Origin of the sequence: Alloalcanivorax balearicus MACL04 (assembly GCF_025532145.1) — a bacterium.
In the GTDB taxonomy this organism is placed as follows: Bacteria; Pseudomonadota; Gammaproteobacteria; order Pseudomonadales; family Alcanivoracaceae; genus Alloalcanivorax; species Alloalcanivorax balearicus.
Map to the genome: position 1 here is coordinate 345476 of NZ_ARXS01000001.1, position 57089 is coordinate 402564.

The 57089-nt window shown below is 62.0% G+C and carries 52 protein-coding genes (2 of these 52 running past the window's edge); 28 read left to right on the forward strand and 24 right to left on the reverse strand.

What is annotated here, in order from left to right:
• Positions 1 to 1915: the 3' portion of an ATP-binding cassette domain-containing protein gene (locus tag MA04_RS21825; RefSeq protein ID WP_262459223.1), read on the forward strand. 584 nt of this gene lie to the left of the window's left edge; 1915 of the gene's 2499 nt are visible here — the last part of the coding sequence; its start codon lies off the left edge, out of view; its stop codon occupies positions 1913 to 1915.
• Here MA04_RS21825 and glyS read toward each other — a convergent pair.
• Both glyS and glyQ read right to left on the reverse strand, forming a co-directional pair.
• Positions 1896 to 3968: a glycine--tRNA ligase subunit beta gene (gene glyS, locus MA04_RS01570; RefSeq protein WP_163124829.1), complete on the reverse strand. Its 2073-nt coding sequence runs from the start codon at positions 3966 to 3968 to the stop codon at positions 1896 to 1898. The two genes, MA04_RS21825 and glyS, sit on opposite strands and share 20 nt — an antisense overlap.
• Positions 3968 to 4975: a glycine--tRNA ligase subunit alpha gene (gene glyQ, locus MA04_RS01575; protein WP_163124827.1), complete on the reverse strand. Its 1008-nt coding sequence runs from the start codon at positions 4973 to 4975 to the stop codon at positions 3968 to 3970. Before glyQ ends, glyS begins: the two co-directional genes overlap by 1 nt.
• Before the next feature lie 204 nt (positions 4976 to 5179).
• Here glyQ and MA04_RS01580 point away from each other — a divergent pair, with 204 nt between their 5' ends.
• From MA04_RS01580 to rloA3, 6 genes are all read left to right on the forward strand, one after another.
• A complete protein-coding gene (locus MA04_RS01580) occupies positions 5180 to 5746 on the forward strand; it encodes a DNA-3-methyladenine glycosylase I (protein ID WP_262459224.1) in 567 nt (188 codons plus the stop codon).
• Between the two features lie 105 nt (positions 5747 to 5851).
• Positions 5852 to 6577: a glutamine amidotransferase gene (locus MA04_RS01585; RefSeq protein WP_262459225.1), complete on the forward strand. Its 726-nt coding sequence runs from the start codon at positions 5852 to 5854 to the stop codon at positions 6575 to 6577.
• Positions 6578 to 6645: 68 nt separating this feature from the next.
• Entirely contained in the window at positions 6646 to 7278 is a 633-nt protein-coding gene (locus tag MA04_RS01590; protein WP_262459226.1) for an acyltransferase, read from the forward strand.
• A 78-nt stretch (positions 7279 to 7356) separates the two neighbouring features.
• Positions 7357 to 7965 (forward strand): TetR/AcrR family transcriptional regulator, encoded by a 609-nt coding sequence (locus tag MA04_RS01595; protein ID WP_163124817.1) that lies wholly within the window; start codon positions 7357 to 7359, stop codon positions 7963 to 7965.
• Complete coding sequence (locus MA04_RS01600; protein WP_262459227.1) at positions 7966 to 9837, forward strand: MFS transporter; 1872 nt, start codon at positions 7966 to 7968, stop codon at positions 9835 to 9837. It begins immediately after the preceding gene.
• Positions 9838 to 9905: 68 nt separating this feature from the next.
• Positions 9906 to 10472: a retropepsin-like aspartic peptidase RloA3 gene (rloA3, locus tag MA04_RS01605; RefSeq protein WP_262459228.1), complete on the forward strand. Its 567-nt coding sequence runs from the start codon at positions 9906 to 9908 to the stop codon at positions 10470 to 10472.
• 43 nt (positions 10473 to 10515) lie between these two features.
• Here rloA3 and MA04_RS01610 read toward each other — a convergent pair whose 3' ends face one another.
• Both MA04_RS01610 and MA04_RS01615 read right to left on the reverse strand, forming a co-directional pair.
• A complete protein-coding gene (locus MA04_RS01610) occupies positions 10516 to 11187 on the reverse strand; it encodes a fumarylacetoacetate hydrolase family protein (RefSeq protein ID WP_163124808.1) in 672 nt (223 codons plus the stop codon).
• 40 nt (positions 11188 to 11227) lie between these two features.
• Complete coding sequence (locus MA04_RS01615) at positions 11228 to 12622, reverse strand: FAD-binding oxidoreductase (RefSeq protein ID WP_163124805.1); 1395 nt, start codon at positions 12620 to 12622, stop codon at positions 11228 to 11230.
• A gap of 115 nt (positions 12623 to 12737) precedes the next feature.
• On the opposite strand from MA04_RS01615, the gene serA reads away from it, so the two are divergent.
• Genes serA through MA04_RS01645 form a run of 6 tightly spaced genes read left to right on the forward strand, consistent with a single transcriptional unit; the run spans position 12738 to position 19538 of the window.
• Complete coding sequence (gene serA / locus MA04_RS01620; RefSeq protein WP_262459229.1) at positions 12738 to 13967, forward strand: phosphoglycerate dehydrogenase; 1230 nt, start codon at positions 12738 to 12740, stop codon at positions 13965 to 13967.
• 53 nt (positions 13968 to 14020) lie between these two features.
• Positions 14021 to 15388: a COG3014 family protein gene (locus tag MA04_RS01625; protein ID WP_262459230.1), complete on the forward strand. Its 1368-nt coding sequence runs from the start codon at positions 14021 to 14023 to the stop codon at positions 15386 to 15388.
• A complete protein-coding gene (locus MA04_RS01630) occupies positions 15385 to 15783 on the forward strand; it encodes a YcfL family protein (protein ID WP_022997419.1) in 399 nt (132 codons plus the stop codon). The genes MA04_RS01625 and MA04_RS01630 overlap by 4 nt, the downstream gene beginning before the upstream one ends.
• A gap of 38 nt (positions 15784 to 15821) precedes the next feature.
• Positions 15822 to 16412: a penicillin-binding protein activator LpoB gene (gene lpoB, locus MA04_RS01635; RefSeq protein ID WP_262459231.1), complete on the forward strand. Its 591-nt coding sequence runs from the start codon at positions 15822 to 15824 to the stop codon at positions 16410 to 16412.
• 30 nt (positions 16413 to 16442) lie between these two features.
• Complete coding sequence (locus MA04_RS01640; RefSeq protein WP_262459232.1) at positions 16443 to 17741, forward strand: CsgG/HfaB family protein; 1299 nt, start codon at positions 16443 to 16445, stop codon at positions 17739 to 17741.
• 33 nt (positions 17742 to 17774) lie between these two features.
• Positions 17775 to 19538 carry a monovalent cation:proton antiporter-2 (CPA2) family protein gene (locus tag MA04_RS01645; protein WP_262459233.1) on the forward strand — a complete coding sequence of 588 codons (1764 nt, stop codon included), beginning with the start codon at positions 17775 to 17777 and terminating at the stop codon, positions 19536 to 19538.
• A gap of 20 nt (positions 19539 to 19558) precedes the next feature.
• On the opposite strand, the gene MA04_RS01650 is transcribed toward MA04_RS01645, so the two are convergent.
• The 6 genes from MA04_RS01650 to MA04_RS01675 all read right to left on the reverse strand — a co-directional run bounded on the left by MA04_RS01650 (position 19559) and on the right by MA04_RS01675 (position 25073).
• A complete protein-coding gene (locus MA04_RS01650) occupies positions 19559 to 20365 on the reverse strand; it encodes a hypothetical protein (RefSeq protein ID WP_262459234.1) in 807 nt (268 codons plus the stop codon).
• A gap of 59 nt (positions 20366 to 20424) precedes the next feature.
• The gene (locus MA04_RS01655) at positions 20425 to 20784 is read right to left on the reverse strand and encodes a VOC family protein (RefSeq protein WP_262459235.1); all 360 of its coding nucleotides are present in this window, start codon (positions 20782 to 20784) and stop codon (positions 20425 to 20427) included.
• A 12-nt stretch (positions 20785 to 20796) separates the two neighbouring features.
• Positions 20797 to 21597: an AraC family transcriptional regulator gene (locus MA04_RS01660; RefSeq protein ID WP_262459236.1), complete on the reverse strand. Its 801-nt coding sequence runs from the start codon at positions 21595 to 21597 to the stop codon at positions 20797 to 20799.
• A gap of 84 nt (positions 21598 to 21681) precedes the next feature.
• Positions 21682 to 23370, reverse strand: coding sequence for a gamma-glutamyltransferase (gene ggt, locus MA04_RS01665; RefSeq protein WP_262459237.1), 1689 nt, complete (start codon positions 23368 to 23370; stop codon positions 21682 to 21684).
• A gap of 79 nt (positions 23371 to 23449) precedes the next feature.
• On the reverse strand, positions 23450 to 23944 hold the full coding sequence (coaD, locus tag MA04_RS01670) for a pantetheine-phosphate adenylyltransferase (RefSeq protein WP_262459238.1): 495 nt from the start codon (positions 23942 to 23944) through the stop codon (positions 23450 to 23452).
• Between the two features lie 64 nt (positions 23945 to 24008).
• Positions 24009 to 25073, reverse strand: a complete 1065-nt coding sequence (locus MA04_RS01675; protein ID WP_262459239.1) for an SDR family oxidoreductase — start codon at positions 25071 to 25073, stop codon at positions 24009 to 24011.
• Positions 25074 to 25151: 78 nt separating this feature from the next.
• On the opposite strand from MA04_RS01675, the gene MA04_RS01680 reads away from it, so the two are divergent.
• Positions 25152 to 25520: a MerR family transcriptional regulator gene (locus tag MA04_RS01680; protein ID WP_022997429.1), complete on the forward strand. Its 369-nt coding sequence runs from the start codon at positions 25152 to 25154 to the stop codon at positions 25518 to 25520.
• A 21-nt stretch (positions 25521 to 25541) separates the two neighbouring features.
• Here MA04_RS01680 and MA04_RS01685 read toward each other — a convergent pair whose 3' ends face one another.
• The 3 genes from MA04_RS01685 to MA04_RS01695 all read right to left on the reverse strand — a co-directional run bounded on the left by MA04_RS01685 (position 25542) and on the right by MA04_RS01695 (position 29252).
• Complete coding sequence (locus MA04_RS01685; protein ID WP_262459240.1) at positions 25542 to 27158, reverse strand: GMC family oxidoreductase; 1617 nt, start codon at positions 27156 to 27158, stop codon at positions 25542 to 25544.
• A 45-nt stretch (positions 27159 to 27203) separates the two neighbouring features.
• On the reverse strand, positions 27204 to 27725 hold the full coding sequence (locus MA04_RS01690) for a twin-arginine translocation signal domain-containing protein (protein ID WP_262459241.1): 522 nt from the start codon (positions 27723 to 27725) through the stop codon (positions 27204 to 27206).
• Positions 27726 to 27809: 84 nt separating this feature from the next.
• Positions 27810 to 29252, reverse strand: a complete 1443-nt coding sequence (locus MA04_RS01695) for a coniferyl aldehyde dehydrogenase (protein ID WP_163124769.1) — start codon at positions 29250 to 29252, stop codon at positions 27810 to 27812.
• 98 nt (positions 29253 to 29350) lie between these two features.
• Here MA04_RS01695 and MA04_RS01700 point away from each other — a divergent pair, with 98 nt between their 5' ends.
• From MA04_RS01700 to MA04_RS01730, 7 genes are all read left to right on the forward strand, one after another.
• The gene (locus MA04_RS01700; RefSeq protein ID WP_262459242.1) at positions 29351 to 30055 is read left to right on the forward strand and encodes a TetR/AcrR family transcriptional regulator; all 705 of its coding nucleotides are present in this window, start codon (positions 29351 to 29353) and stop codon (positions 30053 to 30055) included.
• A gap of 83 nt (positions 30056 to 30138) precedes the next feature.
• Positions 30139 to 30930: an IclR family transcriptional regulator gene (locus tag MA04_RS01705; protein ID WP_262459243.1), complete on the forward strand. Its 792-nt coding sequence runs from the start codon at positions 30139 to 30141 to the stop codon at positions 30928 to 30930.
• A gap of 278 nt (positions 30931 to 31208) precedes the next feature.
• Entirely contained in the window at positions 31209 to 32348 is a 1140-nt protein-coding gene (locus tag MA04_RS01710; protein ID WP_163124760.1) for a TAXI family TRAP transporter solute-binding subunit, read from the forward strand.
• Between the two features lie 69 nt (positions 32349 to 32417).
• Positions 32418 to 34367 (forward strand): TRAP transporter permease, encoded by a 1950-nt coding sequence (locus MA04_RS01715; protein WP_262459244.1) that lies wholly within the window; start codon positions 32418 to 32420, stop codon positions 34365 to 34367.
• 12 nt (positions 34368 to 34379) lie between these two features.
• Positions 34380 to 35063, forward strand: a complete 684-nt coding sequence (locus MA04_RS01720) for a 3-oxoacid CoA-transferase subunit A (protein ID WP_262459245.1) — start codon at positions 34380 to 34382, stop codon at positions 35061 to 35063.
• Positions 35050 to 35694 (forward strand): 3-oxoacid CoA-transferase subunit B, encoded by a 645-nt coding sequence (locus tag MA04_RS01725; protein ID WP_163124754.1) that lies wholly within the window; start codon positions 35050 to 35052, stop codon positions 35692 to 35694. Before MA04_RS01720 ends, MA04_RS01725 begins: the two co-directional genes overlap by 14 nt.
• A gap of 1 nt (position 35695) precedes the next feature.
• Positions 35696 to 37015, forward strand: a complete 1320-nt coding sequence (locus MA04_RS01730) for a hypothetical protein (RefSeq protein WP_163124751.1) — start codon at positions 35696 to 35698, stop codon at positions 37013 to 37015.
• Between the two features lie 144 nt (positions 37016 to 37159).
• Here MA04_RS01730 and MA04_RS01735 read toward each other — a convergent pair whose 3' ends face one another.
• From MA04_RS01735 to MA04_RS01745, 3 genes are read right to left on the reverse strand one after another with little or no spacing between them, the layout of a single operon-like run.
• Entirely contained in the window at positions 37160 to 38170 is a 1011-nt protein-coding gene (locus tag MA04_RS01735; protein ID WP_262459246.1) for a YheT family hydrolase, read from the reverse strand.
• 2 nt (positions 38171 to 38172) lie between these two features.
• Positions 38173 to 39132: an SPFH domain-containing protein gene (locus MA04_RS01740; protein WP_163124745.1), complete on the reverse strand. Its 960-nt coding sequence runs from the start codon at positions 39130 to 39132 to the stop codon at positions 38173 to 38175.
• 10 nt (positions 39133 to 39142) lie between these two features.
• On the reverse strand, positions 39143 to 39604 hold the full coding sequence (locus MA04_RS01745; protein ID WP_262459247.1) for an NfeD family protein: 462 nt from the start codon (positions 39602 to 39604) through the stop codon (positions 39143 to 39145).
• Between the two features lie 116 nt (positions 39605 to 39720).
• Here MA04_RS01745 and MA04_RS01750 point away from each other — a divergent pair, with 116 nt between their 5' ends.
• From MA04_RS01750 to MA04_RS01770, 5 genes are all read left to right on the forward strand, one after another.
• On the forward strand, positions 39721 to 40446 hold the full coding sequence (locus tag MA04_RS01750) for a 16S rRNA (uracil(1498)-N(3))-methyltransferase (protein WP_262459248.1): 726 nt from the start codon (positions 39721 to 39723) through the stop codon (positions 40444 to 40446).
• Positions 40447 to 40734: 288 nt separating this feature from the next.
• Positions 40735 to 42408, forward strand: a complete 1674-nt coding sequence (locus MA04_RS01755; RefSeq protein ID WP_262459249.1) for an amidase — start codon at positions 40735 to 40737, stop codon at positions 42406 to 42408.
• A gap of 249 nt (positions 42409 to 42657) precedes the next feature.
• The gene (locus MA04_RS01760; RefSeq protein WP_163124732.1) at positions 42658 to 42984 is read left to right on the forward strand and encodes an ArsR/SmtB family transcription factor; all 327 of its coding nucleotides are present in this window, start codon (positions 42658 to 42660) and stop codon (positions 42982 to 42984) included.
• Positions 42981 to 43445 (forward strand): YeeE/YedE family protein, encoded by a 465-nt coding sequence (locus MA04_RS01765; RefSeq protein ID WP_262459250.1) that lies wholly within the window; start codon positions 42981 to 42983, stop codon positions 43443 to 43445. The genes MA04_RS01760 and MA04_RS01765 overlap by 4 nt, the downstream gene beginning before the upstream one ends.
• Positions 43442 to 43861, forward strand: a complete 420-nt coding sequence (locus tag MA04_RS01770; protein ID WP_163124726.1) for a DUF6691 family protein — start codon at positions 43442 to 43444, stop codon at positions 43859 to 43861. Before MA04_RS01765 ends, MA04_RS01770 begins: the two co-directional genes overlap by 4 nt.
• Here the strand turns inward: MA04_RS01770 and MA04_RS01775 are convergent.
• Positions 43844 to 45046: an MFS transporter gene (locus MA04_RS01775; RefSeq protein ID WP_262459251.1), complete on the reverse strand. Its 1203-nt coding sequence runs from the start codon at positions 45044 to 45046 to the stop codon at positions 43844 to 43846. The two genes, MA04_RS01770 and MA04_RS01775, sit on opposite strands and share 18 nt — an antisense overlap.
• 141 nt (positions 45047 to 45187) lie before the next feature.
• Between MA04_RS01775 and MA04_RS01780 the strand changes: the two genes are divergently transcribed.
• Positions 45188 to 46051, forward strand: coding sequence for a LysR family transcriptional regulator (locus tag MA04_RS01780; protein ID WP_262459252.1), 864 nt, complete (start codon positions 45188 to 45190; stop codon positions 46049 to 46051).
• Here the strand turns inward: MA04_RS01780 and gloA are convergent.
• Positions 46048 to 46596 (reverse strand): lactoylglutathione lyase, encoded by a 549-nt coding sequence (gene gloA / locus MA04_RS01785; RefSeq protein ID WP_262459253.1) that lies wholly within the window; start codon positions 46594 to 46596, stop codon positions 46048 to 46050. The genes MA04_RS01780 and gloA overlap by 4 nt on opposite strands.
• A gap of 122 nt (positions 46597 to 46718) precedes the next feature.
• Here gloA and MA04_RS01790 point away from each other — a divergent pair, with 122 nt between their 5' ends.
• Positions 46719 to 48167 carry a DUF853 domain-containing protein gene (locus MA04_RS01790; protein WP_262459254.1) on the forward strand — a complete coding sequence of 483 codons (1449 nt, stop codon included), beginning with the start codon at positions 46719 to 46721 and terminating at the stop codon, positions 48165 to 48167.
• 174 nt (positions 48168 to 48341) lie between these two features.
• On the opposite strand, the gene MA04_RS01795 is transcribed toward MA04_RS01790, so the two are convergent.
• The 6 genes from MA04_RS01795 to MA04_RS01820 form a co-directional block, all read right to left on the reverse strand.
• Entirely contained in the window at positions 48342 to 48827 is a 486-nt protein-coding gene (locus tag MA04_RS01795; protein ID WP_262459255.1) for an FKBP-type peptidyl-prolyl cis-trans isomerase, read from the reverse strand.
• A 28-nt stretch (positions 48828 to 48855) separates the two neighbouring features.
• Positions 48856 to 49875 carry a lysophospholipid acyltransferase family protein gene (locus MA04_RS01800; RefSeq protein WP_262459256.1) on the reverse strand — a complete coding sequence of 340 codons (1020 nt, stop codon included), beginning with the start codon at positions 49873 to 49875 and terminating at the stop codon, positions 48856 to 48858.
• A 147-nt stretch (positions 49876 to 50022) separates the two neighbouring features.
• On the reverse strand, positions 50023 to 51051 hold the full coding sequence (locus tag MA04_RS01805) for an MBL fold metallo-hydrolase (RefSeq protein WP_163124704.1): 1029 nt from the start codon (positions 51049 to 51051) through the stop codon (positions 50023 to 50025).
• Positions 51051 to 51545 (reverse strand): chemotaxis protein CheW, encoded by a 495-nt coding sequence (locus MA04_RS01810; protein WP_163124701.1) that lies wholly within the window; start codon positions 51543 to 51545, stop codon positions 51051 to 51053. The genes MA04_RS01805 and MA04_RS01810 overlap by 1 nt, the downstream gene beginning before the upstream one ends.
• A gap of 25 nt (positions 51546 to 51570) precedes the next feature.
• Positions 51571 to 52596: a chemotaxis protein CheB gene (locus tag MA04_RS01815; protein ID WP_163124698.1), complete on the reverse strand. Its 1026-nt coding sequence runs from the start codon at positions 52594 to 52596 to the stop codon at positions 51571 to 51573.
• A protein-coding gene (locus MA04_RS01820; protein ID WP_262459257.1) for an Hpt domain-containing protein crosses the window boundary here: on the reverse strand, positions 52593 to 57089 show its 3' portion. It continues 1875 nt past the right edge of the window; only the last 4497 of its 6372 coding nucleotides appear in the window; its start codon lies off the right edge, out of view; it ends in the stop codon at positions 52593 to 52595. The genes MA04_RS01815 and MA04_RS01820 overlap by 4 nt, the downstream gene beginning before the upstream one ends.

The window sequence follows — 57089 nt, forward strand, 5'->3', positions numbered from 1 at the left end:
CGTCGGCATTAATCCACTGGCGGCAAAAACCATGGCCTTCGCGCTGTCGGCGCTGATGGCCGGGTTGGCCGGAGGGCTATTCGCGCCTCTGTCCGGCTTTGTAACGCCGGATACTTTCAGTTTCATGCAATCCATTCTGTTCGTACTGGTGGTGATCATTGGTGGCGCGGGGTTCATCGCCGGGCCGGTGATTGGCGCCATTATTCTCGGGGTGCTGCCGGAACTGCTGGCGTCCCTGGAGTCCCATCGCTTGCTGTTCTTTGGTGGCCTGTTGCTGGTGGTCTTGCTGGTGGCGCCCAATGGTTTGATGGGCTGGCTGACGGCCTGGATGGGCCGGCGTGCCGGGAACGGCGCCACCAGCCCGCTTCCCAGTGATGATGCCGCCCCCGTGCTGGATGCGCGCCCTCGTCATGGTTTGAAAGTGCGGGGGCTGAGCATGACCTTCGGTGGCGTCAAAGCGGTCAGCGGCTTGAATATGGATTTGCCAGCGGCGGCGGTGACCAGTTTGATCGGTCCCAATGGCGCCGGCAAAACCACGGTGTTGAATATGCTCAGCGGGTTTTACCGGCCCACGGACGGTGGCTTTTCTCTGACCGATGCCGCTCTGCAAACCGAGGGGGCGTGGCGCATCGCCCGCCGTGGGGTGGCAAGAACCTACCAAACGTCGCAGCTGTTCGATTCACTTTCCGTGGAGGACAACGTCGCTTTGGCAGCCTGCCGGGGTCATTTGGGAACGGTGCTCGCTGGCGGGCCTTTCCGTTCCCGGACGGTACGCCAGCGGGCACGCGCCCTGCTGGCGTTCTGTGGCTATCATGGCGATCCCACCCTGCCCGCTTCGCAACTGCCGCATGTGGACCGGCGCCTGGTGGAGATCGCCCGGGCACTGGCGCTGGATCCGGAAGTGCTGTTGCTGGATGAACCCGCCGCCGGTTTGTCGCGGGAAGATACCGACCAGTTGGGGGATCTGCTCAAAGCGGTCGCGGCCGCCGGTATCGCGGTCCTGGTGGTGGAACACGACATGGAACTGGTGATGTCGGTATCCGACCAGGTCATTGTTCTGGATACCGGTACCCTGCTGGCCACGGGCAACGCAGCGGAGGTACAGGCCAATCCGCAAGTCCGTAAAGCCTATCTCGGTGACAGCGGGGATCTGATGGTCACGGAAAGCCGTGACCCTCCACAAGGTCCCGAGCTGCTGGGCGTCAGCCGTCTGGTAGCGGGATACGGTGCCGAGCCGGTGTTGCACGGTATCAATCTGAAAATTCGCCAGGGCGAAATGGTGGCGCTGTTGGGGGCCAATGGCGCCGGCAAATCCACCTTGATGCGGGTGCTCAGTGGATTGCATCCGGCCCAGAGCGGTGGCGTGCATCTCAATGGCGAGGTGCTCAACACCATGCCGGCGGAGAAAATTGCCGGTCGGGGCGTGGTGTTGGTGCCGGAAGGCCGGCAGGTTTTTCCCGAATTGTCGGTGCTGGATAACATCCGCCTTGGCGGCTTCCTTCACGCTGAGGACCGTGAAGTCCGCGTGCAAGGTATGTTGGAACGGTTTCCTCGTCTGCGCGAGCGCCAACACCAGCGTGCCGGGCTACTTTCCGGAGGTGAACAGCAAATGCTGGCACTGGCCCGCGGTTTGATGGCAAAGCCAAGGGTGCTGCTATTGGATGAGCCGTCTCTCGGACTGGCACCGAAGATCATCGCCGAGCTGTTCGAGGTGTTGGATCAGCTGCGGCGGGAGGACATGACCATTTTGCTGGTGGATCAGATGGCGGCACTGGCATTGGCTTTGGCGGATCGCGCCTACGTGATCGAAGGCGGTCGTGTGGTGGCGCAAGGGACGGCGGACGAGATCCGCGCGAACGTGGATCTCGCCAACGCCTATCTGGGCAACGCCGCGCCTACTCCTGCAACAGGCTGATATCGGCCACGTTAAGGAACAGATCGCGCAGGAAACTCAGCAGGGCCAGGCGGTTGTCACGAACCGCCGGGTCCTCGGCCATCACCATCACGCTTTCGAAGAAGGCGTCCACCGGGGCACGCAGCTCCGCCAGCAGTTCCAGCACCGCCTGGTAGTCGCCCTGCTCCAGCAGCGGCTCGGACTGTTCGTAGGCGGCCACCACCAGATTGGTGAGTTCCTGTTCCGCTTCGTCTTCCAACAGTGCGCCATCGATTTCTTCCGGCGGCGCTTGTTCCAGCTTGGCCAGAATATTGGAGACCCGCTTGTTGGCCGCGGCCAGAGCCTGAGCTTCCTCCCGCTGCTGGAACGCGGCCACGGCTTTCACCCGGCGATCGAAATCCAGCGGTTTGCGGCAGGCGTCCTCGATGGCCAGCACCGACAGGATCACCGGTGTGGCGATGCCCTGTTCCTGATACATGGCGCGGTAACGGCCCTTAATAAAATCGAAGGCTTCGTCGACCTGAGCGGCGTCGATGCGATCACCAAGCTGGGTGGCGGCCTGATCCAGCAGGTCGCGCAGATCCAGTTCCAGCTGGTTTTCGATGATGATGCGCAGAACACCGAGAGTGGCCCGCCGCAGTGCATAGGGGTCCTTGGTACCGCTGGGCTTCTGGCCGATACCGAAGATCCCCACCAGCGTATCGATCTTGTCGGCCAGGGAAACCGCCATACCGGTCTTGCTTTGTGGCAGCTTGTCGCCGGCGAAACGGGGCAGGTATTGCTCGTACAGCGCTTCGGCCACGTCCTCGGGCTGGCCTTCACGCTGGGCAAGGTAATAGCCCATGATGCCCTGCATGGTGTCGAACTCGTACACCATTTCGCTATTGAGGTCGGCCTTGCTGAGTTCCCCCGCCAGTCTGGCGTGCGCGCTGTCGCCGCCGGTTTGTTCGGCGATCACGGCCGCCAGGGCCCCGATACGCTGGCACTTGTCGGCCACCGTCCCCAGCTGCTGCTGGAACACCACCTGGGCCAGCCCCTCGGCGTGTTGCACCAGGGTCTTCTTGCAGTCGTTATCATAGAAGAAGGCGGCGTCGGCCAGCCGCGGCCGAATCACCTTCTCGTTACCGGCGATCACCTGGGCCGGGTCCTTGGACTCGATGTTGCTGATGGTGATGAATTTCGGCATCAGCTTGCCATCGGCGTCGAGCACGGAAAAATATTTCTGGTGCTCTTCCATGGCGCTGATCAGCGCTTCCTGGGGCACGCGCAGGAAGTCCTCATCAAAGCCGCCGGTCAGCGCCACCGGCCATTCCACCAGGGCGGTTACTTCGTCAAGCAAATCGGGATTGATCCGCGCGGTACCGCCGGCCTGCTTGCCCGCGGTGATCGTCTGCTCTTCGATCATCGCCTTGCGGCGGTCGAAATCGGCGATCACATGCCCTTCATTTTCCAGGCGCCCGGCGTATTCACCGGCCTGGCTCAGCTCAATGGCTCCCGGCGCGTGGAAGCGGTGGCCATAGCTGGTGCGGCCGGATTGCAGATCCAGCAGCTCGAACGGTACGACTTCCTCGCCGAACAAGGCCACCAGCCAATGTGCCGGGCGAACGAACTGTACCTTGCGGCTGCCCCAGCGCATGCGCTTGGGAATCGGCAACTTCTGGATCGCCTGGGCGAAAAATGCCGGCACCAGCTCGGTGGTGGCCTTGCCCTCCTCGGTGATACGGGCAATCAGGCGTTCGCCCTTACCGGTGTCCTGGCGGTCCAACTGGTCCACGGTCAGCCCCAGAGAAGCGGCGAAGCCCTGGGCGGCCTTGGTCGGATTGCCGTCGGCATCAAACGCCGCCTGCACCGCCGGGCCCTGACGTTCGATATCCCGGTCGGCTTGTTTTTCGTCCAGGTCACGCACCAGCACCGCCAACCGGCGCGGTGCGGCGAAGCTTTCCACTTCGCCGTGTTGCAGTCCGGCCTCGTCCAGTTGCCGCAGGAACTCCTCGGTGAGCGCCGCGCTCAGGGTCGGCAGCGCCTTCGGGGGTAGCTCCTCGGTGCCCAGCTCGATCAGTAAATCCCGGGACATTATTTCTTCCCCTTCTTTTTATTGCCTTTCTCGGCGGGCGCTTTTCCTGCCGCCTTCTCATCCTGCTTTGCCAGCTCGGCTTCCACTTCCGCACGGATGGCCGGATCGGCCATGGGGAAGCCCAGTTTACGGCGGGCATCGAAGTAGGCCTGAGCTACGGCCCGGGCCAGGGTGCGCACACGCAGAATGAAGCGCTGACGTTCGGTCACCGAGATGGCCTTGCGTGCGTCCAGCAGGTTAAAGGTGTGAGAAGCCTTGAGAGCGTACTCGTAGGCGGGCAGCGGCAGGCCCGCGCTGATCAGCTTGGTGGACTCGGATTCGAACAGGTCGAATTGTTTGAACAGTTCCTCGACGTTGGCGTGCTCGAAGTTGAAGGTGGACATCTCCACTTCGTTTTGCAGATAAACGTCGCCGTAGCTGACCTTACCGAATGGGCCGTCGGACCAGACCAGGTCGTACACCGAGTCCACGCCCTGAATGTACATGGCCAGACGCTCCAGGCCATAGGTGATCTCGCCGGTGACCGGGTAGCAGTCGATGCCGCCGACCTGTTGGAAGTAGGTGAACTGGGTCACTTCCATGCCATTGAGCCACACTTCCCAGCCCAGCCCCCAGGCGCCGAGCGTGGGAGATTCCCAGTTGTCCTCGACGAAGCGGATATCATGCACCAGCGGATCGAAGCCCAGCAGGCGCAGGGAGTCCAGGTACAAATCCTGAATGTTGTCCGGGGACGGTTTGAGGACCACCTGGAACTGGTAATAGTGCTGCAGTCGATTGGGGTTCTCCCCATAACGACCGTCGGTGGGCCGCCGGGAAGGTTGCACATAAGCACTGTTCCAGTTTTCCGGGCCAATGGCGCGCAGGAAGGTGGAGGGGTGGAACGTCCCCGCGCCCACTTCCATGTCCAAAGGCTGCACGACCACACAGCCCTGCTCGGCCCAATACTGTTGCAGGGCCAGGATCAGGCCCTGAAAGGTCATCACGTCCGCTTGCGGTTGATCCGCCATGTCGCTTCCTGTTATTCCGCTGGTGCACCGGTGCGAGCCCGCGCTCCTGGCGGCGATGCCATGCCCTCCACGGTGGCGCTGGCCCCGTGTGTGGGAGGGAGAGAGACGGGCTCGTGAAACGAAGACCGCAAGTATAGCGTTCCCCAGGGGCCGGTGATACCGTGGCCCGGAACCCGACATTCCCGTCTTTCACCGAGATCGCCCATGGAACGATGCCCCTGGTGCGGTACCGACCCCCTGTACGTGGCTTACCACGATCAGGAGTGGGGGGTACCGGAACACGATGATCGCCGATTGTTTGAATTCCTGCTTCTGGAGGGAGCGCAGGCCGGCCTCAGCTGGATCACGGTATTGCGCAAGCGTGAGAACTACCGGGGGGCCCTGGATGGCTTCGACCCGGAAAAGATCGCCCGCTATGACGAGCGCAAACTGGAACAACTGCTGCAGGATGCGGGACTGATCCGCAACCGGTTGAAAATGAAGGCGGCGGTGAGTAACGCCCAGGCGTATCTGGACCTGCGTGAGGCAGGCCAGACCCTGGATGCCCTGCTGTGGGGCTTTGTCGATGGCACTCCCCGGGTTAACCGCCATCGGTCGCTGTCCGACGTGCCGGCGGTTACCCCCACCGCCGAAGCCATGAGCCGGGAACTGAAGAAAAAAGGCTTTCGTTTCGTCGGCCCGACCATTATGTACGCCTTCATGCAGGCCGCCGGCCTGGTGAACGACCATCTGATCAGCTGTCCGCGTCACCGGCAGCTGGCGGACGGGTGAAAATCCGGTCGAATTGAAAACTTTTACAACGGTGGCGTCAGAGCTGGTATGAGCTTTGCTGAGGCACTGGGGAACGCAACCCAGGGACTGGTGAAGGAGGCTCCCATGAAACCGGTGTTGATTATAAAGGCCGGCAGCACCTACCCCGAATTGATCGAGCATTACGGGGACTTTGAGGACTGGATCGCGCGGGGGCTCGGTGATCGCTGTGCCGTGCAGGTATGTGATGTGCGTGAGCCGGTGCCGTTGCCGTCGCCGGACCGTATCGCGGCGGTGGTCATCACCGGCTCCCACGCCATGGTGACCGAGCAGGCGCCCTGGATGGTGCGCCTGACCGATTGGCTGGATGACGCCATTACCCATCCGGCGGCGTTGCCGGTGTTGGGGATCTGTTTTGGCCATCAATTGTTGGCGAAACTGCTTGGTGGTGAAGTGGGAGACCATCCACAGGGTATGGAAGTGGGCACGGTGGCGCTGAGAATGGCATCGGAAGCGGCCAGGGATCCTCTGTTTGCCGGCCTTTGCGAGCAGCCGTGGGGGCAGATGGTGCACCAGCAATCGGTGCTGGTGGCGCCGCCGGAAGTGTCGGTACTGGCCAGTAATGGCCACGACGCCTGCCAGGCGTTCCGCTATCGGCAACGGGTGTGGGGCTGTCAGTTTCATCCGGAATTCAACGCCGATATTAGCCGGGCTTACCTGCAAGCCTTGCGTGGCCGGAGTATCAGTGATCAGCGCGCCGCGGACGCCATGTCCGAAGTCCGGGAATGCCCTGGTGCCAATGAAGTACTGAGCCGATTCGGACAACTGGTACAGGATCTTTGCGCTGCCTAGGCAAGCTGGCGGCCGGCGGCCGGCGCTTGGTGTAGGATGCCGGTATCCCGTGTTTCTTCATCAAGGCCATGAGCGACTCCTACCGCGAACAACACAAACTGCGTCTGGCGTATATGCCCTGGCTGTACCCCCGGCTCAAGCCCCGGCACCGGGCCTGGGCGGAACCCTGGCAGAAAAAGGTGCAAGAGGAGCTGGAGCGCCTCGAAACGGTGCGTTTCGGGGAGCACTGTTTTGTCGCACCGCAGGCGTGCCTGTTCGCCGAGCCGGGCCGCGATATCCATGTTGGCGATCACAGTCATATCGCCGCCGACACCGTGCTGCATGGCCCGATCCGGCTCGGGGTCCATGTCAGCATCAACCATCATGCCACCCTGGAAGGTGGGGCCGCCGGTATCGAGATCGGCGATCATTCCCGCATTGCCGCCTACGCTACTCTTTATGCCTTCAATCACGGCAGAGAGGCCGCCAGCCTGGTCCGCGAGCAGCCGGTGACCTCCCGGGGCATTCGTATTGGCCGGGATGTCTGGCTGGGTGCCCGTTGTGGCATCGTCGACGGCATCACGATTGGCGACCATGCGGTGGTGGCGATGGGGGCGGTGGTAACCCGGAATGTACCGCCCTGGTGTGTGGTGGCGGGCAACCCGGCGCGTCCCATAGGCCGCCGGCCGGGGGCGCCGCCGGAAGAAGGTATCAAGGGGTAATTGCATCACGGTATTGAACACCGTTCATTAATGTTGCATTCTAGGCCAAATGAACGGTGTTTAAGGGGAGGTGGTGAAATGGCGAGGCGTAACCAGCATAGCAAGGAAGAACTGCGGGCCATGGCCATTGAGGCGTTGGCGGATCTGGTGGAACGGGAAGGGGTGGATAATTTCAGTGTTCGCCAGATCGCCGGGAAACTGGGCTATACCCCTGGCATGCTTTACCACCTGTTCGTCAATCTGGATGATCTGATTCTGCATCTGAATGCACAAACTCTGGATGCGCTGAATGCCCGCATTGATCAGGCCGCCGGTCATGGTGATCCGATGGCGGTACTGAAAGCCATGGCGTTTGAATATTTGCGCCTGGCCCGGGAGCACACCGCCCTTTGGCAGTTGGTGTTCAGCCATCGCATGGCGAACCAGGCCCCGGTGCCGGACTGGTATGTCGATCGTACCCGGCACATGTTCGAGCAAGTGGAAGTTCAGTTGAAGGACTGGGTGCCGGCGGCGGATCAACGGCAAAGGCAGGTAATGGCAAGAACACTGTGGGGAAGCGTGCACGGAATTTGTTTGCTGCATGTGGAAAACAAACTGAATGTGGCCGGCGACGTGGCACCGGAAGCGATGCTGGAATCGCTGCTCGATCACTATCTGTCGTCATGCGCCAGGGAAGGAGAAAAATAAATGGGAAAGAGCGTGTTTTCCTTGTTGTTCAAACGCCGGTTCGGACCTTTTTTCGGAACCCAGTTCCTTGGCGCTTTCAATGACAATGTCTTTCGTCAGGGGCTGATTCTCCTGATCGCCTCCGGCGTGGTCGTGGGAACCGAAGTCAATACGCTGAATAACGTGGCACTGGCCTTGTTCATCGTTCCGTTCTTTCTGTTCTCCGCCCTTGCCGGACAAATCGCCGACAAGTTTGACCGCGCCCGTCTGATCCGCTGGATCAAGTTCGCGGAGATCATGATCATGAGCTGCGCCGCGCTGGGGTTTTACTTCGACGCGGTTTACGGCCTGTTGGTGCTGCTGTTCTTCATGGGGTTGCAGTCCACTTTCTTCGGGCCGATCAAGTACTCGATCATTCCTCAGCATTTGCCCAATGAAGAGCTGGTGAGAGGTAATGCGCTGGTGGAAATGGGCACCTTTCTGGCGATTCTGCTCGGCTCGGTTTCCGGTGTGATGCTGAAGATGGGCGGCAATACGCCGCTGGTGATCAGCACCGCGGTGATTGGCCTGGCGGTGCTGGGTTTTCTTTTCTCCCTGGGTATTCCCAAAGCGCCGGCGGCGGACCCGGGCCTGCGTCTGAACTGGAATTTGTGGAAGGAAACCTGGCACATCGTCGGCTACGCCCGCGAGGTGAAATCGGTATGGATGTCGGTGCTGGGTATTTCCTGGTTCTGGTTCCTCGGTGCCGCCTACACCACGCAGTTGAAGGTGTATGTGGATGACTATCTGATGGGGACCGAGGGTCTGTACGCGTTGTTGCTGGCCACCTTTTCCATCGGCATTGGCCTGGGCTCATTTTTCTGTGAAAAAGCATCCGGAAAGCGGGTGGAGTTGGGTTTGGTTCCGCTGGGTTCCATTGGTATCAGTGTCTTCGGTATCGATTTGTTTTTCTCCTACACCTCGTTGACTCTGAGCGGCCAGCTTTCGATCACGGAATTTCTGCAACAGCCCGGCGGTTATCGGATCATGGCCGATTTACTTGGTGTTGGTATATTTGGCGGTTTTTATATCGTGCCATTGTTTGCCTTCGTACAGCAACGCTCCAATCCGAAACATCTGGCCCGCATTATCGCCGCCAATAATATTCTCAATGCCTTGCTCATGGTGGCGTCGGCGGCGGCGGGAATTATTTTCGTCGGTGTTCTGGATCTCACCGTGCCCCAGTTTTTCCTGGCGCTGGCGTTGGCCAACGTGGTGGTGGCGCTCTACATCTATACCGTGGTGCCCGAGTTCCTTATCCGTCTTCTGGTATGGATGCTGACCAACACCATCTACCGGGTGAAACACAAGGGGCTGGAAAACATTCCCGAGGAAGGGCCTTGTTTGCTGGTATGCAATCACATCAGTTATACGGATGCGCTGTTGCTGGCCGGAGCGGTTCGCCGGCCGATCCGTTTCGTGATGGCGAAGCCGATCTACGACATGCCTTTGCTGAATTATATTTTCCGCACTGGCAAGACCATTCCCATTGCTTCCAAGGAAAAACATCCGGACATTTATGAGCAGGCCTTCCGCCGGGTACGTGAAGAACTGGCGGATGGTCAGGTAGTATGCATTTTCCCGGAAGGCCGCTTGACACCGGATGGCGAAGTGGGTGAATTCAAGAGCGGAATGGAAAAAATCGTTAAGGAAACCCCGGTACCGGTGGTGCCCATGGCATTATCCGGTTTGTGGGGCAGTTTCTTCAGTCATAAAGGTGGTGCGGCCCTTACCCGCATGCCGCGGCGCTTCTGGTCACGGGTCAAACTCGCCGTCGGTGAACCGGTGGCACCGGAGGCCGTGGATGCGCAAGCCATGCGAAGCGCGGTGTTGGCATTACGCGAACGACCATGAGGGAACGAAGTGGTCCACCACGAGTCTATTTCCGGACAACGCCATAGAGATACAAAAGGAGCCGATCAATGAGACGAATTTCCAGTGCTGCCCTGATCATGATGGTGGCCTTGGTTTCCACCGTCACGGCACAGGCGGACCAGGATGGAAAAACGGTGTTCGGATGGGTGGAGAAAACCACCATTGAGTCCTGGGATGTGGAGATGAAAGCCAAGCTGGACAGTGGCGCTTTGACGTCCTCCATGCAGGCTACCGATATCGAAAATTTCACCAAGGACGGTGAGGATTGGGTGCGGTTCACCGTGGATGTGGAAGACGATGACGGCGGCAAAAAGGTGGAACGCCGATATGAAAAGCCGCTGTTCCGGGATCTGACCGTGCGCGGCGCCGGCGGCAAGGATGAGCGCCCGGTGGTTCTGATGAAGATCTGTATGGGCGATACCGTGTACGAAGAGCAGTTCAGTCTTCGCGACCGCAGTGAGATGCTGTACCCGGTGCTCCTCGGGCGCCGCACTATTCAGCACTTGGGCTTGCTGGACGTCACCAGTACTTTCCAGAACTCGCCTGACTGCGACGAGAACTCCGAAGTGAAGCACAACAAGGATCAGAAAGACGACGAGGATATCGGCGATTGATGATTGGTCTGGCCGGCGCCAGGCGCCGGCCAGCCTTGGCGAGTTAAGCGATTTCCGAAAATACCTGAACGATATTGCCCAGCCGGGCGGTCAGCTGATCGCCGGTATTCAGTGCCGCCACACCGCTGGGCGTGCCGGTAAAAATGAGGTCACCGGGATCCAGGCGGAAGGTCTGACTGATGTGGGCGATCAACTCAAAGGTGGGAAACAGCATTTGCCCGGTGTGGCCGTGCTGACGGGTTTCGCCGTTGATTTCCAGTGACACTTCCAGGTTCTGGCGCACGGAAATACCACGGGCGTCGACGAAGCCGGACACCGGAGCGGCGCCGTCGAAGGCCTTGGCGCGTTCCCAGGGATGCCCTTTGGCCTTCAGGGTGCTTTGCAAGTCCCGCAAGGTCAGATCAAGCCCCACGCCATAGGCGGCGATGGCGTAGCGGACCCGGTCGGGATCGGTCTCGCCACTGAGGGTTTTGCCGACCATGACCACCATTTCCACTTCATGATGGACTTCCCCCTGCCCTTTGGGCAGCACCACTGGCTCATGCAGGCTCACCAGGGCGGAGGCGGGTTTCATGAACAGCAAGGGTTGTTCCGGCACTTCGTTACCCAGTTCGCGGGCGTGTTCGGCGTAGTTACGTCCCACGCACACCACTTTGCCCACCGGCATATCCATGGTTGAGCCGTCGATCCAACGGTGAAGGTAGTTTTGCGTCATCACGATAATCCTGAAAAAAGGGGGTCGGCGGTCGACGGGATTACAGGTCGAACAGCTTGCCCGGGTTCATCACGTTGTTCGGATCGAAGACCTGTTTCACCGCCTTCATATAAGCGATTTCCTCGGGGCTGCGGGAGTAGCCCAGGTAGGGCTTCTTGGTCATGCCGACACCGTGTTCCGCGGAAATGGAGCCGTTGTAGCGTTGCACGATTTCAAATACCCACTTGGAAACGTTGTTGCACTTCTCGAAGAAATCTTCTTTCGGCAGCGCTTCCGGTTTCAGGATATTCAGGTGCATGTTGCCGTCGCCGATGTGGCCGAACCAGACGATCTCGAAATCCGGATAGGCGTCCTGGACCACCTTGTCCACCGCCTCAACGAACTCCGGCACCTTGTCGATGGTCACCGAAATATCGTTCTTGTACGGGGTGTGCGGCGCGATGGATTCGGAAATCCGCTCGCGCAACTGCCACAGCTGATCCAGCTGCTGCAGCGACTGGCTCATCACGCCATCCAGCACCCAGCCTTGTTCCACGCAGCGCTCGAACACCGCCATTGCCTGGTCGGCGGTTTGTTCGGAGACCTGTTCGAATTCCAGCAGGCAATAAAACGGGCAATCGGTATCGAAGGGACGGGAGACGCCGTGCGCCAACACGTGGGCCATGGCCTTGTCGGAGAAGAATTCGAAGGCGGTGAGGTCCAGTTCGGACTGAAAGGCGTGTAATACCTTCATCACTTCCTGGAAGCCGGGCACGCCCAGCACCAGGGCGGTCAGATTTCTGGGCTGGCGGGCCAGCTTGACGGTGGCTTCCACGACGAAGCCCAAGGTGCCTTCCGAGCCGATGAACAAGTGGCGGAAGTCGTAACCGGTGGCGTTCTTGATCAGTCCTTTATTGAGCTCCAGCAGCTCGCCTTTGCCGGTGACCACCTTCAGGCCGGTGATCCAGTCCCGGGTCATGCCGTAGCGGATCACCTTGATACCGCCGGCATTGGTATTGATGTTGCCGCCGATCTGGCTGGAGCCGGCGGAGGCGAAATCCACCGGATAGAACAGGCCCTGCTGCTCGGCGTACTCCTGAAGTTGCTGGGTGATCACACCGGGCTGGACCGTGACGGAACGATCATAAGCGTTGAAGTCCAGCACCTTGTTCATCCGGTCAAAGGCCACCACCAGCTCGCCGGACGCCGCCACGGCGCCGGCGGAAAGACCGGTGCGGCCGCCGGAGGGCACCAGGTGCAGACCGTGCTCATTGGCGATTTCGACGATCTGCTGCACTTCGTCAATGGTTTCCGGCAACAGTACGGCGCTGGGGGCCGGGGCCCAGACTTTGGTCCAGTCCACCCCGTAGCGCTGGGCGCTGTCCTGATCGGTCAGGCAGCGGGCACCGAGCAGTTCGGTCAGGTGTTCCAGGGCGGCATGGGCTAAAGCGGTCATGGCGACTCCAACAGTCCTCAACTCAACTTGAAAAAGGCAACCGGTCCGGGTGGCTCTCATCCGGGGCGCGCTATGATACCATACGCGCCCATTTAGCCCGCTATAGAGACCACCCATGGCCCATACCTCTCTTGAGAAGGACAAGATTCGCATTCTCCTGCTCGAGGGCATCCACCAGAACGCGGTGGATAATCTGAAGGCGAACGGCTACCACAACGTGGAGCTACTGCCCAAGGCCCTGACCGGCAGCGATTTGACCGACGCTATCAAGGACGCCCATTTCGTGGGAATCCGCTCCCGCACCCAGCTCACCGAAGAGGTGTTCGCGGCGGCGGAGAAGCTGATCGGCGTGGGTTGTTTCTGTATCGGTACCAACCAGGTGGATCTCAAGGCGGCGCTGAAACGCGGCATCCCGGTGTTCAACGCACCCTACTCCAATACCCGCTCGGTGGCGGAGCTGGTGATCGCTCACACCATCAGCCTGATGCGGGGCATTCCGGAGAAGAACGCGGTGGCTCACCGTGGCGGCTGGCTGAAGTCCGCCAAGGATAGTTATGAGATCCGGGGCAAAAAGCTGGGGATCGTCGGCTACGGCAACATCGGCGCCCAGGTGTCAGTGCTGGCCGAATCCATGGGCATGAAAGTGTACTTCTACGACGTGGTGCCGAAGCTGCCACTGGGCAACGCCACCCAGGTACAGAGCCTTCACGATCTGCTGGGCATGTGTGACGTGACCAGCCTGCATGTACCGGATACTCCGGCTACCCGCTGGATGATCAAGGAAGAGCAGATCCGGGCGATGAAGCCGAAGAGCTATCTGATCAACTATGCTCGCGGCAAGGTGGTGGACATTGAAGCGCTGACCGCTGCTATCAAGGACGGTCACCTGCTGGGGGCGGCCATCGATGTTTTCCCGGAGGAACCGAAGGGTAACGATGACGAGTTCATCAGCCCGCTGCGGGACTTCGATAACGTCATCCTCACGCCGCACATCGGCGGTTCCACCCATGAAGCCCAGGAAAACATCGGCACCGAGGTGTCCGAGAAGCTGATTCGTTACTCGGACAACGGCTCCACCCTGAGCGCGGTGAACTTCCCGGAAGTGGCCCTGCCGGCCCATCCGGATATGCACCGCTTGCTGCATATTCACCAGAATATCCCGGGCATTCTCAGCCAGATCAACACCATTTTCTCCGAGAACGATATCAACATCTGTGGTCAGTACCTGCAGACCAACGAAGATATCGGTTACGTCGTGATCGACGTGAACAAGGGCTACAGTCAGTTGGCTCTGGAGAAGCTGCGGACCATCGAAGGCACCATCCGCACCCGGGTGCTGTTCTAAACCGATCGGGCTCGCCACTTCCGGTGGCGGGTCCTTTGGCTTTCAGGGCTGTCATGGAAGCAGGCCGTGTTTGGGGGAACAAAAAACACTGGTTGATGCTGGTGCTGCCGCTGTGGCTCGCCGGCTGTGCCATGGGATCCCTGTTCCAGCCTTATCCGAGTCAGGCCCAGTCCTGGGTCCATCCTGCCTCTGGCCGCAACGCCTCCATAGTTCAACACCTCGAACGCGCCGGGAAAGGCCGCGACGGAGTGCTTTATCTGCAGGAACTGGGGCTGTTGCAGCAGCGCCTGGGCAACGACACCGCCAGCCGGACGGTGTTCGCCGATGTCATCAATCACTATGAGCACACCGATGCCCAGGCGCTGATCCGCGTGACCGGGCTGGCGTCGCAGACCGGTGCTCTGCTGATCAACGACAACGCTCTGCCCTACCGGGCACCGGATTACGAACGTATTTTTACCTACAGCTATCAGGCGCTGAATTACTGGGCCGCCGGGGATGTCACCGGGACCGCGGTGGAATTGCGCCGCGCCGCGCAAGCGCAACGCATGGCTGAACAGCACCGTGAGAAAGAGTTGGCCAAGGCTGATGAGGACACCGCACCCCTGGACCTGTCCCAGTATCAAGGCTACTTCGAAGGTCTGGACCTCGCCGCCGGCGCGGTGAAAAGCAGCTTCCAGAACGCCTGGACCTTCTATCTCTCGGCGCTGTTCTGGGAAGCTCACGGCGAATATAACGACGCCTTGGTGGACTATAAGAAGGCGTTGGAGCTGCATCCGGAGGCGGATTGGCTCAAGGCCGACGTGCAGCGGGTTTCCCGGGCCCTGGACGGCCAGCGCCAGCGCGGCATCGGCACCGTGGCGGTGATCTACGAACAGGGCGACGTGCCGGCGCGGCAGGAAGTGAGCCTGCCCATTCCCACCCCGCATGGATTGTTCCTGGTGGCGTTCCCTTCCTATTCGGTGACGTCCGGATCCGTGGCCCGGCCGCTGACGTTTCACGTTGCGGGGCAAAGCGCGCAAACCCGGGTACTGGCGGATGTCGGCGCCCTGGCGGCACGAAATCTGCGGGAGCAGGCGCCGGGAATGCTGATTCGTCAGGTGCTGCGCGCCACCGGCAAGTATAATCTGCAAAAGAAAGCCAATGATGACTTTGGTGGCGCCGGGGCTTTTTTGACGCAACTGTTCAATTTGATCAGCGAACAGGCTGACCGGCGCAGTTGGCTGGGCTTGCCGGCCTACGCCCAGGCCGGCCGTATCACCGTGCCCGTGGGGGAACAACAGGTTCTGTTGAGCGGCCCAGGGGGCGATGCTAGCGTGACCGTACCGGTGGTGGAACGCGGCTTGACCTTGATTCACGTGACCGAACGCGCCGGGCGTCTGGTCGCCCGAGTGCTACCCGTTCAGGAGGGACCCTTATGACCCGTTTTCTTTGCCGCGTCGCGCCGATGCTGGCAGTGCTGCTGCTGACGGCATGTTCGGCCAGTAATATGTCGCGCCTGGAAGTGGCGGATGACGGCGAGCATTTGCAGCTGTACTCCAATAACAGCCTGCTGGCCAGCCGCTTGTCGGTGGAGGAAGTGCGGCGCAAGCGGGTCAATGACCTGCTGTACATGCAGGCCACGTTGGAAAACGGCTGGAAGTTTGAACTGGATTTCCAGTACAAGATCAAATGGTTCGACCAGCAAGGCTTTGAATTGGCGCCGCAATCCCAACCCTGGCGCCAGTTGGTGATGGCCGGCCGCAGTCAGGCCAATGTACAGGCGGTGGCGCCCAACCCCAGTGCCGTGCGCTTTGAAATCTGGGTGCGTGAATAACGCCCCGACCCAATGGATGCCCGCGAGGAGAAGCGAAGATGCGCGTAGTGATGGCGATGATGCTGGGAGTGGCACTGCTGGCAAGCGGTTGTGCCTCGAAAGTGGAATACGGCGACCCCCAGGCGCGGGAGACCGTGACTCCGGATTTCGGCTCCTCCGACCTGCAGATGATCGCCACCAAGATGGTGGATGACATGATGGTGTTCCCGCCGGTGGTGGAACTCACCCGCAACCGTCGCCCGGTGCTGTTCGTGGACCGGGTCAAGAACAAGACCAGCGAGCATGTGGACACCGAATCCATCACCGACACCATCCAGTCCAGGCTGATCAACTCCGGCAAGTTCCGTTTCGTCGACATGACCGTGGTGGACCGCGTGCGTCAGCAACTGGAGTACCAACAGGACTCCGGCATGGTGGATCAGTCCACCGCCGCCCAGATGGGGCGGCAGATCGGCGCCGAGTTCATGCTCTACGGTAATCTGTCCTCCATCGTTAAACGGGATAACAGCACCAAGGACGTGTATTACAAATTCACGCTCAAACTGCTGAACATCCAGAGCGGCATCATCGAATGGTCCGGTGAGAAGGAAATCCGCAAGACCCGCAGTCGCAGCCTGTTTGGTTTATAACGGGCTGCCCCAATGGGCACGGAGGCAGTTATGGTGACCCGGTCTTATCGAATCATCCTGGTGGCGATAGGCCTGCTGTTAAGCGGCCTGGTCTGGAGTGCCACCGAAACCGTCAAAGTGACCGCCGAGGGTTATGGTGAAACACCGCAACATGCGGTCACCGAGGCGCTGGTGGGCGCGGTGCGTCAGGCTGGAGGTGTGGCGTTGGCGGTGGATCCCTCCTTTCGCCGTCAGGTCAGCCAGTGGGTAATCCGGCGTGAGGGGGACGTCAGCACCTGGATAGGCAGCCAGACCTCGGTAGCGGATCCGCAGTTGCCTACCCTGGGCAGTTTGCAGGGCTATCGGGTGCTCGCGGTGAATCGGGTCGACGACGCCTTGTGGAAAGCGAGCGTGGAAGCCCGGGTGCTGCGTTATCAGTCCTTGCGTCCGGGGCGTGGACACCTTCCCGCCATCGCGGTGATGCCCTTCGAAACCCGTGCCAATGAATATCAATTGGGTGAAGTGACCATCGGTGCCGCCGAGGTGCAAAGCCGGCTGCGGGACGATCTGGTCGATGCGTTCACGCAGGCGGGCCGGTTCCGGGTGCTTGATCGTGCCCACCAGGCAGCGTTGGAACGGGAAAGAGCGACGGTGTCCGGTGGCAGCGTCGATCCGGCGGAATGGGCCCGGCTGGGCCGGGTGCAAGGCGCCGATGTGTTGCTGGTGGGGCGCATCGAGGACTTCAGTATCGGCGACCGTCAACGTCGCTTTTATGGCGCCGACTTCCAGGGGTTCGAGCCCCGTGTGCGGGTCCGCTACCGGCTACTGGATACCGCCACCGGTGAAGTGTTGTGGAGCGACTTGTTCGACTGGCGGCAGGACGAGGCCACGGTGCGGGCCTGGGCGCGTCAGCAGAACATCGAGGATCGCCGCCATCCTGAGCGTCTGGCCGACCGGCTCTATCCCAGTATCGCCCGGGCCTTGAGTGGCGCCGCCACCGACGTGCTGTATCCGGTGCGGGTCTTGAAAGTCAGCGGCGATATGCTCTACCTGAGCCAGGGCGCGGGGCGGTTGGAGACCGATGCGATAGTGTCGGTATACCGGCCGGGGGAACAGATCAAGGACCCGGACACCGGTTTACCGATTCAACTGGCCGGTGCGGAGCTGACCCGGGCGCGGGTGATCGAGACCCGTGAAGGGTACGCGCTGGCGCGAGTGACCCAGGCTGCTGCCGCGGTGCAGGCCGGTGACCGGGTGCGGGTGTTGGGGATCGCGGCTTCGGGGGAGCAAGGGCCGGCCGGACAACCGCCCTCCCCCGGCTCCTCGGAAGCGCCGATCCGCTGGGACTGACGAGCCGCGATAGCCCATTCCGAGGAGGTGCCGATGGAAGGTTTTTTCGTACAAGCGTTAGTGCTGTTGGGCGCAGCGGTGCTGCTGTTGCCATTGTTTCAGCGCCTGGGACTGGGCAGCATCCTCGGTTATCTGGTGGCCGGCGTGATCGTGGGGCCGATGGGCCTGGCCGCTATCCAGGGTGCGGATCGGGTATTGCATTTCGCCGAACTGGGCGTGGTGTTGATGCTGTTCGTGGTGGGCCTGGAGCTGGCTCCGCAACAGCTATGGGCGCGGCGGCGCCAGCTGATGGGCATGGGCGTGAGCCAGGTGGTGCTAAGCGCCGCCCTGCTGACCGGCTTTTTCCTGTGGTGGGGTGAGCCGACCAACGCCTCCATTGCCATTGGTGCCACCCTGGCGTTGTCCTCCACCGCCTTTGCCGTGCAAATGCTGGTGGAGACCCGGCAGTTGGGTACCCCCCAGGGGCGGGGTGCTTTTTCCATTCTGTTATTCCAGGATCTGGCGGTGATCCCGCTGCTGCTGCTGCTGCCGGCCTTGGCCGGTGGTGCGGAGGGCGCGGATAAACCCAATCTGCTGATCGGTTTTCTGGCGCTTGCCGGCATGGTCCTGGCAGGGCGTTATCTGCTGAATCCCTGGCTTGGCTGGCTGGCCAAGCTGCATAACCGGGAATTGATGACCGCCACGGCCTTGTTGCTGGTCCTGAGTGCCGCCGCCTTGATGGAAATGCTGCATCTTTCCATGGGGCTGGGCGCTTTCGTGGCCGGTATGTTGCTGGCCAATTCGCCCTATCGGGAGCAACTCGATACCGATATCCAGCCGTTCAAGGGACTGCTGCTGGGCCTGTTCTTCATGGCCATCGGCATGACCATGGATCTGCGGCTGCTGGTGCAGGCGCCCTTGGACATCCTGGCCTGGGGTGTGGCGCTGCTGGCGCTGAAAACCCTGGTGTTGATGGTGATCGCCAAAGTCTCCGGCAACAGCTGGCGTGGCGCGCTGCTGTTCGGATTACTACTCAGTCAAGGCGGTGAATTCGCCTTTGTGCTGTTCACTCAGGCCGGCGCTCTGGGGTTATTGGGCAGCGATGACATTGGCCGCTTGAACCTGGTGGTGGCGCTGTCCATGGCCGCCACCCCATTGCTGTTGAAACTGGTTACCCGGCTCTGGCCGGAACAGCGGCCCAGTGCCGCCCTGCCCGAGGAGCCGATTCCCGATAATCAGGAGCCACAGGTGGTGGTGGCCGGATTCGGCCGCTTTGGCCAGATCATCGGCCGTATTCTGCTGAGCCGGAATATACCGTTCACCGCGCTGGACACCAATCCGGAGCACATCGATACCGTGCGGCGTTACGGCAACCAGGTGTATTTCGGCGACGTTACCCGGCTGGATCTGCTCCACCATGCCGGTATCGGGCATGCCCGTGTGGTGGTGCTGGCGGTGGATGGCGTGGAGGACTCACTGCGCGCCGCTCATTTGATTCTCGAACATTTTCCCAAGGTAACTCTGATTGCCCGGGCGCGGGACCGTCATCATGCCTATTCCCTGCTGGCCCTCGGGGTGCAGCATGTGGTGCGGGAAACGCTGGAATCCAGTCTGCGCGCCAGCCAGGCGGTACTGACTCAGCTTGGTCTGCCGGAGACCACCGCCATCGATCTGGTGCGCACCTTCCGTGAAGTGGACGAGCGGCTGCTGCGCGAACAGGTGGCCCATCGTGATGAGTTGGAGAAACTGATCGAACTGTCCGCCCGTGGACGCGAGGAACTGCAGTCCCTGCTCAGCGCGGATCGGGAGCAGGAATAGACACGATTTCCAGCAGCGTGTCAGCTTGGAGGCGGGGCGGCGGTGACGACGAAGACCGCGGTGCTCTGGTACCAGATCTTCAGTTCGCTATCGCACCAGGTCACGGTGGCCACATGAGGGCCAGGCGCCAGGGTTTCCGGCGAGAAGGTGTAGCGGATAGTGTCATCTTCTTTTTCCATCGCGGTCATCGGCGCCACGCTTAGACGCTGGTCCAGGCTGATGTGCACCCGCTCCACGCCATTACCTTCTCCCTCCTCGTTTGCCGGAAAGGCGATGGTTAGTGGGGTGTCGCTTTGATAAAGACCGCCGGGTCCGGTGCCGCTCGGATTTTCCCAACGATAGAGGGTGTCGTCCGCCTGGGGCGGCAGCTCGATGGCCAGACGTCCTTGCTGGAAACGGGTGATCCAACTGAACGCCACATTATCCGTCATCCCCTCACGCCGGGTCTCGCCGGATACCGTGGTCACCCCGACCTGGGCTCCCGGCGCCACGGCTCGGGTGGTCCAGGTCAGGGCGGGGTCGGCGAGCAGGTCCGCGGCCAGTTCCGCCTGTTCCGAAGTCTGACGGGCGAAGGCCATGATGTCGGGGTAAAGCGCCCGGCTTTCCCGGCTGAGCAGGTTCCAGCCGGCTTCGGATTCCCTCCGGGCCAGATGATCCAGAAACAGTCGCACCGTGCTCTGATGTGTTTCCACGGGCACGCCCGCCACCGCCGGTGGTCCCGGAGGATGGGAGAAAGGCGGCGGCGGCGCGGGCCGGGAAGGGCCCTCATCGCAAGCGATCAGCAGCAAACCCAAACCTATCGCCAGGGCAGGAAAAAAAGACTTCATGGACCAACCGTGCCATCGATTTCCACTCAAGGATACTCCCCGCCCCGGCGGCGGCGCCATCATCCATGGCGCACGACATCCACCGGAATGCCGTTGGGATCACGGACGACAAAGTGGCGGTCGCCCCAGGGTTCGTCCCGCAGTGGCACTTCGATGTCGACCCCGGCGTCGCGGAATCGCTGGTATTGCGCATCCACATCGTCCACATCCACGGCGACCCAGGCGCCGCTCGTCACCGTTTGCCGGAACATGGGGGCTTGTGCCGCCTGATCGGGCTTCAGGAAGCCCAACTCGCCGCCCCCCAGGCTCAACAAAACGAACCAGTCGCTGTCGAACAGAACCTCGCTGCCGAAGTGGCTCACGTAAAAGTCCCTTGCCGCCATGGGATCCGTCACCACCAGACCTGACCACAGTTTCATCGTCGATCTCCGTCAGATAGGAGCCCTTGAACAGGCTCCGGGAAGTGTCAGATTAGGGGGGGGGGTGCGCACCGCGTCTTGAATAAAAGCGACATCGTGATCGGGCAAAATGGCGGCGGCGGGGGTCACGCCCATCACCCGTTTCAGGGTACGGGTCATATGGCTCTGGTCGGCGAAGCCGGCGTCCTGGGCCAGCGCCGCCAGGGGCGGTACGCCTTCTTGAGTCAGGGTTCGGATCAGCCATTGGCAGCGGCGGATGGTCAGAAAGGTCATCGGGCTGATACCCAGGCGCTGCTGAAATTGCCTTTGTAGTTGGCGCTTGCTCACTCCGAAGGCATGGCAAACAGGGGCGATACCGCTTTTCCAGGGCGCGTGGAGCAGCCAACGATCCAGGGCGTCGGTCTCCACCGGGTAATGCGCCAGCCAGTCCAGCAGCCGCTGATCAAGGATCCGACCTGGATGCGGATGGGTAAAAACTTGGGAGTCCAATGTCGCGATCAGCCCGCGATGGTCTGGCAAAGGGAGGGCGCTGTCGCGCAGTTCCGCCGCCGGTAGCGGCAGAAAATGACGGTGCTGTCCCGGATGGAAACGAATGCCGAGATAGTGATGGCCGGCCTGTACGCGGGCGGTTCCCGGGGCGGTGGTGGAACCGTAGGCGGTGACGGTGAGGTCATGACTGGCGGCCAGGACCAGATCCACACAGCCATCGGGCAGGATGCGGTGGTCACCGGCGCTACTGTTCCGGCTAAGCCAGTAATGGCTGATGTAACGCCGCAACCGGGGATGCGGTGCGAACGGCATCAACAGGTCCACCGTCGGAGCCTCCCATTAAGAGACGATTCAGCCCCATATTACCCGGCTGATCCGGGCCGTCATACACCGGATCAGCCGAGGGGCTCAGGAATCCGGGGGCCGCACCCGGGCGGCGCCAATGCCTCGTGGATCACTGGCGGCGGTGACCTCGCCGGTACGCTTATTCCAGTAAATCGCCTGCATGTTGCCGTAGCGGCGGCCGGTGGATTTCAGGGTATGGCCGCGTAGCTCGAGCCCGCGGGCCTCCGCGGTGCCCAGGAAGTCCGGTTCCACTTCCACTTCGTCCGGCAGGTATTGATGGTGAAAACGAACCCGTGAAACCCAGTCTTCCACCGGTTTACCATCCACCGCCTCCAGCACGCCGAGCAGGACCATGGAGATAATGCGGCTGCCGCCAGGGGTGCCGAGAATGGCGACGCCGTCCTTCATTTCCACGAAGGTCGGCGTCATTGAGGACAGGGGGCGCTTGCCGGGGGCGATGGCGTTGGCCTTACTGCCGACCAGGCCATAGGCGTTGGGGCTGCCCGGTTTGGCGGAAAAATCGTCCATCTCATTGTTGAGCAGGACACCGGTGCCGGGGGGCACGAAAGCACTGCCGAAGGGCAGATTTATGCTGAGCGTGGCGGCGACCCGGTTGCCTTCGCCATCGAGCACGGACAGGTGGGTGGTATGGAAGCCCTCCTCCACCGTCACCGGATCACCGAGGCTGGCGCTGGGTGTGGCCTTGTCCAGCTCGATGCCGGCGGCCCGCGCCTTGGCGTAGGACTTACTCACCAATTTATCCACAGGCATATCCACAAAGTCCGGGTCACCCATGTAGCGGGCGCGATCCTGGTAACCGCGCCGCATGGCTTCCACCGCAAGGTGTGGAAGTAAGTCCTCACTAATCTCGCCGCCATTGAAATTACTGAGAATGTTGAGCGTCTCCATCATCACCAGCCCGCCGGAGGAAGGCGGCGGCGCGGAAACGATGCGGGCTCCCCGGTACTCGCCGGTGATGGGTGTCCGCTCTTTTACCCGATAGTTTTCCAAGTCTTCCAGGGTCCAGATACCCCCGGCTTCGCGAACCCCTGAAACCATCTTCCTGGCCAGCGGGCCACGGTAAAAACCGTTGAAGCCCTGGTCGGCGATGGCTTGCAAAACCTTGGCCAGATCCGGCTGGCGGATCGTCGTGCCGGCCTCGGGAATCTTGCCGTCGCGCAGAAAGATGGAGGCCGCTTCCGGGTAGCGATTGAGCACGTCCACGCGGTAGCCAGCCAGGGTCCGGTAATGGTCTTCCACCGGGAAGCCATCGCGGGCCAGACGGATCGCCGGTGCCAGGGTCCGGGCCAGCGGCAGACGTCCGTAGCGCTCGCTCAGGTGGACGAAGGCCGCGGCCTGGCCGGGGATGCCGGCGGCCAGGGGGCCATTGATGGCGCGGTCGCGCACGACTTCGCCCTGGTCATCCTGAAACAGCGTTTCGGTGGCTGCGGCGGGCGCGGTTTCCCGGGCGTCCACCATGGTTTCATAGCCATCCTTCTGGCGATGGAGCAACCAGAAACCGCCACCGCCCATGCCGGCGGAGTAAGGTTCCACCACCGCCAGGGCGGCGGCTACCGCGATGGCGGCGTCGAAGGCGTTACCCCCCTTATCCAGCACCTCAAAGCCGGCCTCGGTGGCGAGGGGGTGGGCACTGGCGATGGCCGCTTTATCGGGAGCGCCGGCCACGGCGGCGGTGCCGCACAGCAAGGTGAAACCGGCAAACAGGGACAGCAGCAAGGCACGCGGTGTCATAAGGAGGCTCCTGATTCAATCCGTACCGGTGGGCTCTTCTCTTCACCAAGCATCTTCACCAACGAGCAGGCCGGCGGTGTTACTCGCCGGCCAGTTCTTTCTTGCGGCGCTCCAGCGCGATGGCCACGTTGTCCGGCACGAACTCTCTGACATCGCCATCCAGCAGCGCGATTTCCCGAACCAGGGAGCTGGAAATAAAGGACAAATGCTCGGCCGGGGTGAGGAACACGGTCTCCAGTTCCGGCGCCAGCTTGCGATTCATGTTGGCGAGCTGGAATTCGTATTCGAAGTCACTGACCGCTCGCAGGCCCCGCAGCAGGATGTTGGCTTCCTGGTCCTGGCAGAAGTGCGCCAGCAGCTGGGAAAACCCGACCACACGGACGTTACCGCGTTCCTGAACGCATTCTTCCACCAACCCGACGCGCTCTTCCAGCGTAAACAGGGGGCGTTTCTTTTCACTGGCGGCCACCGCCACGATCACTTCATCGAACATGTCGGCGGCCCGTTCGATAAGGTCTTTATGGCCGTTGGTAATGGGATCGAAGGTGCCCGGGTAAACAACGCGATTGGTCATGTTCGGCTCGCTTTGTCCTTGAAATGGGGCGCCAAGCATAACGCGATCCATGCGCGCACGCACATTACCGGGAACCTTGCCGTTTTTCCGATGTCCGGCCGTGACTTTCCAGATAGTGACGGGCGCTGGCCCGAAGCACTTGCGGCATTGGCGGGAGGCGCACGCCGGTGCGTTCCAGGAAGGGCGTGGTGGCACTCAGATCGAACCGCTCCGGCTGGATGAAATGGAGCGCTTCCGGTTCGGTGTTGGCGAATCGAGCCAGGGCGGGCAACCGCAGCAAGTGAGCGAGCAGCGGAATGGGAAAATGGAGCCCGGGGGCACGGCATCCCAGGGTTTCGGCGATCAGGCTCAGCATGGGTTTCAGGTTCGGCGTGCCCGGGTCCAGTCCGAGGATTCGCCGTGGCGGCGCCGGAACCCGAATGGCGTGGTCGATGATTGCGGCCAGGGTATCCACCGGGATCAACGGCAGCCAATGTCCGGGGCCGCCGGGGATCATCGCCAGCCGTCCCCGGGCCAGATTGTCGATCAGCGTGTGCAGGGGTTGCGCCGGATCCAGATCACCATTGAGACTGTGGCCCGCCACCGTGGCGGGTTGTACCTCCACCCAGTCCTCGTTTCGCAGCCGCCAACGCACGGTGATCGCCGCTTCCATTTTGCTGGCTTCATAAGCCCCGGCACGACGATACACCCGTTGCCAGTCGATGGCCGCCGGATCCTCTCCGTCAATTCCCAGGCGTTTCAGGTGGCGCTGGTTTTCCAGCATGAAGCCGCTGATGAAGACCAGCCGGCAATGCTGATGCCGCGCCAGTCGCGCCACCGCCAGACTGCCGGAAACGTTGGTCCGGCGTGCGGCTTCCGCTGGTAACCGCCAACCGAAGCGGGCGCCCAGATGCACCACCGCGTCCAGTGGCGGCGGGCTGCCGGTAAGGCCGAGATCGGGGGCATCCAGATCTCCGGGCAGAGCATCGAGGTAGTGGCTGTTTCCTCCGAGCCGGTCCACGGTGGCGCGGAGCTTGGCAAGGGCTTGCGGGTGGCGCATCAGCGCCAGAACGGGCTGCTCCCGGGCGGTGAGCCGGGCGCACAGGTGACGGCCGATAAAGCCGGTGGCGCCGGTGATCAGTAGCGTCATGACGGTTCTCCCTGATGAGTGGCCCGCCACTGTAAAGTGTAGAGTATGCTCTAAGGTCAATATCAGTCGGAGAGAAAGGTGCGCATCGCGGAACTGGAACAAAGAACCGGAGTGAGTCGCCACACGCTGCGTTATTACGAGAAACAGGGGCTGCTGCGGGAAGTGGACCGCCGTGGTAACAATTACCGTGATTACCCGGAACCGGCGGTGGAGCGGGTAGCCATGGTGAGGCAACTGAAAGGGCTGGGGTTCTCCCTCAGGGAAATCCGCGAGGTGCTGGACGCGCTACGTGACGATCGTATTGATTGTGCCCGGGGGGCGGCGTTGATGGCGGAAAAACGGGAAGCGGTGGAGCGGCGCATGGCGGAGCTGTCCGAGGTGCGTGATCTGCTGGCGCGGGAGCAGCGAAAGCTGGAGGAAAGTGCCGCGCGATCACGCGGCACCTGAGCGCGTTTGTGGTTGGCTCCTTCAGGCGCTGAGCTTTTCCGCCAGGGCGGTGGCGTTGCGCGCGCTGATTGCATAGATGCTTAATTGCGGATTGACCCCGAGACTGGTGGGAAACACCGAGCCATCAATGACGTAGAGATTGTCCAGATATTTGTAGCTGCCGTCGTGGTTTACCAGACAGTGTTTTTCGTCGTCGCCCATGGCGCACCCGCCCATCACATGAGCACTGCCCAGCGAGGTAATAAAAGGCGCGTATTCCAGGGTTTCGATGCCTTGCCGGGCCTCATCCCAGTTGCGGTAGTACGGAGCATGGGAGTGACCGGGCCGCACCGCCTTGGCACCGGCGGCGAACTGCATTTCCACCTGGGTCAGATGGGATCGTTTCACCGCTTCCAGCAGATACCCATTCACCGGGTAGTCCAGAACGGGCTCGCCGTTGTCACGTAATTCCACCGAGCCGCCTTCGCTATTGTCATGGAAGCCGTCGCGGACCAGCGCGATGGAGGCCGCCAGATGCGGCAAACCGGTGATCTGCTGCCGTGCCTGTTCGCCGATGCCACCGATGAGCGCGCTGGCCAGCCCCGGATGCAGCGGCATCATCTCCAGCTTGTAGCCGCCGGGGCCGTCCACGCCGTATTTGAAGATGAACTCGTCGGAATACAAGGACTGGGGCGCGCCATAGTAGGGGGCCACTTCCTCTTGGTACCGACCAAAAGTGAAACTGGTGGGGTGCAGGAAGGTGCGCTTTCCTATCCGTTTTTCCGGATCCGGGGCGTCCGAGCGCAACAACAACGCCGGGCTCTGAATGCCGCCTCCGGAAACCACCACGGCCCGCGCCTTCAGGGTCAGGGTGGCGCCGGTGGGCTCCTTGGCTTGATTCAAAGGCCGCGCTTCTACCCCCACAACTTTATCGCCTTCCATCAGCAGTCGCTCGGCGCGGGTGCTGTAGAGCAAGGTGGCGCCTTTCTTCATTGCCGCCGGCAGTGTGGTGACCAGCATGGATTGCTTGGCGTCGGTGGGACAGCCCATGCCGCAATAGCCAATATTCCAGCAGCCGCTGACGTTGCGTGGAATGATGCCCCAGTGCCACCCCAGTTTCTCGCACCCTTTCTTGATCACGGCATTGTTGGCGTTTGGTGGCATGGCCCATTTGCTGATGTTAAGGCGCTGCTCCATTCGGTCGAACCAGGGGTTGAGCGCTTCCCGGTCCAGGTCGCTGACGCCGAAACGGTCACGCCAGTAATCCAGGGTCTGGCGTGGTGTGCGGAAACTGCTGGTCCAGTTGACCACGGTGGTGCCGCCCACGGTGCGGCCTTGCAGGATGGTCATGCCGGCGTCCTTGGTGGCGCGCATTGCCCCCTCTTGATAGAGGTCGTGGTAGGCCTTGCCCTCATCAAGAATGAAATCGTCGGAGCTGCGCAATTGGCCGGCTTCCAGCAAAATGACCTTGAGGCCATGCTGAGTGAGCACTTCCGCGCTGACACCGCCACCGGCTCCGGTGCCGACAATGATCACATCGGCTTCCAGGGTGCGGTTTTCCGTGATGGTCTGGCCATCCAAGGCATGCCAGCCTTCGGCGATACCGGTTTTCCAGAGATCCTTGATGCCGCTGATCGGCAAGGCGGATAAATCCTGCATGGCGATACCCTTACGCTTTTTGTTTTCAGGTGGGCTGGCGGTGGTTCAACTGATGATCTTGTTCGGCGGGCCGGGATAACCGGTGGTGCGGGCGGCATCCGGCTTCACGTACCAGGCCATGTGGAACGGTTGGGTGAGGCCTCGGAACGCGGCCCTTGGCAGCTCGCTTTCGCTGCGTGACCAGTGATCCAGGGTCGCGCTGAGCTGTTCTTCGGTTTGCTCGGCGAAATGTTTCCAGGTGCCGGTGAGGTACCAACGCCCCGGGGCCAGTTGCAGCAGATCGAGCAACTCGAACACCGCGCCACGGGTGCCGGGCATACCGCCGTCGAGAAGGTCATCGAAAGCCATCAGCGCCTGGTCGGCGGTGGCGTCCGCCGCGGCCAGGGCCGGTGCCAGCAGCACCCGGGCCAGCGGTCTGAGCAAGGTGACGTCCTGGGAGCGCAGGTGGCGGTAACCATGGGCCGGACCGTCGTTGCGGCTGCAGCCGGTCAACAGGGCCAGACTTGATCCCGCCGTCAGCATGACACTGGCGCCGGCGCTGAGTTTGAGAAAGTCGCGACGATCCATTCCCGGTTTCCATCCTGATTGTGTTGTTGTGCTTGTTATCACGACCGGACGGGCGTCACCGAAAAGTCACGCCCGCCGGGCCGGCTATTTGAGCAGATACTTATAGATGAAACGGTGCATGCCCCGGCCGTAGGGTGGCAGGATATGTTTGGTGCCGTTGAACTTGCCCTTGCGGTAGACCCCTTTGGCCTTGGAGAAGGTCAGGAAGCCTTCGTGGCCGTGGTAATGGCCCATCCCCGAGGGACCGACACCGCCGAACGGCATGTCATCCACGCCCACGTGACTGACGGTATCGTTGAGACAGACGCCGCCAGCGTGGGTATTGCGCAGCACGTATTGCGCGTTGCCGCTGTTCCAGTCGAAGTAATACAACGCCAGCGGGCGGGGCCGGTCATTGACGTAATCCAGGGCCTGATCGAGCCCCTTATAGGGCATCACCAGCATCAAGGGGCCGAAGATTTCGTCTTGGGCGATTTTCATGTCGTCGGTGACATTCAGCACCAGAGTGTGTGGCAGCTTGCGGCTGTCGCCGAGATCCTCATTGGCGGGGTTGATGCTGACGATGCGGGCACCTTTTTCTTCTGCGTCGCGCAGGTATCCCTGCAGGCGTTGGTACTGGCGGTCGTTGATGATGCTGGTGTAGTCCGGGTTTTCCGCCATGGTCGGATACAGCTTGCCGATCTGCGCGCGCCACTGTTCGACGAATTCCTCCACCCGCTGTTCGGGGCAAAGAATATAATCCGGCGCCACACAGGTCTGACCGCTGTTCAGACATTTACCAAAGGCGATACGCTCCACCGCTTCGTTCATCGGGAAATCCTCACCGATGATGCAGGGGCTCTTGCCACCCAGTTCCAACGTCACCGGTGTCAGATTTTCCGCCGCGGCGCGCAGGATATGGCGGCCCACGGAAGTGGAACCGGTGAACAGCAGATGATCGAACGGCAGCGCCGAGAACGCCGCCGCCACATCCACTTCGCCGTTGACCACCGCCACCTGATCTTCCGGAAAAGTATCCGCGATCAGACGTTGCAGCAGAGCCCCGGTGGCCGGGGTGGATTCGCTCATCTTGATCATCACCCGGTTGCCCGCCGCCAGCGCCGCCAGTAGCGGACCGATGGCCAGGTACACCGGATAGTTCCAGGGCACGATCACACCGACCACGCCCACCGGCTGATATTCCACCCAGGCCTTGCCCGGCCATTGCGGCGCACCGACCTTGCGGCGGCTGGGTTTCATCCATTTGGCGACTTTCTTGGCGTGGTATTTGATGCCTTCGACGCTGGTGAGCAGCTCCGCCAGCTTGGTTTCATCGGCGGCGCGGTTGCCGAAATCCTGACGCAGCGCTTCGATGATCTCGTCCTGGTGATCCAGCAGCATGGGTTTGAGGCGCAGGATGGCCTCCCGGCGTTCCTCCACGGAAGGGTAAGGCTGACGGCGGAAAGCGGCCCGCTGGGCTTCGAACAAGGTGTTCATGCGCGTGATCTGCGCCTGATCGGTTTTGAGCTCCTTGATTTCGGCGACCATAATGCGCCTCCTGGATTGTTATTGGACTGATTGGGATTTTTAGAGTAATTACTCTAGAGGTCAACCCCCTGTTTCCCCTTTGATTGGATTGGCCCCGTATGACTGGCACCAAAACGCGCATTCTGGACACCGCCCTGGACCTGTTTAATCGCCACGGCGAGCGCAATGTCACCACCAACCACATCGCTGAAGCCCTCGGGATCAGTCCCGGCAACCTGTATTATCACTTCCGCAACAAGACGGCGATCGTGGCGGCGCTGTTCCAACGCTACCGGCAACAAATCTGGGAATGGTTGCCGCCGCCCAAGGGGGCGTTGACCTGGCAGGACAAGATGCACTACCTGCAGGGGATTCTGGAGTCGATGTGGCAGGGCCGGTTTCTGCATCGGGATTTGCCGCATTTTCTCCACCAGGATCCGGAGTTGCGCGCCGAATACACACAGTTCGTGCAAGATGGTATGGAGCGCGGGTTGCAGATTTATCAGGGATTGCGCGCCAGTGGTCTGATCGAGGCCAGCGATGAGGACCTGCGTGCCCTGATGGTGAATACCTGGGTACTGGCGATGTCATGGCCGGGCCTGACCCACGGTCTCAATCCCGCCGCCGCTGAAAACGAGACCCTGGATCGGGCCCTGTTGCGTCAGGGCATCTATCAGATCGTGTGCCTGGAGGCGCCCTATCTGCGGGGGGAGGCTCTGAATCATCTGGATGCCATGAAGGCGGAATTCCGGGTTGGCGACACCACGGTGAACCTGTTGTTCACGGCATCCGGCTCCCATGTCGGGGAGGCGTCGAACGGCTGAGCTTGGCAGATCGCGGGGTAATGGCTATCGTTATGCGAGATAAAAATCACGTATAACGAGAAAATGTGCCGTCACGGAGTCCCATGAGCTCAGTCCGAACCACCACCGCCAAGAAGGCCAAGCCCGTCACCAGCACCACTCTGGCCAAGGCGTCGTTGTTGTTGCGCACGGTCGCGCGCACTTTCCCCACTGGAGGGACTCTGTCACGGATTGCCCGCGAGGTGGGGATGAATACCGCCACCGCGCACCGGTTGCTGACCGCTCTTGCCCACGAAGGATTGCTGACCTTTGACCCCTATGTGAAGACCTATCACGTGGGATTCGAACTGCTCGATATCGCCGAATCCGCCCAGGCGGTGGCACCGGATCTGCAGCTGCGGCAGCGGCTGAGGCCGATGCTCAAAAACATCTCCCGGCGCACCGAGGAATCCACCTACCTGTCGATCCGTTCCAATCGGGATTCGGTGTGCATTGATCTCTCCGAAGGCACTTATCCGATCAGCGCCAATACCCTGATGGTCGGTGCCCGCCGGCCGCTGGGGATCGGGGCCGGCTCCTGTTCGCTGCTGGCCTCCCTGCCGGTGGAGGAAGGTGACCGCATGCTGCTGCTCAATCAGGACCGCTATGAGCGCTATTCGGGCATCACCTTGTCGGAGGTGCGCCAATGGCTGCTGGAATACCGGCGTGACGGCTTTGCTTTCAACAATGGCCGCATCATTCCGGAAGTGGCGGCCCTGGGGATGGCGTTCCGGGTGCCCGGCTCCGGCCAGGACGTGGCGGTCAGTGTGGCGTCGGTGGTGTCCCGGATGAACGAAGAGCGCCGGAGCATGGTGATCGACGTGATCCGGGATGAAATCTCCCGCCTGCAAGGATGACGCTGAGGGCATTATTAAACAAATAAGTGCGTAACGATCGACGCATTTATGATCGCCTTTTTCTATTTTTCTTGAAATACGAGAATTTTTTATTTGGATTTGGGAAAATTTATTGACTCCAACCAGAGTGACCGACTAGTTTTCGCAAAGGGCCGATGCCGGGATCCTCTCCGGCATGAGGATGGCCTCCCTGAGCCGGGCGGGATGCCCCTGAATCGTCACGAACGATTTTGACGCCGTCCACGACGGCGGTAAAAAAACAATCCTCGGAGATACTTATGACTTCATCGACTCGCCTGCGTCGATTTTTCGCCTCTATCATGATCAGCGGCGGTCTGGTCCTTACCGCTGGCGCCAGCGCCGCGGAACTGCCCAAATCCATGACCTGGTCTTCCTATGATGTGGGTTCCGCCGGCTACGCCGAAGCGTCCGCCATTGCCGATGCGTTCGGCAAGAAGTTCGGCACCCGTATCCGTATCCAGCCTTCCGGCTCCTCCATTGGTCGTCTGCAACCGGTGCTGAGCAAGCGTGCCGATATCGGTTTCCTGGCCACGGAAACGTTTTTCGCCAGTGAAGGGATCTATGATTTCTCCACTCGCCGCTGGGGACCACAGGATCTTCGCGTGGTGGCCGGCCGTCCTTCCTCGTTCGGTATCTTCACTGCCGCGGACGCCGACATTCATACGCTTCAGGATCTCAAGGGCAAGCGCTTCGCCTACGTGGCGGGCAACCCGTCCATCAACGTCAAATGCGATGCCTTCCTGGCATTTGCCGGCCTGACCCGGGATGACGTCGACGCGAAGATGTTCCCCACCTACGCCAACGCCATGAGTTCCCTGGCGCGCAACGAAGCCGACGCTTCCTGTACCACCACCACGCCCAGCCACGTTTACGAGCTGGAGCAGTCCCCTCGTGGTATCCGTTGGTTGGAAGTACCCGCCGATGACGCGGAAGGTTGGAAGCGCCTGCGCGCGGTAGCACCGTTCTTCCAGCCGTACACGGAAACCGTGGGCGCCGGCATCAGCGAGGAAAACCCGGTGGACATCCTGGCCTACCGTTATCCGGTGCTGGTGGTTCGTTCCGATACCGACGCGGATCTGGTCTACGCCTTCACCAAGGCGCTGGATGAAACCTATGACCTGTACAAGGACGCCACCTCGGTGATGCCGCGCTGGGATCTGAAACAGGCTGGTGTGCCGGCGGCGGACGCGCCCTTCCATGAAGGCGCCATCCGTTACCTGAAAGAAAAAGGCATCTGGACCGACGAGGCCCAGGCCTGGAACGACGCCCGCATCAAACGCCTGAATGCATTGCGTGACGCCTGGCAGAAAGCCGTGGCCGAAGGCGATGGCAAGAGCGACGAAGAGTTCGCCGCGATCTGGGATCGTATCCGTACTCAGGCACTTAATTCCCTCTGATCCTTCTGAAAGCCGGGGCGGAAAGGGAGCCCGCCCCGGGTTCCATCATGCTATTTCCGGAGTCCCTCCATGACGACGTCTGCGGATGCTTCCCAAGAGCACAGCCAGGAGGCCGGCGCTCCTTCCTCCCGTTTGCGCGGGCCGGCCTATTGGCTGGTCATGACCCTGGGTACCCTGGGTCTGTTGATGGCCATCAATCAAACCTTTGATCTGGCGCTACTCGGCTTCAAGCCGTTGGGTAATGCTTACCTGTACTACCTGATCGGCCTGTTCCTGGCGGCGGCTTTCATTACCTTCCCGGCCTGGTCCGGTGCCCGTGAGCGGGTGTCCTGGTACGACTGGATCCTGGCGCTGGCGGCGTTGGTGTCCTGCGGCTATCTGGGGCACCACGGCCTGGTCATGATTCAGCAGGGCTGGGATTTCATGGCGCCCACCGAGGCCACCGTATTCTCCGGCATCCTGCTGGTACTGGTGCTGGAAGGCGTGCGTCGCTGCGGCGGCTGGCCGCTGTTGGCGGTGGCTTTGCTGTTTGGCAGCTTCCCCCTCTACGCGGACCACATGCCCGGTTTTCTCTGGGGTAACCAGTACGGTTTCGCCGAAACCATCCGCTCCCATGTGATCGGTGTGGAAAGCATCATCGGTATTCCGATGCAGGTGGTGGCGCAACTGGTGATCGGCTTTGTCGTGTTCGGCGCGGCACTCACCGCCACCGGCGGCGGGGAATTCTTCATGCGCTTCGCCACTGCCCTGATGGGCCGCAGCCGGGGTGGTCCGGCCAAGGTGGCGGTGCTGTCCAGCGGCATCCTCGGCAGTCTGTCCGGCAGCGTGATTTCCAACATTCTCACCACCGGCCCGATCACCATCCCGACCATGAAGAAAACCGGCTACCCGGCTCACTATGCCGGCGCCGTGGAGGCCTGCGCTTCCACAGGCGGTACCCTGATGCCGCCGATCATGGGCGCGGTGGCGTTCATCATGGCGTCGTTCCTCGGTGTCCCCTATTCCGAGATCATGATCGCCGCTTTCCTGCCGGCCCTGTTGTTCTATCTGGCATTGATTTTCCAGGTGGATAACTACGCCGCCAGACGCGGCCTCAAAGGCATGCCGGAGTCCGAGATTCCGGACCTCAAGGAAACACTCAAGGACGGCTGGCCATACCTGTTCAGTCTGGTGGCCTTGATCTACATGCTGCTGGTGATGCGTCTGGAGGCCTACGCGCCTTACTATGCCGCGCTGGTACTGATCGGTATTTCCATGTTCAAGCGCAATCACCGCATGAACTGGACCCGGGCGAAAACCATGATCCAGGATCTGACGCTGAGCGTCTCCAATCTGGTGGCGATTTTGGCCGGTATCGGCCTGGTGGTCGGCGGGCTTTCCTACACTGGCGTGGCGGGCGCTTTCTCCCGCGAACTGCTGCTGTACGCTGACGGCAGTGTGCCTTTGATGCTGGCGGCGGGCGCTGTTACCAGCTTCATCCTGGGCATGGGAATGACCGTCAGTGCCTGCTATATCTTCCTGTCCATCCTGCTGGCGCCGGCGCTGGTCAATGCCGGCCTCAATCCACTGGCCAGCCATTTGTTCATTCTGTACTGGGGCATGATGTCCTATGTCACCCCGCCGGTGGCCCTGGCCGCCATCACCGCGGCGGGCGTGGCCGATGCCAATGCCACCAAAACCGGCATATACGCCATGCGGCTGGGAGCGATTCTGTTCGTCCTGCCGTTCCTGTTCGTGCTCAACCCGTCCCTCATTCTACAGGGCGAGTGGAGCAAGATTCTGTTGTCCACGGTGACCGCGATCACCGCCATCTGGCTGTTGGCTTCCGCCATGGAAGGGTATCTCTACCGTGTCGGGGTGCTGACGATGGTGCAGCGGATCGTACTGATCGTGGCGGGCGCTTTGCTGATTTACCCGGAACCCATCAGCGATGTGGTCGGGTTTGGTTTGCTGGCGCTGGTGTACTTCAGCCGTCGATTGTTCAAACCGGTGGCCGCGGTGTCCTCGCGTGAATCGTAAAGGTGAAAGATCGTGATTAATAAAGTTTGGGATTCCTTCGAGTCGGCGGTGTCCGACGTCAAGGATGGTGACTCGGTGATGATCGGCGGCTTCGGCAGTTCCGGTTTTCCCCTGCAACTGATCGAGGCCCTGCGTCAGCATGGCGCCCGGGATCTGACCGTGATCTCCAATAACGCCGGGGTGGGTGATGAGGGCATCGCCTCCCTGCTGAAAGATCGTCTGGTGCGCAAGATCGTCTGTTCGTTTCCGCGCTCCGCCGGTTCAGTGTGGTTTGAACGTCTCTATGAAGAAGGCGCCATCGAGCTGGAACTGGTACCCCAGGGCACTCTGGCGGAACGGATCCGCGCCGCCGGCGCCGGCATCGGCGGGTTCTATACGCCTACCGGTTATGGCACCCGGCTGGCCGAAGGCAAGGAAACCAAGGTGATCGACGGCCGCGGCTATGTACTGGAAACCGCCCTGCCCGCCGACGTGGCCCTGATCAAGGCGCAACGGGCGGATGCCTGGGGCAACCTGATTTACAATACCGCCGGCCGTAACTTCAATCCGCCGATGGCCACCGCCGCCACCTTGACCGTGGCGGAAGTGGAACGGGTGGAAGCAGTGGGCGATCTCGACCCGGAATGCATCGTCACCCCGGGTATCTTCGTGGATCGGGTAGTGGCACAGAAGGAGTGGCGGAATGATGCGGCTTAAACCGGCGGAAATCGCCGAGCGGGTGGCCCAGGATATTCCCGATGGCGCCTATGTGAATCTGGGCATTGGCATGCCCACCATGGTGGCGAACTACGTCAGTGACGACCGGCAGGTGATCTACCAGAGCGAGAACGGCATCCTCGGTGTCGGCCCGGCTCCGGCTCCGGGCGAGGAAGACCCGGATTTGATCAACGCCGGCAAGCAGTTCGTCACTCTGCTGCCCGGTGGCGCCTATTTCGACAACGCGGAATCCTTCGCCATGATGCGTGGCGGTCATTTGGATCTGGCGGTGCTGGGTGCGTTCCAGGTGTCGGAAAAAGGCGACCTGGCCAATTGGGCCACCAATAACGACACCTACCCACCGGCGGTGGGCGGCGCCATGGATCTGGCGGTGGGCGCCAAGCAGGTGTTCGTGATCATGAGCCACACCACCAAGAGCGGTGAACCGAAGATCCTGGAAAGCTGTAACTATCCGTTGACCGGCGCCGCCGTGGTGAAACGCATCTACACCGATCTGGCGGTGCTGGACGTGACTGACGACGGGCTGCGGGTACGTCAATTGCACGGTGATAACACCTTCGACGAGGTGCAGGCGCTGACCGGCGCGACGCTGTTGCCGGCGCAGAACTGACGTGTCGACGGCGGCACGGCTTCGCTGGCGGTCGGGGCTGACCTACGCGGCCCTGGTCGCCGGTCTGTTGCCGGCCTGGCCGGTTGTGAATCTGGCGGGGGTCGCCGCCGCGCTGGTGGCGGTGACCCTGGCTTGGGGTGAGCTGCGAATGGTGGCGCGAGGCCTGCTGACGCTGGTGTTGCTGTCATTGCTGGCCGCTCTGTTGGTGGCTCCGCAATCCGTGGTGTTGGCCGCCACCGCCATGATTCGTCTGACCGCCCTGATCGTCACCATGATGTTGCTGGCGGCGGTGCTGGGCCGTTCGCCGGATCTGAAGCGGATTTCCGCCGGATTGTTCAGCGGCCGGCCGCTGCCCCGTTATTACAGCGTGACTTTCGGCACCGCCTTCCTCTCCGTGCCGCTCAACTTCGGCTCGGTGGGCCTGATCGGTTCAATGGTCAACGAGCAGGTGCAGGGCCACGGCGACTCGGCCATGGCGCGCAATGCCGCCCGTGGCGTGCTGCGTGGCTACGGCGCCTCGCCGATGTTTTCCCCGCTGTCCATTTCCGTGGTCACCACCCTGACCTATCTTGTGGGTCTGCATTCCTGGGAGTTGCTGGCGATCAGTGTGCCGCTGGCGATGATCTATCTGGCCAGCGGCGCCTTGTTCCGGGAGGCGGAAAAACCGGTCGGCGGCGACGACCGCAAGGACAGTATGCTGATGCCCTGGCTGCGCTTCGGCGCGGTGGTCACCGCGATCTGGATGGTGACGCTGCTGTTCAACGGTCTGCTGGATTTGCGTTACTCGAAAGCGGTCACTCTGAGCTGTCTGATCGCGGTCATCCTGCTGATGGTGCGCGAGCGCTGGCGCGGTGAGCGAGTGTCGCTGCCGACCATGGCGCCGCTGGCCAACGAGGTGGTGATCATGGGCGGCTCATCGTTTCTGGGCGCGCTGATCAGTCTGCTGGTGCTGCATTCCCTGGGCGAGGCGTTCTCGCTACCGGACTGGGGCTATCCGCTGGTGGCCTTTGTGGTGCCGTTTCTGTTCTTCGGTGGCGGCCAACTGGGACTCAATCCGATCATCATGGGCACTTTGGCCGGCGGCGTGATGGGGCCGGTATGGCCGCCGGAAGCGTACGTCGGTCTGGGGCTGGCGATCGTCAGTGGCTGGGCCCAGTGCGCCACGGGGACGCCCTATTCCGCCAATTCGCTATTGATGGAACGGCTTACCGGCTACGACGCCCGGGTCGCCGCGTTCCGCTGGAACCTGGGGTTGTCCGCCTGCTGGCTGGTCTTGAGCGGCGGGCTGGCCGCTTTGCTTACCGTGGTGCTGATGCCGTGAATTCATGTCGCCACCCGGCGCCGAACGACAAGGCTACTGTGGGAGCTTGCCTGCAAGCGAATTGGGGTCGCGTTTCCCAGGAATTCGCTTGCAGGCAAGCTCCCACAGCGGCTTCGTAGCGTCTCTCTTCGCCGTTGATACCGGTCAGCCGGCAGCGGTGGAAACGCTTTGATGATTCGATGAAAACGCGCGGACGAAAACCTCGGCCCGCTCCTCCAGCCAGTAATGAGGACGCCGGATCGAACCCTGAACAAACCCCACATGGCCACCGTGTTCGGCCACTTCCAGCGTCACCGTATCACTGAGATCCTGCTGCCGGGGCAGGCTGGCCTCGGTCATGAAGGGGTCGTCCCGGGCCTGCAGCAGCCAGGTGGGAGTATCAATGGCGCCGAGGCGCGTCCCGGCGGAGCATTGAGCGTAGTAGTCGGCGGCATCGCGAAAGCCGTACAAAGGCGCGACGATCCGCCCGTCAAAGTCCCAGAAAGAGCGGATGCCGGTGCGGTCGAGGCCGGCCAGGATCGCCGCTTGTTCGGGGTTCACCTTGTGCAGATGTCGTTCCTGGGCATCCAGGGTAGCGAGCAGGGCTTTGATCAGATGATTGCGATAGATGCGCGACAGACCCTGATCCATGTGGTCGGCACTGTTCGCCAGTTGCAACGGCGCGCAGATCGCCAGGGCGCCGGCCAGCTTGCCGGAATCCGCCAGGGCCAGCCAGTTGAGCAGGCGTGAGGCCCCCAGGGAAACGCCGAGCGCCAGTACCGGTGCCCCCTTGGCGTGTTCATGGACGTGTTCGAGCACCGCGTTGAGATCATCGATCTCCCCGGCGTGGTAAGACCTGGCGGTGTCATTGGGAACCAGGGCGCCACGGCCATTGGCCGCCACGGAAGGCAGGCCCAGGGCGAGCAGACGTCGTTGGATACCGATGATGTAATGCGAATCACTGGAACCGGACAGGCCGTGCTGGAGTAACAATACCGGCAGCTGTCCGTCCGGTGCCGGCCCGCACCAGTCCAGCAGCAGATGATCGCCGTCCGCCAGCGGCAGAACCTCCCGCCGCCGCGCTGGCGCTCTGGTGCGCCGCAACAGCGGCCCCCACAGGGTTTGCAGGTGGGGAGAACGGGCCCACCAGGGGGCCCGAAAAGCGGCGGAAGTCATGCTCAGGGCTGGGTTCTGTCGATCGTCTTCAGTACTTTTTGCAGACCGGCGACGGTGCCGCCGACATCGCTCAGATTGGACGGCAGCAGCAGTGTGGTGGACTCCTTCGCCAGTTTCTCGAAGGCGCTCACGTACTGTTCGGCGATGCGCAGGCTGACGGCTTCCTCGCCACCGTCTTCCTTCACCGCCGTGGCCACCTCACGCAAACCCGTGGCGGTGGCCTGGGCGATCAGTTCGATCTGCCGGGCGCGACCTTCCGCCTCGTTGATCTGCTTCATCTTTTCACCTTCGGAGATGTTGATCATCTCCTGCTTCTCACCCTCGGAGCGGTTGATCGCCGCCTGGCGGTCACCCTCGGAACGGTTGATCGCGGCCTGACGATCCCCTTCGGACTCCGCCACCACCGCACGGCGTTCCCGCTCGGCGCGGACCTGTTTCTCCATGGCGTCCTTGATCGAGGCGGGCAAATTGATATCCGCCACCTCGTAACGCAGAACCTTCACGCCCCAGGGCTGGGCCGCTTCGTCCACCGCCTGGACCACTTCCATATTGATTTCGGAGCGTTCCTCGAAGGTCTTGTCCAGGTCGATCTTACCGATCACCGAACGCAGCGTGGTTTGCGCCAGCTGCTGGGCGGCCATAACGTAGTCGTCCACGCCGTAACTGGCGGATTTGGGATCGACCACCTGCAGGTACATGACACCGTCGATGGAGACTTCGATATTGTCCTTGGTGATACAGCTCTGGCGCGGCACATCGCGCACGATTTCCTTCAGGGAATGCTTGTAGGTCACCTTGTCGATGAACGGCATCAGGATGTGCAGGCCGGCTTCCAGGGAAGTGCGATACTTGCCGAGCCGTTCCACCACGAACACGCTTCGTTGCGGAACGATACGGATGGTCATCCCCAGCAGCACGATGACGCCAAGGGCGATCAGTGCGGAAATAATCAATCCTTGCATAATAAAATCCTTACGGTTGCTTGTCGGTTGAAGTGCTGGACCAGGGTTCGACCGTGAGCCAAAGTCCATCATGTTTGGTGATGCGGACCATATCCCCGGTCTTCAAGATCACCGGCGATTGTGCCTGCCAGCGGGCGCCGCGGTATCGTACCGTGCCGATACCGTCAACGAAATCCTGCTCCACGGTGGCGCGGGAGCCGATCAGGCCAGCGCTGTCCTCGGTGGATTTGGACGGGGCCTCGCGCCCGAACAGCCAGGCGCGCAGATAACGCCGCGCCCCCACCAGTAATAGCAGGCTGATGATGGCGAAGGTGGTGATCTCCCAGGTCAGGTCATTGAGAACACCGAAAAACACCAGAATGCCGACGATCACCGCCGCCAGACCGAGAAAGATGGTCAGCAGCCCGGAGACCAGAAACTCCGCGATGATCAGAATCAACCCGAGAATGATCCAGTAACTGTATTCCGGCATAGGTTTCAATCCCTTGTAATCGGTGTGCTTTTGGCGGCGAAATGACGCCCCTGACAAGTGCCCTATGGTAGCCTAGGCGCACCGCAAAAACCGCCCTCGTTTTAACGGATCCGCCGATGCCCTCAATGCGCCGATTCTTCGATGACCAGGAGTTTCACCTCGACCGGCCTTGCCAGCTGGGCGCCAGCGCCAGCCAGCATATCGCCCGGGTGTTGCGCATGAGCGAGGGGGAGGAAGTCGTGCTGTTCAACGGCCGGGGAGGTGAATGGCGCGCTCGCCTCGCCTCGGTGGACAAGAAAACCGTGGAGGTGCTGCCCCTGGCCCACGATCCGGTGGAACGCACGCCGCCGCTGGCGGTGACCCTGGGGTTGCCGATGATCAAAGGCGAGCGCATGGACTACGCTATCCAGAAAGCCACCGAGCTGGGCGTTGCCCGTATCCAGATTCTGGATACCGCCCGTTGCGAAGTCCGCCTGAAAGGCGACCGTCAGGACAAAAAGCGTGAGCATTGGCGGCAGGTGGCGATCAGCGCCTGCGAGCAGTGCGGCCTTAATCGGCCGCCCGAGATTCTCACCGCGATGCCCTTGAGGAACTGGCTGGCCGGACCGCTGCCCGGGCTTAAACTGATTGCTCATCCGGGCAGTGAGCCTTTTTCCCGCCACCGCCTGACCGCACAGAGCGAGCTGACCTTGCTCACCGGCCCGGAAGGTGGGTTCGACGACGACGAACTCGACAGCGCTTTCGAAGCCGGCTTTTCCGCCTTTGCCCTCGGCAACCGGGTTCTACGCGCGGAAACCGCGCCGGTGGCGCTGTTGGCCGCCTTGTGGGCCTGGTTATCCTGACAACCCCTGCTCCCCTCGCTCGAAGTTAGTGCGACGCCCCTCCCATTTTTGTGCGCTCTTCCATAGGTGGTGTACCTCCTGATCGGTGTGTCCGTACTTTGCAGTACGTGAGCACCCACTATTTCCGCATTCTCGCGGGTATTTCCGTGAACCTTGGAAAATCTGGCACGGCTCTTGATTCCTGGACAGGCAACGCGACAGGAATTTGCCCGGGTCCGGTTACAGGTCCCGGGCCCGTTTATTCAGGGATATGTGTTGAACCGTAAAGAGGGAAATGGGGACGTTTCCATGATCAAAACCAGATTGTTCGCGGTTACCGCCTTATCGCTTGCCGTACTTGCCGGCTGTGGCGGCTCCTCCAGCGGTGATTCCGCTCCGCCGGTAGTGGAGCCGGTACCGTTTTCCTATGTTGAAGCCACGGTAAGCAGTCTGCACACCTCGTTGGAGACTGGCGGTGTTACCTGTGAAGAAGTCATCCAGGGCTATATCGATCGTATCCATGCCTATGACGACGACGGTACCGAAACCGAGTTGCGCAGTGTCGTCAACATCAACCCGGATGCGTTGTTCGAAGCCCGGGAAAAAGATCTGAACTTCGAGGTAACCGGCATCGATGGCCCGCTCTATTGTGTGCCGGTGCTGCCGAAGGACAACTTCAACACCAAACAGATGCCGACCACGGGTGGCGCGATTGCGTTCCAGTACAATCGGCCGCTGGAGGACGCCTACACCATTCGCCGCCTGCGCGAAGCCGGTGCCATCGTTATTGGCAAGGCCAACATGGATGAATTCGCCTTCGGCTTCACTGGCGCCAGCTCCCTGCGTGGTCTGGTGAAGAACGCCTACGACCAGAGCAAAGGCGCGGGTGGTTCGTCCAGCGGTACCGGCACCGCCATTGCCGCCAGTCTGGCCATGGTGGGCACCGGCAGCGACACCGGCGGTTCCATCCGGGTGCCTTCCAGCCTGGGCGGCCTGGTGGGGATCCGGCCTTCGCTGAAACTGGTGAGCCAGGACGGCATCATGCCGCTGGCGTCCTGGCAGGATACCGGCGGCCCCATGTGCCGTACCGTGGAAGACTGTGCGCTGATGATGGATGCCATGGTCGGTTTCGATGACTCCCCCCATGCCAACCAGCGCACCAGCTTCGAAATCGATGCCCCGGCGATGATCAGCGAGGACGAGTACAATACGATTACCGGAGTGCCGGACACTTACACGGATTACCTGGAAGCCGACGGCCTCAATGGTGCTCGTATCGGCGTGGTACGCGAGCTGTTCGGCAGCAATGAAACCGTCAACGCGGTAATGGACGACGCGCTGGCCGCCATGGAAGCCGCCGGCGCCACGGTGGAAGACGTTACCGTCGATGATTTGAGTGCCATCCTTGGCGACTACTCTTCCATGTCCAGCTATGAGTTCCAGCATGACCTGGTCGCTTACCTGAACAGCTGGGTCAACGTCATGGACGGTCACATCCAGACCTACCAGGGGCTTCTGGACAGCGGCGGTTATCTGCCCAACTACCAAAGCAGCCTGGAATATCGCGGGACCATTGATCTGGACAACCTCACCCCGGAACAGCAGGAGGTGTATAGCAAAAACACGGTGGAACGCCCCGTGTTCGTGCGTGAGCGCCTGATGCGGGCGCTGGATAACGTGGATGACGCCGGCAACAGCCTGGGCCAACCTTACGATGTGTTGCTGTACCCGACCATGACCGGTCTGGCCGGTGATCTCGGGGGCAGCCCCAGCGCTGGCAGCAACAACCGGTTGAGCCCGTTCTCCCAGTTCCCGGCGCTGACGCTGCCCGCCGGCATGGCCACCAATCTGGATCCGGCACAACCCATTGGCATGGAGATGCTGGGGCGGGAATACGCCGAGCCGACCCTGATAAAAATCGCCTACGGCTACCAGGAACAGGTACATCCCCGCCAGCCACCGACCTTCACGCCGGAACTTTGAATCTGCCTTTTTTCCCGGCTTTTCCGGGGCAAGGGCACCTTCGGGTGCCCTTTTTTATGGTTCATCGCGGTTTAGAGGGAAACGGCCTTACCCTCCATCAGGGACAGCAGACCCGTGCCCCGATGGAGACGCTCATTCCCGTCATTCCGCGATGAACCCTTTTTATGCTCCTTCGTGGTTACCGGTGATTATCTCTTGTCATACAATATATAAAAATATAAATTAAATAAGATGAAAGTGAGAGAGGCCATGAACCATTCTATTGCCGATCTGAATATGGATCAGCTGCGTGACAATGCCGCCGCGGCGGGACGCCTGTTGAAGGCGCTGGCCAATCCGGACCGGTTGTTGCTGCTTTGCCAGCTTTGCCAGGGTGAGCGCAATGTGGGTGAGCTGGAAGGTGCCGTGGGGGTGCCGCAGCCCACTCTGTCCCAACAGCTCGGCGTGTTACGGCGGGAGGGGTTGGTGGCGACCCGGCGTGAGGGCAAACAGATTTACTACCGCATTGCCAGCGACGAAGCGCTGGCGGTGATCGAAACCTTGTATCGATTGTTCTGCGAGGAGGCTCGTCGATGAATGTTGAGTGGAGCCTGTTCACGCCCTGGAGCGCTCTGGCCGGAGGTGTGCTGATCGGTCTGGCCGCGTCTTTGCTGATTCTGGCCAATGGCCGCATTGCCGGTATCAGTGGGTTGCTCGGTGGGCTGCTGGACGGATTGTTTGGCGGGTCGGAGCAGTCCGACAAGGAAGGGCGTGGTGAAGCGGCGCTGTTTTTACTCGGGTTGCTGGCCGCGCCGCTGCTCTGGGGCATGTTCGCGGCGGTACCGGAAAGCCATTTCAGCGGCTCGCCGGCGATGTTGATCGTGGCGGGGCTGCTGGTGGGCCTGGGAACCCGCTACGGCTCCGGTTGTACCAGCGGTCATGGTGTCTGCGGCCTGTCCAGGTTGTCACCGCGTTCTCTGGTGGCCACGTTGTGCTTCATGGGGGCAGGTTTCGTCACCGTCTATGTGGTCCGTCATCTGTTGGGAGTCGCGGTATGAACAAGCTGACGGCGTTACTCGCGGGCCTGCTGTTCGGTGTCGGGTTGATTCTGTCCGGTATGACCGATCCGGCCAAGGTGCTGGGCTTTCTTGACCTGACCGGTGCCTGGGATCCTTCCCTGGCGCTGGTGATGGTAGGCGCCATCGCCGCGGCCATGGTGCCGATGGCTCTGGCCCGCCGCCGCTCCCGGGCCTGGTTGGGCGGTGCCATGCGGTTGCCCACGCGGCGCGACCTTGACCGCCGTCTGGTGGGCGGCAGTCTGCTGTTTGGCGTCGGTTGGGGACTGGCGGGTATTTGTCCCGGTCCGGCCCTGACGCTGCTGCCTCTGGGTTATTGGCAGGGCGTCGTGTTCGTGGTGGCGATGGTCGCCGGCATGTTGCTGTTCCGTGTTCTGCAATCACGAGGTGGTGACTGACGCCTCCGTCGGTGCCAGCCACGCCACCAGACAGGCCACGGCCGCCAGACCCAGACCAAGCCCGACCACGCCGTTCCACTGGTAATGCTGGTAGACCCAGGCGGAGGCCAGAGAGCCTCCGGCGCCGCCAAGAAAGTACACGAACATGTAGCCGGAATTGAGACGATTGCGGGCCGACTCGTCCAGCGCGTAGATCACGTTCATGTTGCTGATGTGCACCGCCTGGATCGCCAGATCCAATATCACGATGCCGATGATCAGCGCGATCAGGCTCACTTCACTGAAGCCCATCACCACCCAGGACAACGCCAGCATCAACACGCCGCCCAGGGTGGTCCAGCGGGCGTAGCCCCGGTCGGCCAGGCTGCCCGCCTTGCGTGCCGACAAGGCGCCCACCGCCCCGGCCAGCCCGAACAGGCCGATGGTGGCGTCGGAGAAGTGCCAGGGTTCGGAGGAAAGCAAAAACGCCGCCGAGGTCCAGAACACGCTGAACATGGCGAAGGTCAGGAAGCCCAGGGCGGAACGGGCCCGATACAGGCGATAACGGGCGAACAACTGGCCAATGGACAGTAGTAAACGGCCATAGGAGAGCCCCGCCGATTGCCGGTGGGTGGGCAGCAGCCGCCACAGCGCCAGTGCATTAAGGAACATCAGCGCCGAGGCCACCCAGTAGACGGTGCGCCAATCGCCCAGGGTGGACAAGGCGCCGGCCACGGTGCGGGCCAGCAGAATCCCCAGCAACAAACCGCTCATCACCGTGCCCACCACTTTGCCGCGTACCGCCGGCGCCGCGAGAGTGGCGGCGAAAGGCACCAGCACCTGGGCCACCACGGTGAAAGCGCCGGTGATGGCGGTGCCCACCAACAGCATGGTCAGGGTGGAGGCGTTGGCGCTGATCAGCAAACCGCCGGCGGACAGGACAATCATGGTGACGATCAGCCGTCGCCGCTCGAACATATCGCCAAGAGGCACCAGCAGCAGCAATCCGGCCGCGTAGCCCGCCTGGGCGGCGGTGACGATGATGCCGGCGCGGGAATAGGACAGCGACAACTCATCGGCGATGGTGTGCAGCAGCGGCTGGGCATAGTAGTTGCTGGCCACCGCCAACCCGGTGGTGAGGGTCATCAGCATGAGCAGCATGGGATTGAGCCCGGGTGCCGTATCGTGCTGGCGGTCTGTGTTCATGGCCTCTCCTCGCGGATCTCCCTGGCGGGCTGGGTGTCGGTAATCGACTGAGCGGCGCAGTGTCGGCCAATCGCCGCCATGTGACAAATGCATTAATATCATCCCAGCTATCTATAAAAGAGATGGATCAGGGGCTGGGCCATGAAGCTGCGTCAGATCGAGTATGTGCTGGCGGTGGCGGAGGAAGGCAGTTTCACCGCCGCCGCCCGCCGCTGTCATATTGTGCAATCGGCACTGAGTCATCAGGTGGCGCAGCTCGAACAGCAGTTGGGGACGATCCTGTTTGAACGTAACTCCCGTTCCTTGCGGCTTACTCCCGCCGGCGAGGCGTTCGTCGAGAGCGGTCGGCGGGCTTTGGATGCGGTACGCCGTATCGGAGACGAAGTGGCCGCGCGCAGCGGTGAAGTCCGGGGCCGGCTTTCTCTGGGGACCATCTCCACGCTGACCGAGCCGGACGTGATCGGGCTGATGGCCCGGTTTCATCGCCGCTACCCCCATGTGGACATCGAGATGAGCATGGATGGCAGCGAGCGGATGATCGACCGCATGCACGAACACAGCCTGGATCTGGCCTTTGTCGGTCTCTGGCCCGGGGTAGTGATTGAACGGCTGGAAAGCGCTGACTTGTGTGAAGAAGAGTTGGTGGCGTTGTTGCCCAGAGAGCACCCGCTGACCCGGTGCCGGCGGGTCCGTCTGGAGCAGTTGACCGAATGGCCGATGGCGGACTTTGGCGAGGGAACCGGGGCCCGCCAGCAGTCGGAGGAAGCGTTCGCCGCCGCCGGCCTGCGTTATGCGGTCCGGTTCGAGGTGAGCACCATTTCACTGTTGGTGGATATCGTCCGCCGCGGCCTGGCGATCGGCCTGATTCCCGCCAGTCTTGCCCCCCGCCTGGCCGGTGTGTGCACACGGCCGGTGCGGGAAGCGCCGCGCCGGGTGGTGCGGGCGGTGTGGCATCCCAATCCGACACCGGCGACGCGGGCTTTTCTGGCGCTGCTTGATCTCTAGCCGCCCTTGGCCTGTTTCTCCATCATGTCGGCCTGAATGATCTCGATCCAGTAACCGTCGGGGTCACGAATGAAGCCGAGACCTTTCATTTTGCCCTCGTCCGGCTTCTTGACGAAGTCCACACCCAGTTTCTCGAAGCGTTCGCAGGCGGCATAGACGTCCGGCACGGTGACGCCGATATGGCCGAAGCCGCGCGGGTCCTCGTTGCCGCTGTGGTAGCTGAAATCCGCCTCTTTTTCCGTGCCCCAGTTATGAGTCAGCTCCAGCATCGCTTCGCGGCCAAAGGTGTAGGTCAGCCGCGCGGCGGCGTCCTCGGGCACGCGATTTTCTTCGTCCGGTGCAAGATAGCCCAGGAAGTAGAGGCTGAACTGCATTTCCGGGAAGTCCAGTTTGCGCACCAGACGCATACCCAGAACACGGGAGTAGAAGTCCAGGCTGCGTTCGGGATCCTTGATCCGCAGCATGGTCTGATTGAACAGGTAATGGTTGGTTTCCGCGTCCGGCTGCTCGCACAGGCCGGGAGCGGATTCAAAGTGGCGGGGCATAATGTGCTCTCCAATAAAACGGCTCCCCAGCACATGGGGTTGAGCGCCGCTTTTACAACTCCTCACGGACAAAATTGGCCGAATCGCTCAGACTGCGGTCAGGACACAACGGGGATCGGGCCATGCAGCAGCTTTTGATTGGCGGTACGGAACAGGGACAGATTGCACTCAACGGGGCCATGGCCAACCGCCATGGGTTGATCGCCGGTGCCACCGGCACCGGAAAAACCGTGACCTTGCAGGTGCTGGCGGAGGGCTTTTCACGTCTGGGCGTGCCGGTATTCACCGCCGATGTGAAAGGGGATTTGTCTGGTATCGCCGTGGCTGGCAACAGCAACGACAAGATCCAGGAGCGGGTTCAGCGCATCGGCATCACCGATTGGGCCGCCGAGGCCCGCCCGGCCCGGCTGTGGGATCTGTATGGCCGCACCGGTCAGGCGGTCCGCACCACCGTGGCGGACATGGGGCCGGCGCTGCTGAGCAATCTGCTGGAGCTCAATGAGGTGCAAAGCGGTGTGCTCCACATCGCTTTTGACTACGCCGAGAGCGAGGATCTGCCGCTGCTGGACCTGAAGGATATGGAAAGCCTGCTGAACTGGATGGTGGAGCAACGCAAACCATTGTCCGAACGCTATGGCACGCTCTCCTCGCAGAGCCTCGGTGCTATTTTGCGCCGGCTGCTGGTACTGAAGAGCCAGGGCGGTGATGTGTTCTTCGGTGAACCGGCGCTGGATATCATGGATCTGATACAGCAACAGAATGGCCAGGGCGTGGTCAATCTGCTGGATGGACGGGAGCTGATTCTGCAACCCCGCCTGTACACCACCTTCCTGCTCTGGCTGCTGGCGGAATTGTTCGAACGATTGCCGGAACGCGGCGACCAGCCCTTGCCGTTACTGGTGTTCTTCTTCGACGAAGCCCATCTGCTGTTCGACAGCGCACCGAAAGCGTTACTGGAAAAGCTCGAACAGACGGTAAGGCTGATCCGCTCCAAAGGGGTCGGCATTTATTTCGTCACGCAATCGCCGTCCGATATTCCCGACAGTGTGTTGGGCCAGCTCGGTAACCGGGTGCAGCATGCTTTGCGGGCTTACACCCCCAAGGATCAGAAAGCGGTGAAAGTGGCGGCCCAGACCTTCCGCGCCAACCCCGATCTGGATACCGCCCGGGTGATCACCGAGCTGGGCGTCGGCGAAGCATTGGTCAGCGTGCTCGACGATCAGGGCATTCCGACTCCGGTGGAACGTACTCTGGTGGCGCCGCCGCGCAGCCGCATCGGGCCGGCCGACGAGGAGGCTTTGGCGCAACTGAAAGCGGCGTCACCGTTGGCCGCCAAATACGATCAAACGGAGGATCGGGACTCCGCCCACGAGCGTCTGCAGGCTCGCCGCCAGCAGCAGAAGGAAGCGGAACTGGCGAAGCCGGAGCCGGAGAAAAAAGCCAGCATGAAGCGGACCTCGGGCCGGCAGAGCGCCGGCGAGGCTTTTACCAAGAGCTTGCTGAGAACCCTGGCCACGCAACTGGGCCGGGTATTGGTGAGAGTGTTGGAGCGTTTTTTGAAGCGGCGCTGAGGCGGTGTGGATCACGGTCGGCTGGTCACGCAGACATACATTCAGAAATCACTACGAAGCCGCGGTAGGAGCTTGCCTGCAAGCGAATGGGCTCTCCGCCAAAAGATTCGCTTGCAGGCAAGCTCCTACCGCGGCCTTGTAGTGCGGTCTGTGGGAAGCTACCAAAGCGATACGTCAGTGCTCGTGGCCGCCTGGACCGTGCACGTGGCGATGGGCGATTTCCTCGGCGCTGGCGTCACGGATACCCTTCACCGAAAGCTGGAAGCGTAAGGCGCGGCCCGCCAGCGGATGGTTGGCGTCCACGTCCACGGTTTTCAAACCCACTTTCACCACGGTGACCAGGCGCGGGCCCTGTTCGGTTTGCAGCCGGACCACTTTGCCGGGTTTCAGCTTGCCGGCGTGCTTGAAATGCTTGGCCGGCAGGCGTTGCCGCAGATTGTCGTCACGTTCGCCGTAGGCGTCCCCCGCTTCCAGGGTCACTTCCACATCCTCGCCGACATCCTTACCCTCCAGCGCGGCCTCGAGACCAGGCAGAATGTTCCCGGCGCCATGCAGGTATAACAGCGGCGCATCTTCCGCGCTGCGTTCCAGTTCACTGCCATCAGCACTGTCGAGCAGGGTGTAATGCAGGGTAACGACCTTGTCTTTATTGATCGGCATGGGCGAGTCCTCGAAAACGAAGGCGCTATTATGCTTTTCCTTCCGTGGGGACGGAAGCGTTCCGCGCCGGCGTGGTGTCCGGTGCCAGACCCAGCGCGGAGCGATCCTCCCCGTGAGCGGCGCGGCGCAACAGAACCAGGGATTGCCGGTACCACAGCCGGCGCCCGCCGGGGCGCCACTTGAAGCGTTTGTAAGTCCACTGGTACTGGGTTGGTTTGCGGCTGATGCAGCGAGCCAGATGGCGATTCAGGGCGGACAGAATGGCGCTGTCGTCCTCGGCGTTTTCAATGTCCGGTGCCGGTTCGAAATGCACCTGGATGTCACGCGCGCCGCCTTCGCCGCGATAGCAGGACACCACGAAAATATGGGGCCGGAAGCGGCGCACCAGTTTCCCCACCAGCGCCGGAGTGGGTACCGCATGGCCGAAGAACGGTACATAGGGGTTGGCGCGGCTGCCGGGGTTATGGTCGGCCAGCAGCGCCAGGGTGCCGCCGGCGCGCATGGTGGCCAGCCCCTCCTTGACTCCCTGGCTGTTGGTGGGCACCAGCCGGCAGCCGGTGCGTTCGCGCGCCAGCTTCACCACCTCGTCCAGCAGCGTGGCCGGGTGCGGCTGGTACATCACGGTGGTGTTGCCTTTCTGCCCCAGATACAGATTGATGTTTTCCCAACTGCCCTGGTGCAATGACAACAGCAGCACCGGCCGCTCACTGGCGGAGGCCTCGAGAAAGGCGGCTTCGCCGTGGATATGGGAGAACCGCGCCAGGGTCTCCTCCACCGGCCGGCTCCAGACATGGGCGAACTCGGTAAGGGTGCGGCCCAGCTCGCACACGCTTTGCCGGGCAATGCGGCGTGCTTCGGCCAGGGGCATGTCCGGATAAGCCGCCAGCACGTTGATCAGGGCAACCCGGTAAGCACTGGCATAGCGTAATGGCACCCGGGTCATCAGTCCCGCCAGAAACGCCCCCAAGCCGGTAGCCACGGGTAATGGCAGCCACGCAAACAGACGCATCAGCCACCAGAGACGCCGTCCCCGTTGCCGTGGTGTCATGTTCCGCTTTCTCCTTGGGTCTCGCTGCCTCCGCCTGCGAAGGCTGAATTCTTGTGGTCCCGGGTCCGGATTCAAGGTGTGCCGGCGGGGGCCGTTCATGAGCGCATTCTACATGAGTCGCCAAGCAGACCCATGGTCGGCCCGCGCTTAGCTCTGCAAAACAGGGTCAACGGCGGCAACGGTGTCGTGCAAGGGCAGAGTCACGGTTTCGCCATGGGCCGGAACGCGGAATTGTCCGGCGGGAATACCCCGGGTTGCAAGGGCCCGGGCGAGCAGTTGTGGCGGCTCGTCCATGGGTTCGTCGGTGAGAACGAAGGTTCCCCAATGCATGGCCAGGGAATGGCGTGCTTGCAGATCCTGGTGAATGCGCACGGCTTCCTCCGGATTGATATGCACCGGCGCCATGAACCAGCGGGGCAGATAGGCGCCGATCGGCAACAGCGCCGTGTCCACCGGCCCCACCGCCTTGTGGATATCCTGGAACAGCGGGGCGTAGCCAGTATCGCCAGCGAAAAACAGACTGAAGTCCGGCCACTGCAGGCGCCAGCCACACCACAGGGTGGTATTGCGGTCACCGGGTCCGCGGCCGCTGAAATGCTGGGTCGGCAGACAGAACGCCTGAGCGTCGTGCCAGTCCGCGTGCTGCCACCAGCCCCGCTCGACTACTTCGGTGATGCCCCGGCGGCGCAGCCAGGCGCCGACCCCGGTGGGGGCGAACCAGGTGATATGATCGCCGAAGCGTCGTTGCAGCGCGTCCACCGCCGCCCGGTCCAGGTGATCATAGTGGTTATGGGAAACCAGCACCGCGTGGATGGGCGGCAGCGCGTCGATGGTCAGCGCTGGCGGAACGGCGCGCTTGGGGCCGGCGAAGGAAACCGGTGAACAGCGTTCGGAGAACACCGGGTCGGTCAGCAGATTCCAGTTCCGGTATTGGATCAGATAGGTACTGTGGCCGATCCAGGTGAAACGCGGCTGCGGTGCCGGCCGGGCCAGCAGGGCCGGATCCGGTCGCTGTAATGGGAATGGCAGACGGGGCGGAAAGCGGCCACGGCTTTCCCTTTGCCAGCGCAGCAACTCCGCCAGTCCGTGATCGGGTGTGGGGTAAAGATTGCGGAAACGTCCGCGAGGCCGGGTGTCGCGCCGTGCCCATTGTTCCAGTAGAGACCAGTCAATCATTACCGGCGCTGCCCGGCTTGCAGGCCCGCCACCGCCTTTTCCACCGCGTCGAGATCAGGAATCACCGCCAGATCACCTCCCATTTGCACGTTCATCGCCGCGGCCGGACCGATGTCTCCCGGTTCCTCCCGAGGGGCGCCGGGTGTCACCCGCAGCAATCTTGGTATCCCTTGTACCACCATGGCGTAGAAACGGCACGCCCCGGACACCGAATGAAGGATGGCGATGCGTGCTTGTGGCCCGATATGAACGGGGCCGGACTCGTTCAGCTTTTCGAAGGACAGCAGCGGCAGTTCCTGCTCGCGCCAGTGCATCCAGCCAAGCAGCCATTCCGGACCGTGGCCGGGCCGGTCCGGGTGGCGCAGCGGAATCACCTCCGCCACCACCAGATTGGGGATCAGCCAGGGGCGTTCCGCCATGGGAATCAGCAGACTGGCAATGTCGTCGGGAAGCGTATCGGGATTACGGTTATCGGACAGGGTCTTATCGGACATAGTCTTCTCCTTGCATGGGTTCGGTTCACCTGCCCGGTGCCAGTGCCGATAATTCCCGGCGTACCTGTTCCACCAATTGGCCGGCCAGTTGTTCCGGGCTGCCGCTGTAGCTGACACAGCCGGTTTCCCGCACCGAGTCCGGCTGGCTACTGGCGGCACAGGTGTCCGTTGACTGCGCCCAGACCATAGTGCCGGAAGCCGCCAGACGCGGCGCGGCGATGGCGCCGTCGTTGCCCATGCCGGAAAACAGGATGGCGCCGTCACAATGGCCGACGCCATCCAGGACGTGGGTCATCACCTGATCGATGCTGGGGGCATAGGGGCCCTCCCAGCGGTTACCGGTGGCAATGACGCGGCCGTCGGCATGAAAGCGGATCGCCTGGTCCACCGGCGCCAGTAATACCTCGCCGTGGCGCAAACGACTGCCGTCGTCACCGATCCGGCAACGGATCGAGGGGTTGCGGTCCAGTGCCTGGCGGAGAGTGCCAAGGAATCCGGGATCGATGTGCTGAGCCAGCACGAAGGCCACCGGCAGATGCTCCGGTAGCGAGTCGAGAAAACGTTTCACCGCCGCCGGCCCTCCCAGGCTGGCGCCCAGTATCCAGACTCTTCGCGGGCGGTCCTGGTCTTGCCGCGGCAGGTCACGGAATTCCCGGGGTTCCGGGATCGGCGCCCTGGTGTCCGTGGGCAGGCTTTGCAAGCGCTCCTGCAATGCCGGCGGGCCGACATAATCCAGCAATTTGCTCAGCAGACGCCGCTCCCAGCGGGGGTAGTGAGCGGCGTTACGCGGCGGGGCCTGGCCGTCGCAGAACAGCAACGGCGCGCGGGCGCCTTCCAGCAAGTGATCTAGGAATTGCTGCCAGCGATCTTCCCGGGACAGGTCCACCACCCACAGATCCAGACCGCTGTCATCAAGCCAGTGTGTCGCCAGGTTCTCCGGATCGGTGCTGATCACCACCTGATAGCCCTGACCGCGAATCGCCGTGGACAGCAAATGGCCTTGCAGGGTGTCATCGGCGATCACGCCGATGCGGGCCGCCGGTGGTGTCATCCCACGCTCTCCCGGCTTTCCTCCAGCAATTCGCCGAGGGTGGTGAGCAGTTCACCTTCCTGGAACGGTTTCCCCATGTAGCCGTTGACGCCAATATCGAAGGCCCGGTCACGGTGTTTCTCGCCGGTTCTCGAGGTGATCATGATGATGGGCACCCGCGCCAGCCGCGCATCATGGCGGACATGGGACGCCACCTCGAAGCCGTCCATGCGTGGCATTTCAATGTCCAGCAGCATGGCGTCCGGCGTGTGATCCTCCAGCTTGGCGATGGCGTCCAGGCCGTCCTTGGCGGTGACCACGCGGTAGCCCTGACGCTCCAGCAGGCGTCCGGTGACTTTTCGCACCGTCACCGAATCGTCCACCACCATCACCAGCGGTGCCTGCTCGCGGGCGGCATCGCGCTGGTCCGCCGGGGCGGTCAGCGGCGCTGGCTGGCGCAGTTGGGCAGCGCGGATCAGGGAGTGGATGTCGAGGATCACCACCACCGAGCCGTCGCCGAGGATGGTGGCGCCGCTGATGCCGGCCACGCTGGTGAGCTGCGGCCCGAGGGATTTCACCACCATCTCGCGGGAGCCCACCAGGCTGTCCACCACCAGGGCCACGGCGTGGTCGGAACTGCGGATCAACAGCAACGGCAACGGCTGGCTTTGCACATCCGGGTGCGGCATCGGCAGATCATGGACGAAACGGCCCAGGTAATGCAGGTCGTAGTCCTGGCCGGCGTAGCGATACACCAGGTTCTGATTCTCCACATAATCGAGCAACTCGAACGGACTGACCCGCACGATGCCTTCGATCTGATTGAGCGGAATGGCGTAGGTGTCCTCGTTGGCGCGCACCATCAAGGCCCGGTTCACCGCCAGGGTGAAAGGCAGACGCACCACGAAACGGGTGCCCTGCCCCCGGTGCGACTCGATGTGCACGGTACCGCCGAGTTGTTTGATTTCGCTGGCCACCACATCCATGCCGACGCCCCGGCCCGAGAGCTGGGTGACCTGGCTGGCGGTGGAGAAGCCGGCGTGGAAAATGAACTGATGCACGTCCTGGTCGCTGGGATTGGCGTCGGCATCGATCAACCCTCGCTCCACCGCTTTGGCGCGCACCGCCTCGGTATTGATACCGCCGCCGTCATCGGCCAGCGTCAGCACCACCTCGCCGCCCTCGCGGGTCAGTTCCAGGCGCACCTGACCGGTCTCGTTCTTGCCGGCTTCGCGCCGCTCCCGAGGTGACTCGATGCCGTGGTCGATGGCGTTGCGCAGCATGTGTTCCAGCGGCGCCACCATGCGTTCCATCAAGGTGCGATCCAACTCCCCTTCCGGGTTGATCACCTCGAACTCGACCTTCTTGCCGACCTCGCCGGAAACCTGGCGGATGATGCGGCGCAGGCGCGGCACCAGCCGGGAGAACGGCACCATGCGTGTGCGCATCAACTTCTCCTGCAGCTCGGTATTGATGCGTTGCTGCTGCAACAACAGTGTTTCGCTGTCGCGGGTCCGTTCCAGCAAGGTGTTTTTCAGATCCAGCAAGTCCGAGGCGGACTCGGAAAGCTGTTTGGTGATCTGGTGCAGTTCGGAGTACTGGTCCATCTCCAGGGGGTCGAAGCGGGCGTCGAACTCGCCACGGTCCACGCCCTGCTGATAGTTGGAGAGGATCTGTGCTTCGGTTTCCGCGTCCAGTCGGCGCAGTTGTTCGTACAGACGGGTGACGGTGGCACCGATCTCCGACACATGGGAGACGAAGTCGTTGATGCTCTGCTCCACCCGGCCCCGGTTGATGGAGGTTTCCCCGGCCAGATTCACCAGCGCCTCGAGCACCTCGGCGCTCACCCGTACCATTTCCTGTGGTGCCGCCGGCGTGGCGGCGGCCGGCTCGGGAGTGGCGCTGGGTTCCGGAAGGAGGTCCGGTGCCCGGGTGTCCGCCGGCTGCCCGCGCAGTTGACCGCGTTGCTGGTTAATCGCGTCCAGCCAGCCGAGCATGGTGAGGAAGTCGTCTTCTTCCGGTGCCCGGCGTTGACTGTCCAACCGCTCCAGAAATTGTTCGAAGTCGTGGCTCAGATCCCCGAGGGGCGCCACCCCGGCCAGCCGCGCGCCGCCCTTGAGGGTGTGCAGCGCCCGTTTGAGCTGGTCATTGAGTTGACGGTCTTCCGGTTGATCCCGCCAGGCGGTCAGGGTCGCTTCAATGGTCTCGCCCAACTCCTCCGATTCCTCCAGAAAAATATCGAGAATGTCGGGATCGATGCCACCGCTATCACCGTCGCTGGACGGTGGCGCGACAGGTCCGGCCGGGGCGGCTTCGGGAGTGACGTCGGAGACGGGAGCCGCGAGTCTGAAAGCGGACGGATCATTCAGGTAGTCGTGGAGAGCCTGAATCAAGTCGCGGGCAGGGGCAAGGGCCTGCCGGGCGGTGACCCGGTCGATCATTTCCGCCACGCGGTCGTGGCAGCGGTGCAGCAGATCGAAAACCGCCGGCTGTCGCGTCACCCGGCCAAGAGCGAGGCGCTCGTAGAGCGTTTCCATCTCATGGCCCAGATCACCCAGCTCGCGGAGTTCGGCCATGCGCGCCCCGCCTTTCAGGGTATGCAGATCCCGCTGCAGGGCCTGCACCAGCAGAAGGTTCTCCGGCTCCCCGATCCACCGTTCCAGACTTTCGGTGCAGCTGTGGAGAATGTCCTCCGCCTCTTCCAGAAAGATACCAACCAATTCCGGGTCCCGCTCCTCCGTGGCGGGTTGAGCGGCCGGCTCCGGGGGCGCGGCCTTCGCCTCCCCCTTCCCCTTCGGTGTCCAGGGCGTGTCGGCCAGTGCCAGCACGTCTTCGAGGACCGTGTCCGTGGCCGGCAGCGAGCCGGAGCGCAACTGATCGATCATATCGGCCAGGCGATGATGGGCCCGCTGCAGAATATCGAATACCGAAGGCGTCGGCGCGGTGGTTTCCGGTAATGCCAGACGGCGGTACAGGCCGGCCAGAGACTGGGCCAGATCCGCCAGGGCGGGAACTTCCGCATCGCTGGCGCTGCCGGCCAGATCGGTGAGTTCCTGGTCCAGCTGGTCGAGGCTGGCCGGCTGCCCCAATTGCCAGGTGGCCAGATGTTCGTTGGCGCGCAGCAAGGCCTCCTCGGCCTGTTGCAAAAGCCCGCTGCTATGCTCCGAAGCGGGCGCGGACGGCGCCTGCGGATCCGACGTTAGTGGCTGCCGGGTTTCGGTCAGGTCTCGCAGGCCGTCCACCAGCCCCAATTCCGCGCGCACGGTCTGGCCGGCGGCCAGACAATCGAGCATGTTAATCAGCGCGTCATGACCTTCATTGAGCTGTGCCAGCAGCCCCGGGTCGAAGGTCAGGCGCCCCTGAGTGATGGTGGCGTAGGCGGTGGCCAGCGCCAGGGCAAGGCCTTCGATTTCCTCCAGACCCGCCTTGCGGGCACCTTGCGCCAGATTCTGCAGTTCATCGCGTAGCCGGGCCAACGGCCGGATCTGCTCGGGGTCGGTGGACCAGGCCTGTAACAGGGTGTCGGCGTCCATCACCAGGTCCATGCTGTCGGACAACAGCATGTCCAGAACCTGGGCGTTATTGTTTTGATGATCGCCGCGTACCTGATGGCGGGCCTCATCCAAGGCACTCAGCAGAGGTCCGGCATCGGGTAAAGCGGCATCGCCCTGGGAGGTCAATCGCCGCAGGCCATCGCTCAGTTGCTGGTGGCTGTCGCGGATCAGTGCCACCTGATCACGGCTGGCGCGCAGGCCGGCGGCGATCAGTTCCTTCACCAGCTTTTCGCCCGCCTCCGCCATTTCCGCCATGGCATTCAATTCGGCCATGCGCGCGCTGCCTTTCAGTGTATGCATGGCGCGATGGACGCGATCATCCAGATCCTGCTCGCCAAGTTCCGGATCCAGTCCATCCAGCCACTGCGCCAGCAGTGAGAGATTGCGGTCGGCCTCACGGCGGAAAATACCCAGCAGTACCGGATCGGGCTGATCCGCGGATGTTTCGGGTAACGTCAGATCGTCCAGATTATCCAGAGTATCGCCCGGTGTCGCTGGCTCAGCTTGTGCCTTGCCGGTTAGGGCCTGGTAGTCCTCGTCACTGAGTGTGACGGAGGGTCCGGTGCCTGCTTTTTCCTGGACGGGTGTTTGAGCCGCCGTGCTTTCCTTGTTGTTTTCCGCCTTGCTCTTGTTCTCGCTACCCGGTATGGGAATTCGCTCCAGGCTGCCGCCGTCAGCAAGGATGCCGGCGGCTTCGATAAGCGGGGTCACATCCACCGGGTCCGGTTGGCGGCGGGCGAAAGTGCCGACCAGATCGGGGACCAGGCCATGGACCTCCCGTACCAGATCGATCAGCGTGGCGTCGGCGTCGATGCTGTGGTCGATGACCCGGTTCATCATGTTCTCGATGGCCCAGGCCAATTCACCCACGGTGGTGGCGCCGACCATGCGGCCGGAGCCCTTCAGCGTGTGAAAGGCGCGGCGGAACTCCACCAGCGCGGTTTCATCGCCGGTATTGGC

Bases quoted from the DNA above. Each gene is read 5' to 3' on its own strand.
- glyS (WP_163124829.1), bottom strand. From the start codon at position 3,968: ATGTCCCGGGATTTACTGATCGAGCTGGGCACCGAGGAGCTACCCCCG.
- glyQ (WP_163124827.1), bottom strand. From the start codon at position 4,975: ATGGCGGATCAACCGCAAGCGGACGTGATGACCTTTCAGGGCCTGATC.
- MA04_RS01580 (WP_262459224.1), top strand. From the start codon at position 5,180: ATGGAACGATGCCCCTGGTGCGGTACCGACCCCCTGTACGTGGCTTAC.
- MA04_RS01585 (WP_262459225.1), top strand. From the start codon at position 5,852: ATGAAACCGGTGTTGATTATAAAGGCCGGCAGCACCTACCCCGAATTG.
- MA04_RS01590 (WP_262459226.1), top strand. From the start codon at position 6,646: ATGAGCGACTCCTACCGCGAACAACACAAACTGCGTCTGGCGTATATG.
- MA04_RS01595 (WP_163124817.1), top strand. From the start codon at position 7,357: ATGGCGAGGCGTAACCAGCATAGCAAGGAAGAACTGCGGGCCATGGCC.
- MA04_RS01600 (WP_262459227.1), top strand. From the start codon at position 7,966: ATGGGAAAGAGCGTGTTTTCCTTGTTGTTCAAACGCCGGTTCGGACCT.
- rloA3 (WP_262459228.1), top strand. From the start codon at position 9,906: ATGAGACGAATTTCCAGTGCTGCCCTGATCATGATGGTGGCCTTGGTT.
- MA04_RS01610 (WP_163124808.1), bottom strand. From the start codon at position 11,187: ATGACGCAAAACTACCTTCACCGTTGGATCGACGGCTCAACCATGGAT.
- MA04_RS01615 (WP_163124805.1), bottom strand. From the start codon at position 12,622: ATGACCGCTTTAGCCCATGCCGCCCTGGAACACCTGACCGAACTGCTC.
- serA (WP_262459229.1), top strand. From the start codon at position 12,738: ATGGCCCATACCTCTCTTGAGAAGGACAAGATTCGCATTCTCCTGCTC.
- MA04_RS01625 (WP_262459230.1), top strand. From the start codon at position 14,021: ATGGAAGCAGGCCGTGTTTGGGGGAACAAAAAACACTGGTTGATGCTG.
- MA04_RS01630 (WP_022997419.1), top strand. From the start codon at position 15,385: ATGACCCGTTTTCTTTGCCGCGTCGCGCCGATGCTGGCAGTGCTGCTG.
- lpoB (WP_262459231.1), top strand. From the start codon at position 15,822: ATGCGCGTAGTGATGGCGATGATGCTGGGAGTGGCACTGCTGGCAAGC.
- MA04_RS01640 (WP_262459232.1), top strand. From the start codon at position 16,443: ATGGTGACCCGGTCTTATCGAATCATCCTGGTGGCGATAGGCCTGCTG.
- MA04_RS01645 (WP_262459233.1), top strand. From the start codon at position 17,775: ATGGAAGGTTTTTTCGTACAAGCGTTAGTGCTGTTGGGCGCAGCGGTG.
- MA04_RS01650 (WP_262459234.1), bottom strand. From the start codon at position 20,365: ATGAAGTCTTTTTTTCCTGCCCTGGCGATAGGTTTGGGTTTGCTGCTG.
- MA04_RS01655 (WP_262459235.1), bottom strand. From the start codon at position 20,784: ATGAAACTGTGGTCAGGTCTGGTGGTGACGGATCCCATGGCGGCAAGG.
- ggt (WP_262459237.1), bottom strand. From the start codon at position 23,370: ATGACACCGCGTGCCTTGCTGCTGTCCCTGTTTGCCGGTTTCACCTTG.
- coaD (WP_262459238.1), bottom strand. From the start codon at position 23,944: ATGACCAATCGCGTTGTTTACCCGGGCACCTTCGATCCCATTACCAAC.
- MA04_RS01675 (WP_262459239.1), bottom strand. From the start codon at position 25,073: ATGACGCTACTGATCACCGGCGCCACCGGCTTTATCGGCCGTCACCTG.
- MA04_RS01685 (WP_262459240.1), bottom strand. From the start codon at position 27,158: ATGCAGGATTTATCCGCCTTGCCGATCAGCGGCATCAAGGATCTCTGG.
- MA04_RS01690 (WP_262459241.1), bottom strand. From the start codon at position 27,725: ATGGATCGTCGCGACTTTCTCAAACTCAGCGCCGGCGCCAGTGTCATG.
- MA04_RS01695 (WP_163124769.1), bottom strand. From the start codon at position 29,252: ATGGTCGCCGAAATCAAGGAGCTCAAAACCGATCAGGCGCAGATCACG.
- MA04_RS01700 (WP_262459242.1), top strand. From the start codon at position 29,351: ATGACTGGCACCAAAACGCGCATTCTGGACACCGCCCTGGACCTGTTT.
- MA04_RS01705 (WP_262459243.1), top strand. From the start codon at position 30,139: ATGAGCTCAGTCCGAACCACCACCGCCAAGAAGGCCAAGCCCGTCACC.
- MA04_RS01710 (WP_163124760.1), top strand. From the start codon at position 31,209: ATGACTTCATCGACTCGCCTGCGTCGATTTTTCGCCTCTATCATGATC.
- MA04_RS01715 (WP_262459244.1), top strand. From the start codon at position 32,418: ATGACGACGTCTGCGGATGCTTCCCAAGAGCACAGCCAGGAGGCCGGC.
- MA04_RS01725 (WP_163124754.1), top strand. From the start codon at position 35,050: ATGATGCGGCTTAAACCGGCGGAAATCGCCGAGCGGGTGGCCCAGGAT.
- MA04_RS01735 (WP_262459246.1), bottom strand. From the start codon at position 38,170: ATGACTTCCGCCGCTTTTCGGGCCCCCTGGTGGGCCCGTTCTCCCCAC.
- MA04_RS01740 (WP_163124745.1), bottom strand. From the start codon at position 39,132: ATGCAAGGATTGATTATTTCCGCACTGATCGCCCTTGGCGTCATCGTG.
- MA04_RS01745 (WP_262459247.1), bottom strand. From the start codon at position 39,604: ATGCCGGAATACAGTTACTGGATCATTCTCGGGTTGATTCTGATCATC.
- MA04_RS01750 (WP_262459248.1), top strand. From the start codon at position 39,721: ATGCCCTCAATGCGCCGATTCTTCGATGACCAGGAGTTTCACCTCGAC.
- MA04_RS01755 (WP_262459249.1), top strand. From the start codon at position 40,735: ATGATCAAAACCAGATTGTTCGCGGTTACCGCCTTATCGCTTGCCGTA.
- MA04_RS01760 (WP_163124732.1), top strand. From the start codon at position 42,658: ATGAACCATTCTATTGCCGATCTGAATATGGATCAGCTGCGTGACAAT.
- MA04_RS01765 (WP_262459250.1), top strand. From the start codon at position 42,981: ATGAATGTTGAGTGGAGCCTGTTCACGCCCTGGAGCGCTCTGGCCGGA.
- MA04_RS01770 (WP_163124726.1), top strand. From the start codon at position 43,442: ATGAACAAGCTGACGGCGTTACTCGCGGGCCTGCTGTTCGGTGTCGGG.
- MA04_RS01775 (WP_262459251.1), bottom strand. From the start codon at position 45,046: ATGAACACAGACCGCCAGCACGATACGGCACCCGGGCTCAATCCCATG.
- MA04_RS01780 (WP_262459252.1), top strand. From the start codon at position 45,188: ATGAAGCTGCGTCAGATCGAGTATGTGCTGGCGGTGGCGGAGGAAGGC.
- gloA (WP_262459253.1), bottom strand. From the start codon at position 46,596: ATGCCCCGCCACTTTGAATCCGCTCCCGGCCTGTGCGAGCAGCCGGAC.
- MA04_RS01790 (WP_262459254.1), top strand. From the start codon at position 46,719: ATGCAGCAGCTTTTGATTGGCGGTACGGAACAGGGACAGATTGCACTC.
- MA04_RS01795 (WP_262459255.1), bottom strand. From the start codon at position 48,827: ATGCCGATCAATAAAGACAAGGTCGTTACCCTGCATTACACCCTGCTC.
- MA04_RS01800 (WP_262459256.1), bottom strand. From the start codon at position 49,875: ATGACACCACGGCAACGGGGACGGCGTCTCTGGTGGCTGATGCGTCTG.
- MA04_RS01805 (WP_163124704.1), bottom strand. From the start codon at position 51,051: ATGATTGACTGGTCTCTACTGGAACAATGGGCACGGCGCGACACCCGG.
- MA04_RS01810 (WP_163124701.1), bottom strand. From the start codon at position 51,545: ATGTCCGATAAGACCCTGTCCGATAACCGTAATCCCGATACGCTTCCC.
- MA04_RS01815 (WP_163124698.1), bottom strand. From the start codon at position 52,596: ATGACACCACCGGCGGCCCGCATCGGCGTGATCGCCGATGACACCCTG.